Origin of the sequence: Rhodoferax sp. TS-BS-61-7 (assembly GCF_002943465.1) — a bacterium.
Classification (GTDB): Bacteria; Pseudomonadota; Gammaproteobacteria; order Burkholderiales; family Burkholderiaceae_C; genus Allorhodoferax.
The window spans coordinates 166,575-222,545 of the sequence record NZ_PTQY01000006.1; the positions used below are offsets into that span (position 1 = coordinate 166,575).

General features: G+C 61.8%; 55 protein-coding genes and 1 pseudogene (2 of these 56 running past the window's edge). 20 read left to right on the top strand and 36 right to left on the bottom strand.

All coding sequences use genetic code 11. From position 1 onward, the window contains the following. The 5 genes from C5F53_RS16235 to mutL form a co-directional block, all read right to left on the bottom strand. Window positions 1-271 carry the 5' portion of an MATE family efflux transporter gene (locus C5F53_RS16235; RefSeq protein WP_236635406.1) on the bottom strand. It extends 1,145 nt beyond the left edge of the window, so 271 of the gene's 1,416 nt are visible here — the first part of the coding sequence; the start codon lies at window positions 269-271; its stop codon lies beyond the left edge, outside the window. A gap of 46 nt (window positions 272-317) precedes the next feature. Beyond that, window positions 318-1,493, bottom strand: a complete 1,176-nt coding sequence (locus C5F53_RS16240; protein WP_105262437.1) for a glycerophosphodiester phosphodiesterase — start codon at window positions 1,491-1,493, stop codon at window positions 318-320. Window positions 1,494-1,569: 76 nt separating this feature from the next. Beyond that, the gene (locus C5F53_RS16245; protein WP_105262438.1) at window positions 1,570-2,463 is read right to left on the bottom strand and encodes a DMT family transporter; all 894 of its coding nucleotides are present in this window, start codon (window positions 2,461-2,463) and stop codon (window positions 1,570-1,572) included. A 130-nt stretch (window positions 2,464-2,593) separates the two neighbouring features. Then, window positions 2,594-3,331: a DNA alkylation repair protein gene (locus C5F53_RS16250; protein ID WP_105262439.1), complete on the bottom strand. Its 738-nt coding sequence runs from the start codon at window positions 3,329-3,331 to the stop codon at window positions 2,594-2,596. Then, complete coding sequence (mutL, locus tag C5F53_RS16255) at window positions 3,331-5,325, bottom strand: DNA mismatch repair endonuclease MutL (protein WP_105262440.1); 1,995 nt, start codon at window positions 5,323-5,325, stop codon at window positions 3,331-3,333. The genes C5F53_RS16250 and mutL overlap by 1 nt, the downstream gene beginning before the upstream one ends. A 176-nt stretch (window positions 5,326-5,501) precedes the next feature. Here mutL and C5F53_RS16260 point away from each other — a divergent pair, with 176 nt between their 5' ends. After that, window positions 5,502-8,441: a bifunctional diguanylate cyclase/phosphodiesterase gene (locus C5F53_RS16260; RefSeq protein ID WP_105262441.1), complete on the top strand. Its 2,940-nt coding sequence runs from the start codon at window positions 5,502-5,504 to the stop codon at window positions 8,439-8,441. A gap of 18 nt (window positions 8,442-8,459) precedes the next feature. Here the strand turns inward: C5F53_RS16260 and C5F53_RS16265 are convergent, their stop codons facing one another. Next, window positions 8,460-9,242: a hypothetical protein gene (locus C5F53_RS16265; protein ID WP_146097382.1), complete on the bottom strand. Its 783-nt coding sequence runs from the start codon at window positions 9,240-9,242 to the stop codon at window positions 8,460-8,462. A gap of 174 nt (window positions 9,243-9,416) precedes the next feature. Between C5F53_RS16265 and C5F53_RS16270 the strand changes: the two genes are divergently transcribed. Next, window positions 9,417-10,064 carry a VTT domain-containing protein gene (locus C5F53_RS16270; RefSeq protein ID WP_105262443.1) on the top strand — a complete coding sequence of 216 codons (648 nt, stop codon included), beginning with the start codon at window positions 9,417-9,419 and terminating at the stop codon, window positions 10,062-10,064. Between the two features lie 84 nt (window positions 10,065-10,148). On the opposite strand, the gene C5F53_RS16275 is transcribed toward C5F53_RS16270, so the two are convergent. Together C5F53_RS16275 and tsaE are read right to left on the bottom strand one after the other, a co-directional pair. Next, complete coding sequence (locus C5F53_RS16275) at window positions 10,149-11,543, bottom strand: N-acetylmuramoyl-L-alanine amidase (RefSeq protein WP_105262444.1); 1,395 nt, start codon at window positions 11,541-11,543, stop codon at window positions 10,149-10,151. Continuing rightward, on the bottom strand, window positions 11,540-12,046 hold the full coding sequence (gene tsaE, locus C5F53_RS16280; protein WP_105262445.1) for a tRNA (adenosine(37)-N6)-threonylcarbamoyltransferase complex ATPase subunit type 1 TsaE: 507 nt from the start codon (window positions 12,044-12,046) through the stop codon (window positions 11,540-11,542). The genes C5F53_RS16275 and tsaE overlap by 4 nt, the downstream gene beginning before the upstream one ends. Before the next feature lie 39 nt (window positions 12,047-12,085). Here tsaE and queG point away from each other — a divergent pair, with 39 nt between their 5' ends. Next, window positions 12,086-13,171, top strand: coding sequence for a tRNA epoxyqueuosine(34) reductase QueG (queG, locus tag C5F53_RS16285; protein ID WP_105262517.1), 1,086 nt, complete (start codon window positions 12,086-12,088; stop codon window positions 13,169-13,171). Then, entirely contained in the window at window positions 13,168-13,968 is an 801-nt protein-coding gene (locus C5F53_RS16290) for a hypothetical protein (protein ID WP_105262446.1), read from the top strand. The genes queG and C5F53_RS16290 overlap by 4 nt, the downstream gene beginning before the upstream one ends. Here C5F53_RS16290 and C5F53_RS16295 read toward each other — a convergent pair. Together C5F53_RS16295 and C5F53_RS20630 are read right to left on the bottom strand one after the other, a co-directional pair. Then, window positions 13,961-14,974, bottom strand: a complete 1,014-nt coding sequence (locus C5F53_RS16295; protein ID WP_105262447.1) for an MBL fold metallo-hydrolase — start codon at window positions 14,972-14,974, stop codon at window positions 13,961-13,963. The genes C5F53_RS16290 and C5F53_RS16295 overlap by 8 nt on opposite strands. A 15-nt stretch (window positions 14,975-14,989) precedes the next feature. Beyond that, window positions 14,990-15,118, bottom strand: coding sequence for a hypothetical protein (locus C5F53_RS20630; RefSeq protein WP_255413717.1), 129 nt, complete (start codon window positions 15,116-15,118; stop codon window positions 14,990-14,992). Window positions 15,119-15,358: 240 nt separating this feature from the next. Here C5F53_RS20630 and C5F53_RS16300 point away from each other — a divergent pair, with 240 nt between their 5' ends. Then, entirely contained in the window at window positions 15,359-16,369 is a 1,011-nt protein-coding gene (locus C5F53_RS16300; RefSeq protein WP_236635407.1) for a M14 family zinc carboxypeptidase, read from the top strand. Between the two features lie 9 nt (window positions 16,370-16,378). Here C5F53_RS16300 and C5F53_RS16305 read toward each other — a convergent pair whose 3' ends face one another. Further along, entirely contained in the window at window positions 16,379-17,290 is a 912-nt protein-coding gene (locus C5F53_RS16305) for an AEC family transporter (protein ID WP_105262518.1), read from the bottom strand. Window positions 17,291-17,403: 113 nt separating this feature from the next. Here C5F53_RS16305 and C5F53_RS16310 point away from each other — a divergent pair, with 113 nt between their 5' ends. Both C5F53_RS16310 and xerD read left to right on the top strand, forming a co-directional pair. Further along, complete coding sequence (locus C5F53_RS16310; RefSeq protein ID WP_105262449.1) at window positions 17,404-18,366, top strand: tripartite tricarboxylate transporter substrate binding protein BugE; 963 nt, start codon at window positions 17,404-17,406, stop codon at window positions 18,364-18,366. Then, complete coding sequence (gene xerD / locus C5F53_RS16315) at window positions 18,363-19,268, top strand: site-specific tyrosine recombinase XerD (protein ID WP_105262450.1); 906 nt, start codon at window positions 18,363-18,365, stop codon at window positions 19,266-19,268. Before C5F53_RS16310 ends, xerD begins: the two co-directional genes overlap by 4 nt. A gap of 7 nt (window positions 19,269-19,275) precedes the next feature. On the opposite strand, the gene C5F53_RS16320 is transcribed toward xerD, so the two are convergent. Together C5F53_RS16320 and C5F53_RS16325 are read right to left on the bottom strand one after the other, a co-directional pair. Beyond that, window positions 19,276-20,529, bottom strand: a complete 1,254-nt coding sequence (locus C5F53_RS16320; protein WP_105262451.1) for an EAL and HDOD domain-containing protein — start codon at window positions 20,527-20,529, stop codon at window positions 19,276-19,278. A 25-nt stretch (window positions 20,530-20,554) separates the two neighbouring features. Next, complete coding sequence (locus tag C5F53_RS16325) at window positions 20,555-21,364, bottom strand: ferritin-like domain-containing protein (RefSeq protein ID WP_105262452.1); 810 nt, start codon at window positions 21,362-21,364, stop codon at window positions 20,555-20,557. A gap of 39 nt (window positions 21,365-21,403) precedes the next feature. Here C5F53_RS16325 and C5F53_RS16330 point away from each other — a divergent pair, with 39 nt between their 5' ends. Together C5F53_RS16330 and C5F53_RS16335 are read left to right on the top strand one after the other, a co-directional pair. Continuing rightward, the gene (locus tag C5F53_RS16330) at window positions 21,404-21,928 is read left to right on the top strand and encodes a gamma carbonic anhydrase family protein (protein WP_105262453.1); all 525 of its coding nucleotides are present in this window, start codon (window positions 21,404-21,406) and stop codon (window positions 21,926-21,928) included. 39 nt (window positions 21,929-21,967) lie between these two features. Further along, window positions 21,968-22,957 carry an Hsp33 family molecular chaperone HslO gene (locus tag C5F53_RS16335; RefSeq protein WP_105262454.1) on the top strand — a complete coding sequence of 330 codons (990 nt, stop codon included), beginning with the start codon at window positions 21,968-21,970 and terminating at the stop codon, window positions 22,955-22,957. Here the strand turns inward: C5F53_RS16335 and C5F53_RS16340 are convergent. The 5 genes from C5F53_RS16340 to C5F53_RS16360 all read right to left on the bottom strand — a co-directional run bounded on the left by C5F53_RS16340 (window position 22,943) and on the right by C5F53_RS16360 (window position 27,761). Continuing rightward, entirely contained in the window at window positions 22,943-23,587 is a 645-nt protein-coding gene (locus tag C5F53_RS16340; protein WP_105262455.1) for an AAA family ATPase, read from the bottom strand. The genes C5F53_RS16335 and C5F53_RS16340 overlap by 15 nt on opposite strands. A gap of 9 nt (window positions 23,588-23,596) precedes the next feature. After that, on the bottom strand, window positions 23,597-23,872 hold the full coding sequence (locus C5F53_RS16345; protein ID WP_105262456.1) for a septum formation initiator family protein: 276 nt from the start codon (window positions 23,870-23,872) through the stop codon (window positions 23,597-23,599). A 22-nt stretch (window positions 23,873-23,894) separates the two neighbouring features. Then, window positions 23,895-25,178, bottom strand: coding sequence for a phosphopyruvate hydratase (gene eno / locus C5F53_RS16350; protein WP_105262457.1), 1,284 nt, complete (start codon window positions 25,176-25,178; stop codon window positions 23,895-23,897). A 61-nt stretch (window positions 25,179-25,239) separates the two neighbouring features. Continuing rightward, complete coding sequence (kdsA, locus tag C5F53_RS16355) at window positions 25,240-26,094, bottom strand: 3-deoxy-8-phosphooctulonate synthase (RefSeq protein WP_105262458.1); 855 nt, start codon at window positions 26,092-26,094, stop codon at window positions 25,240-25,242. Next, complete coding sequence (locus C5F53_RS16360) at window positions 26,094-27,761, bottom strand: CTP synthase (protein WP_105262459.1); 1,668 nt, start codon at window positions 27,759-27,761, stop codon at window positions 26,094-26,096. Before C5F53_RS16360 ends, kdsA begins: the two co-directional genes overlap by 1 nt. Window positions 27,762-27,850: 89 nt before the next feature. Between C5F53_RS16360 and coaBC the strand changes: the two genes are divergently transcribed. Both coaBC and dut read left to right on the top strand, forming a co-directional pair. Then, window positions 27,851-29,068, top strand: coding sequence for a bifunctional phosphopantothenoylcysteine decarboxylase/phosphopantothenate--cysteine ligase CoaBC (gene coaBC, locus C5F53_RS16365; RefSeq protein WP_105262460.1), 1,218 nt, complete (start codon window positions 27,851-27,853; stop codon window positions 29,066-29,068). Window positions 29,069-29,077: 9 nt separating this feature from the next. Further along, a complete protein-coding gene (gene dut / locus C5F53_RS16370; protein WP_105262461.1) occupies window positions 29,078-29,524 on the top strand; it encodes a dUTP diphosphatase in 447 nt (148 codons plus the stop codon). A 120-nt stretch (window positions 29,525-29,644) separates the two neighbouring features. On the opposite strand, the gene C5F53_RS16375 is transcribed toward dut, so the two are convergent. Beyond that, on the bottom strand, window positions 29,645-30,178 hold the full coding sequence (locus tag C5F53_RS16375; protein ID WP_105262462.1) for a peptidylprolyl isomerase: 534 nt from the start codon (window positions 30,176-30,178) through the stop codon (window positions 29,645-29,647). A 14-nt stretch (window positions 30,179-30,192) separates the two neighbouring features. Here C5F53_RS16375 and C5F53_RS16380 point away from each other — a divergent pair, with 14 nt between their 5' ends. Both C5F53_RS16380 and C5F53_RS16385 read left to right on the top strand, forming a co-directional pair. Continuing rightward, window positions 30,193-31,323 carry a cupin domain-containing protein gene (locus tag C5F53_RS16380; RefSeq protein WP_105262463.1) on the top strand — a complete coding sequence of 377 codons (1,131 nt, stop codon included), beginning with the start codon at window positions 30,193-30,195 and terminating at the stop codon, window positions 31,321-31,323. Continuing rightward, window positions 31,316-31,813 (top strand): hypothetical protein, encoded by a 498-nt coding sequence (locus C5F53_RS16385; RefSeq protein ID WP_105262464.1) that lies wholly within the window; start codon window positions 31,316-31,318, stop codon window positions 31,811-31,813. The genes C5F53_RS16380 and C5F53_RS16385 overlap by 8 nt, the downstream gene beginning before the upstream one ends. A 105-nt stretch (window positions 31,814-31,918) precedes the next feature. Here the strand turns inward: C5F53_RS16385 and C5F53_RS20365 are convergent, their stop codons facing one another. The 7 genes from C5F53_RS20365 to C5F53_RS16415 are packed head-to-tail and all read right to left on the bottom strand — an operon-like array spanning window position 31,919 to window position 37,048. After that, window positions 31,919-32,239, bottom strand: a complete 321-nt coding sequence (locus C5F53_RS20365; RefSeq protein ID WP_201740876.1) for a hypothetical protein — start codon at window positions 32,237-32,239, stop codon at window positions 31,919-31,921. A 4-nt stretch (window positions 32,240-32,243) separates the two neighbouring features. After that, a complete protein-coding gene (gene bamC / locus C5F53_RS16395; RefSeq protein ID WP_105262466.1) occupies window positions 32,244-33,341 on the bottom strand; it encodes an outer membrane protein assembly factor BamC in 1,098 nt (365 codons plus the stop codon). Between the two features lie 24 nt (window positions 33,342-33,365). Then, window positions 33,366-34,262, bottom strand: a complete 897-nt coding sequence (dapA, locus tag C5F53_RS16400) for a 4-hydroxy-tetrahydrodipicolinate synthase (protein WP_105262467.1) — start codon at window positions 34,260-34,262, stop codon at window positions 33,366-33,368. Window positions 34,263-34,296: 34 nt separating this feature from the next. Further along, window positions 34,297-34,875 carry a bifunctional 2-polyprenyl-6-hydroxyphenol methylase/3-demethylubiquinol 3-O-methyltransferase UbiG gene (locus C5F53_RS16405; protein ID WP_105262468.1) on the bottom strand — a complete coding sequence of 193 codons (579 nt, stop codon included), beginning with the start codon at window positions 34,873-34,875 and terminating at the stop codon, window positions 34,297-34,299. Then, the gene (locus C5F53_RS16410; RefSeq protein WP_105262519.1) at window positions 34,872-35,684 is read right to left on the bottom strand and encodes an SDR family oxidoreductase; all 813 of its coding nucleotides are present in this window, start codon (window positions 35,682-35,684) and stop codon (window positions 34,872-34,874) included. Before C5F53_RS16410 ends, C5F53_RS16405 begins: the two co-directional genes overlap by 4 nt. Before the next feature lie 22 nt (window positions 35,685-35,706). Beyond that, window positions 35,707-35,832 (bottom strand): hypothetical protein, encoded by a 126-nt coding sequence (locus tag C5F53_RS20635; protein ID WP_255413718.1) that lies wholly within the window; start codon window positions 35,830-35,832, stop codon window positions 35,707-35,709. Between the two features lies 1 nt (window position 35,833). Next, entirely contained in the window at window positions 35,834-37,048 is a 1,215-nt protein-coding gene (locus C5F53_RS16415) for an MFS transporter (protein WP_105262469.1), read from the bottom strand. A gap of 128 nt (window positions 37,049-37,176) precedes the next feature. Between C5F53_RS16415 and C5F53_RS16420 the strand changes: the two genes are divergently transcribed. From C5F53_RS16420 to parC, 3 genes are read left to right on the top strand one after another with little or no spacing between them, the layout of a single operon-like run. Next, window positions 37,177-39,147, top strand: coding sequence for a DNA topoisomerase IV subunit B (locus C5F53_RS16420; protein ID WP_105262470.1), 1,971 nt, complete (start codon window positions 37,177-37,179; stop codon window positions 39,145-39,147). 44 nt (window positions 39,148-39,191) lie between these two features. After that, entirely contained in the window at window positions 39,192-40,028 is an 837-nt protein-coding gene (locus C5F53_RS16425; RefSeq protein ID WP_105262471.1) for a lytic transglycosylase domain-containing protein, read from the top strand. Between the two features lie 5 nt (window positions 40,029-40,033). Then, entirely contained in the window at window positions 40,034-42,421 is a 2,388-nt protein-coding gene (parC, locus tag C5F53_RS16430; protein WP_105262472.1) for a DNA topoisomerase IV subunit A, read from the top strand. A gap of 114 nt (window positions 42,422-42,535) precedes the next feature. Here the strand turns inward: parC and C5F53_RS16435 are convergent, their stop codons facing one another. From C5F53_RS16435 to C5F53_RS16445, 3 genes are read right to left on the bottom strand one after another with little or no spacing between them, the layout of a single operon-like run. Next, window positions 42,536-43,486, bottom strand: coding sequence for an ABC transporter permease (locus C5F53_RS16435; RefSeq protein ID WP_105262473.1), 951 nt, complete (start codon window positions 43,484-43,486; stop codon window positions 42,536-42,538). Then, on the bottom strand, window positions 43,483-44,985 hold the full coding sequence (locus C5F53_RS16440) for a sugar ABC transporter ATP-binding protein (RefSeq protein ID WP_105262474.1): 1,503 nt from the start codon (window positions 44,983-44,985) through the stop codon (window positions 43,483-43,485). The genes C5F53_RS16435 and C5F53_RS16440 overlap by 4 nt, the downstream gene beginning before the upstream one ends. Before the next feature lie 9 nt (window positions 44,986-44,994). After that, a complete protein-coding gene (locus C5F53_RS16445; protein ID WP_105262475.1) occupies window positions 44,995-46,026 on the bottom strand; it encodes a substrate-binding domain-containing protein in 1,032 nt (343 codons plus the stop codon). Between the two features lie 196 nt (window positions 46,027-46,222). Here C5F53_RS16445 and C5F53_RS16450 point away from each other — a divergent pair, with 196 nt between their 5' ends. Next, window positions 46,223-47,923: a GMC family oxidoreductase gene (locus tag C5F53_RS16450; RefSeq protein WP_370446747.1), complete on the top strand. Its 1,701-nt coding sequence runs from the start codon at window positions 46,223-46,225 to the stop codon at window positions 47,921-47,923. 15 nt (window positions 47,924-47,938) lie between these two features. After that, window positions 47,939-48,151, top strand: a pseudogene (locus C5F53_RS16455) (4-oxalocrotonate tautomerase family protein); the annotation flags it as partial. A 28-nt stretch (window positions 48,152-48,179) separates the two neighbouring features. Here C5F53_RS16455 and C5F53_RS16460 read toward each other — a convergent pair. The 3 genes from C5F53_RS16460 to C5F53_RS16470 are packed head-to-tail and all read right to left on the bottom strand — an operon-like array spanning window position 48,180 to window position 52,014. Continuing rightward, window positions 48,180-48,929 (bottom strand): GntR family transcriptional regulator, encoded by a 750-nt coding sequence (locus C5F53_RS16460; RefSeq protein ID WP_236635408.1) that lies wholly within the window; start codon window positions 48,927-48,929, stop codon window positions 48,180-48,182. Next, on the bottom strand, window positions 48,926-50,521 hold the full coding sequence (locus C5F53_RS16465) for a glycerol-3-phosphate dehydrogenase/oxidase (protein WP_236635409.1): 1,596 nt from the start codon (window positions 50,519-50,521) through the stop codon (window positions 48,926-48,928). Before C5F53_RS16465 ends, C5F53_RS16460 begins: the two co-directional genes overlap by 4 nt. Beyond that, window positions 50,518-52,014 (bottom strand): FGGY-family carbohydrate kinase, encoded by a 1,497-nt coding sequence (locus tag C5F53_RS16470; RefSeq protein WP_105262478.1) that lies wholly within the window; start codon window positions 52,012-52,014, stop codon window positions 50,518-50,520. Before C5F53_RS16470 ends, C5F53_RS16465 begins: the two co-directional genes overlap by 4 nt. Before the next feature lie 170 nt (window positions 52,015-52,184). Here C5F53_RS16470 and C5F53_RS16475 point away from each other — a divergent pair, with 170 nt between their 5' ends. Next, window positions 52,185-53,159 (top strand): aldo/keto reductase, encoded by a 975-nt coding sequence (locus C5F53_RS16475; protein ID WP_105262479.1) that lies wholly within the window; start codon window positions 52,185-52,187, stop codon window positions 53,157-53,159. Between the two features lie 10 nt (window positions 53,160-53,169). After that, on the top strand, window positions 53,170-54,003 hold the full coding sequence (locus C5F53_RS16480) for a class I fructose-bisphosphate aldolase (RefSeq protein ID WP_105262480.1): 834 nt from the start codon (window positions 53,170-53,172) through the stop codon (window positions 54,001-54,003). A gap of 118 nt (window positions 54,004-54,121) precedes the next feature. Here the strand turns inward: C5F53_RS16480 and C5F53_RS16485 are convergent, their stop codons facing one another. The 4 genes from C5F53_RS16485 to C5F53_RS20170 all read right to left on the bottom strand — a co-directional run. Further along, entirely contained in the window at window positions 54,122-54,583 is a 462-nt protein-coding gene (locus tag C5F53_RS16485; protein WP_105262481.1) for a hypothetical protein, read from the bottom strand. 41 nt (window positions 54,584-54,624) lie between these two features. Next, entirely contained in the window at window positions 54,625-55,206 is a 582-nt protein-coding gene (locus C5F53_RS16490; RefSeq protein ID WP_201740877.1) for a YrhB domain-containing protein, read from the bottom strand. Between the two features lie 56 nt (window positions 55,207-55,262). Further along, entirely contained in the window at window positions 55,263-55,682 is a 420-nt protein-coding gene (locus C5F53_RS20165; RefSeq protein WP_146097383.1) for a hypothetical protein, read from the bottom strand. A gap of 93 nt (window positions 55,683-55,775) precedes the next feature. Further along, a protein-coding gene (locus C5F53_RS20170; RefSeq protein WP_146097384.1) for a hypothetical protein crosses the window boundary here: on the bottom strand, window positions 55,776-55,971 show its 3' portion. The gene runs 107 nt beyond the window's last position; the window shows 196 of its 303 coding nt (coding positions 108-303); its start codon lies off the right edge, out of view — the gene reads right to left on this strand; the stop codon is at window positions 55,776-55,778.

The window sequence follows — 55,971 nt, forward strand, 5'->3', positions numbered from 1 at the left end:
GTGCGCCCACATGGTGGGCCACCAAGGGTGCCACTGACATCATCAGCCCCATGAGCGTGATGATGGTGATGTTCCAGATGGAGACGCCCAGCGAGATGCCGGCCAGGTCGTGTGCCGACGCGTGGCCGGCCATGGCCACATCGGCCACCGACATGCCTACATTTGCCAGCTGCCCGATCAGGATGGGCCAGGCCAGTTGCCACAGGGCTGCCAGTTCGGTGCCTGCGCGCCGCATGCGGGTAGGGGAAAACGGAAAGGGAATGGCAGACATGGGCCTGCCATTCTAGGGGCGCGGTGTGCCCCTCGGTTTGTCGCGTTTACTTGCCGTCGCGCGCGGCCACCGCGGTGTCAGGGAAGTCGCTGAACAGGCCGTCCACACCCAGCGCGAAGAAGCGTTTGTATTCAGCCTTGGCGTCGCCCTTGTAGTCGGACAACAGGCCGGGGGCTTCGCTGCGGAAGGTGTAGGGGTGCACAAACAGGCCGGCAGCGTGGGCGTTCTTCACCACGTCGGTGGGGGGCAGGGCCACGCGGTCGTTGTCGGTGATTTTGCCGTCGCCGTTCAGGTCACGCGGTTTGCCGTCGGCACCCAGCACATGGGCGGCGCTGGCCAGATAGGGTTTCCAGGGGCCAATGCCGTCGGCGTAGGTTTTGACTTCGGCCAGGCCTTTGGGGGTCAGCAGGTCGGGGAAGGTGCGGCTGTCTTTGGCCACGGCAAAGTCATACGGTTTGTCGAAGGGGGCCACCAGGGTCACGTTGCCTTTGGAGTCCACATCGTCGGCGTCCACCAGTTGCACCAGGCGCACCTGGGTCAGCTTGCGCAGGGCTTTGAGGTTGGACACTTCGAAGGACTGGATGATGACCGGCGAAGTCTTTTGGGTGTAACCGTATTCGGCCAAGAGAGCCAGCAAACGTGGCTCGATGGGCAGACCCGCGTCGATATGGTAGGTGGGGTGTTTGGTTTCGGGGTACACGCCGATGGTGCGGCCGGTGCGGGCGGACTCAGACTTGGCAAGGTCCAAAATTTCGCGGAAGGTGGGGATCTGGAACTGGCCGTCAAAGGACTTGTCACGGGCGGCGTTGGCTTGTTTGGCGCGCAGGGTGCGCAGCTCGGCCAGGGTGAAGTCGGTGGCAAACCAGCCTGTTTCGTTCACGCCGTCCACTTTGCGCGTGGTTTTGCGGCTGGCGAACTCGGGGCGGGCCGACACATCGGTGGTGGCGGTGATGTTGGGTTCGTGGCGGGCGACCAGTTCGCCGTCTTTGGTGACGACCAGATCGGGCTCGATGAAGTCAGCGCCCAGCTCTACGGCCTTTTTGTAGGCAGCCAGGGTGTGCTCTGGCAGGTAACCGCTGGCGCCGCGGTGGCCAATGACCAGGGGTTTGGCGCCGTTCAGCGTGGGGTAGGCGGAGGTTTGCAGACCGGTGTTGGCGCAGGCCGCCAGCAGGGCCGCGGCAGACAAAGCCACTGCGGTGGCGGTGAAACGGAAACGTGTCATGGAATGTCCCTTGGAGTTGAAATGACCAGCGGCGGATGATGGTGTCGCCGTGTGACCAATCCATGACAGCGCGGTTTCAGGGTTTGGCGTCGATCAGGTCCAGCCAGCGCTGCAGGGGGTTGAAACCGGTAATGAGCGCGCTGGCCACCAACACCAGGGCACCACCGATCAGCACGCCGCTGCCCAGCTCTTCACCCAGAAACAGGTGGCCCCACAACACGCCAAACACAGGGATCATGAAAATGGGACTCATGGCAGCCACGGGTGTGACGTGGCGCAGGATGCGCAGGTGGGCCCAGTAGGCCAGGCCCGAGGTGACGATGCCCATGACCGCCGTGGCAACCAGGGCCCCCAGGGTGAACCCTGCATCTGGCAGGCTGTAGGCGGCGCCCGGCAGAAGCATGAGTAGTGACATGGCATGGATGCCGGCGGCAATTTGCAGCGGCTGCATGTGGCCCACGGCCCGTTTGGTGATGGGGGCCGAAAAGCCATAACAGGCCGATGCCAACACACAGGCCAGTACGGCTAGCACCACGCTCGGGGACAGTTGCACCGGCCCCAGGCTCACGATGAAAGCCACGCCTGCCAAGCCGCACAGGCAGCCCAGCACCTTGCGTGTGGTGATGGTGTCTTCGCCCATGCGGGCCGAGGCAAACATGCCGAAGATCACCGCCGTGGAGTTGAGCAACGCGCTGTAACCCGCCGGCAGCTGCAACCCGGCCCAGGCAAACAGCAAAAACGGCACGGCCACCGACAGGGCACCGATGACCGCCAGCGTGCGCCAGTGCTGCCAGGCCCAGGGCTGGCGCATGGCCCGCATCAAAATGGCCAGCGTGGCGGTGGCCAAGCCCACGCGCAGCAGCGCCAGCACATTGGGGCCGAACACCGGGCTGGCCATGCGGATGAACAGGAAGGATGCGCCCCACAGCGCCGACAGGGCGACGAGTTGCGCGAAGTATTTGGTTTTCATGGGCGTTGGTGGTGATGGGCAAGCATCCCGTCGTCGGTGCTCTGGTAGGGGCGCGGTTGGGGGCTGCTCATCTGGATCGGTATGGTTGTAAGCAGTGCATGCTGGCTAGCCAAGCATAACTTTTGGCCATCTACCAGAAGCTGAATTCACCCCGGAGCATCGCGGCGCGCTGCTCCGGGGTGAATTTCTCAATCGCGTAGCGCAGCGTGGTGCGGGGCAGGGCGGTGTAATGCGTTTGCAGAAACGCCAACAGCCGTGCCTCGTCCCGCTTGCCCAGCTCGCGCAGCATCCAGCCGCAGGCCTTGTGCATGAGGTCGTGCGGGTCGGTGAGCAGCTGTGCGTAGAGCTTGAGCGCGTCGTCCAAGTCGCCTGCGCGGATGAAGGCAAAGGTGCTGAGTACGGCCAGGCGCCGCTCCCACAGCACGGGGGACTGTGCCCACTGCCAGAGGATGCTGCGGTCGCGCTTGAGCAGATACGGCCCAGTAATGTAAGGGCCCACGCCATCCACCAAGTTCCAGTTGTTGATGCGACGGCGCTGCTGCAGCACGCACTCAAATACTGAGGTTTGCACGGGCTCCTTGCCCTTGGCAAAGCGGCGCGTGAGGATGTCCAGCGCGAACAGGCGCACCTCGTTGTAGGGCGATTGCAGCAGGGCGGCACAGTCGTCCAGCGTGAGGGTGTTGAACTGGCGTGCGGTCTCGCGGATCACCGGCACACGGATGCCCAAGAACAGGTCACCTTCGCCATACTGGCCTGGAGCGCTTTGAAAATAACGCGCCGCCGTCTGTGCTTTGCCAGCATCGGCCAGCGCAAACAAAGCGCCTTCGGCCGCGTGGGCCTCGGGGCTCAGGCCGGGCACAGGATGCATTAGCGACCGCGCAGAAACAGCGTGTCCAGCTCCTTGAGCGTGAGCTGGCGCCAGGTGGGGCGGCCGTGGTTGCACTGGTCGCTGCGCTCGGTGGCTTCCATGTCGCGCAGCAAGGCGTTCATTTCTTCGATAGTGAGTTTGCGGTTGGCGCGCACGGCGCCGTGGCAGGCCATGGTGCCGAGGATTTCGTTCTGCGCGCGCTGGATGACGGTGCTGGCGTCGTGCTGCGCCAGTTCGGCCAGCACGCTGCGCGCCAGCTCCACCGCGTCGCCTTGCGCCAGGGTGGTGGGCACGGCGCGCACGGCCAGGGTTTTGGGCGAGAAGGGGCTGATTTCCAGGCCCAGGGTGTTGAGTGTGGCCACATGGGCCTCGGCCGTGGCCACTTCGTCCGGTGTGGCGGCAAAGGTGGCGGGGATCAGCAGGGGCTGGCTGGCCAGTGGGTGGACTGATCCATCGGGTGCGGTGAGGCTGATCTGGGTCTTGAGCCGCTCGTAGACGATGCGTTCGTGGGCGGCGTGCATGTCCACGATGACCAGGCCCTGGTTGTTTTCGGCCAGGATGTAGACGCCTTGCAGCTGGGCGATGGCGCGACCTAGGGGCCAGACTTCCTCTTCGCTCGCGGGACGGCTGGGCGGCTGTGGGCTCTGCTCCGTGTCCCCCGCCCGCTGTGCGGGCTCCTCCTTTACCTGCGCAGAGCCCACAGCCGCCCAGCCGTCTGGGGTGTTGGTACTGCGCTGCCAGAGGGCGCCTACGTCGCTGACGCGGTGGCCTATCAAGCCTGTATCTGCTTCAAATTTGATAGCTGGTTGCGCACTGTACATGGGGGCTACAGGCATCTTTGGCACATAAGTGCTGGGCTGGGCCAGCAGCGAAGGCGCCTGGGCTTGACCATCCACTGTGCCTGCCGCCGCGGCTGCGCGCGGCGCGGCCAGGGTGTCTTCCACGGCGTGGCGCACGGCTTGGTGTACCTCGCGGCTGTCACGGAAGCGCACCTCGATCTTGGTGGGGTGCACGTTCACGTCTACCCGCGTGGGGTCCATGGCCACGTACAGCGCATAGACCGGCTGGCGGTGGCCGTGCAGCACGTCTTCGTAGGCGCTGCGGGCGGCGTGGGTGAGCACCTTGTCGCGCACAAAGCGGCCGTTCACGTAGCAGAACTGTTGGTCAGCGCGGGAGCGGGCGGCGTCGGGTACGCCGGCGCGGCCCCATACGCGCAGCGCGGGTTGGCCGTATTCATTCGCCTGCTTGCTGTGCCAGTCCACACGCACGCTTTGCGCCAGAAACTCGGGGCCCAGCACGTCGCTCAGGCGCTGGTCCAGTGCGGCCAGTGCTGCTTCGGGGGGGGCTTCGGCCAAAAACATGTCCAGGCAGCGGCGCCACTGCTCCACCAGCTTGCCCTCGTGCCAGATGGCAAAACCCACGTCGGGGCGGGCCAGCGCGTGGCGGCGTACGGCTTCGATGCAGTGGGCCAGCTCGGTGGCGTCGGTTTTGAGGAACTTGCGGCGCGCGGGGGTGCTGTAAAACAGCTCCTTCACCTCCACCGTGGTGCCCTGGCTGCGCGCCACGGGTTTAAGTTCACCGGTGCGCCCGTCTAGCAGATAGGCATCATTTAGGCCGCTAGCCCTCGACAAGATTGCGCAATCAGCTATGGAATTGATAGCAGCCAATGCCTCGCCGCGAAAGCCCATGGTGGCCACACTCTCCAAATCGTGCAGGCTGCCGATCTTGCTGGTGGCGTGGCGTTTGAAGGCGATGGGCAACTCGTCGCGCAAGATGCCCTGGCCGTCATCTTCCACACTGATGAGGCGCACGCCGCCGGCCAGCAACCGCAGCGTGACCTGGGTGGCGCCGGCGTCCAGCGCGTTGTCCACCAGCTCGCGCACCACGCTGGCCGGGCGCTCCACCACCTCACCGGCCGCAATTTGACTGATGAGTTCGTCGGGCAGTTCGCGGATGGGGCGGCGGGGGAGGGAGGGGGGGAGCGGTGCGTTCACCGGTCCATTTTAGGGGCGGCACCACAAGGCGTCGTCGCGGCTTTGGTGCCGTGTGTATTTGTAACTTCACGGGTTGTGGCAAGTTCTCATGGCATAGTAGAAGAGGCGCCTAGGGCGCCGCATGTTTATGTAGCGGGCCTGTCCCGGAGCTGATATCTAAAAAGTATAGAAAAGGTATGGCGGAAAAACTCGTTGGAACGTTGTTGGACCGATTGACCACCTGGGTATTCCCTGCCGTGTTGGTGGCGCTTGCGGGCCTCACCCTGCTGTGGCAGCTGGGACACTCTGACCCGGCAAAGGGGCGCACTTTATCTCTGCATGTCTGGGAAGAGGTGGAGCCCGTAGACACGGGCGTACTGCTGCCGTTAGTACAGCGGCTGGAGACCCTGCCCGCGCAGGTCTCCGCTGAAACGCGCTTGTCTGCGCACCCTTTTTGGTTTTCCCTGCGTGTTCCCGAAGGGCTTGTGGGCGATTCCTTGGAGATTGATTTCCCCTCGCGCCACGCGGCTGCGATGGCCTGCTGGAATTCGCAGACCGGGCAGTTACTGGGAGAAGCCCATCGTCAGGGGACGTCGGGCGCCATGCGGCGCAGCCGGGCTGGTTTTTCGCTACCGCTGTCCGCGGGGCTTGCCAACGTGGCCTTGGTGTGCCGGGCAGCCTACCGCGGCCCGGCCAAAATTGCCGCAGAGCTCTGGGAGTCCAGAGTCTTGGCGCAAGCCCAGGTGGCACATCAAAAAACCGGGGTGATGTTGGAGGCCGGCATCGGGGTACTGGCCATCTTTATGCTGCTCACTGCACTGGTGAACCGCAGCGCGCTCTACTGGACTTTCGTCGGCTGGCTGCTGCTGAACATGCGCATGGCAGGTTTGTCGGCAGGCACCGACCTGGAGTTGTTGGGCTACCCGATTGCATCGTCCTGGATGATTCTGATTCGGCAGTGGACGCTGTGCATGTACTACGCCATGACGATTGGCCTGTTCAGTGCGCTGTTCAAGAGCGAGCTCGAAGAGGTGAACGCCGGCTGGCCCCTGACTCTGCACCAGTTCAGCGCGGTGGCCATCATCTTGGCTTGCCCGTTCCTCTCCTACGAGCGCACCTTGCCCATTTTGTGGGTGGCCACCTTCTCGGTGGTGGCACTCATGATGTGGTACCTGACCAAAATCTTGCGTCATACGCACTCCCGTGTGGCGGGGTGGTACGCAGCGTCTATCGCTGTGACCCTGGTGGCGAGCATGAATGAGGTGGTGGCAGCGGCTACCGGCCACCGCATCCTGCTGGCAGGACTCAACAGTGTGACGGCGGCGATTGCATCTGCGCTGCTGGCTTCGGCTGCCGTGGCGGAGCACATGCGCTTCCATCGTCAGCAAAACCAGCGCGCGCAAAAGATGCTGGAGGCGGCTTATCAAGATTCGCCTGTGGGACTCTTCACCATCGGTAGCGGCCAGAATGTGATGAAGGCCAACCCCGCCTTTCATGCGATGGTGCGACGCCCCGCGTCTGATGACGCGTTGGTGTTGCACGAGCTGTTTGGGGACGACGTGGTGCAGCAGGTCGTGGCCTTGCACAGTGCGCGGCGCAGTACTTCGATCGACCTGCAAACCCAGATGCTGCTGCCACGTGCTGGCGGGCAAAGCTGGTTTGCCATCAAGGCGTCTACGGTGGATGGCAACATCATTGAGTGCTCGCTGCAGGACATCACCGAGCGTGTGCAAGCCACCCAGCGCCTTGAGTACCTGGCCAGCCACGACCCTCTGACGGGTTGCCTGAATTTGCGAGGTTTGGCTTTGGAGATGGATGAGCCAGACTACCAGCCGAGCGCGCTGGCGTACTTCGACTTGGACCGTTTTAAACTGATTAACGATCTCTACGGTCACACGGCGGGCGACAACGTGCTTAAGCAGGTGGCTGAGCGCATGGGCAGCGTGCTGCAACGCCACGACAGGCTGGCACGTGTGGGCGGCGATGAATTTGTGATTGTGTTCTCCCGTGCCAGCATGGAGGACAGCGAAATCAGCTGCAACAGCATCGCCATGCTGATTGGGTCCACCCCTTTTCAGATCGACAACCAGAGTTTTTCGCTGGACGTGTCGGGTGGTTTGGTGGGCATGGCGCAGTTTGGCAGGTCCCCGCTCAAAGACATTGTGTCGGCGGCAGATACCTTGTGTCGCATGGCCAAGAAGCGCAGTACGCAGCGTATGGTGGTTATGGAGTCGGGCGACCGCTTTTTCCAGCAACACCAGGATGAGTTGGACCTTATCAACTGCCTGGAACGCGGTGAGACACCCCAAGGCCTGTTCTTGGTGATGCAACCCGAGCTGTCCCTAAGCCGGCCTTTTGATTCGCTGAACTTTGAAATCCTGGTGCGCCTGCGCAAAGCCGATGGCACGGTGGTGCCTGCCGGAACCATCATCGAGGCGGCGGAAGCGCATGGCAAGACAGCCATCATTGATCGCTGGGTGGTGACTACCGCGATCGACTGGTTGGAGCGCAATGCGCAGAGCCTGCAGCACACACATTTTGTGGGTGTCAACCTGTCCGGGGGGTCACTCAACGATGAGTCCTTTACGGCAGAGTTGTTCGCGCTGTTTGAGCAGCACCCGTTGGCCTTGTCCAAGATTTGTATCGAGATCACCGAGACCGTAGCCATTACTGACATGCGCAACATGCAGCGCTTCATTGACCGCGTGCGCGCCATGGGCGCCAAGGTGGGGCTGGATGACTTTGGGGCTGGGTACTCTTCGTTTGGCTACCTCAAGGGACTCTCTGTGGATGCGCTCAAGCTGGATGGATCACTGGTGCGGGATGCGGCGCGCAGCCAATCCGGCATGGCGATCATTGTCGCTATTGGGGGACTGGTAAACAGCCTGGGCATGAAGTCCGTAGGTGAGTTTGCCGAAGACCTCGCCACCATCCGTGCGCTCGTGGACGCGGGCATCGATTACGCCCAGGGCTATGGCATCAGCAAGCCCGTGGACCCTTCCCGTATTTTGGCTGCCCGCAGTGGCGCCGACTTCATTGAAGACGCGGAGATTCTGGCCTTTGTCAAACTGCTGCAGACCAATGCAGATGCCACCTTGTCCCTGTTTTCAGACAGCCAGCACGGCATGCTGCATTAACGGTTCTGCGCAGCCTGTTCAATAGGCCAGGGCCGCCGACGGGGAGCGTTGCATGGCCGTTGGTATGTGCAGCGGCAGGCTGTCCTCTTGTGTGCTCTGGGGGGCATCCGGCTCGGGGCAATGCCACGTGTGGGCGATGGATTTGGCCCGGCTCAGGTCAATGTCCGGATGGCGGGTTTCAAAGAAAAAATCGTGCAGGCTGTGTTGTGCCGCGTGCCACAGCGGTTGTACCGCTTGGGGGGCCAGGTACATCACACGGTGCGGCACACCGCCCGTGAATGTCATGGGATAAAAAACTCCGGCATCCCCCACATCCGAGAAGTACAAGCTGTCATAAATGCGGTCCACAGGACGGCGCCCGGTCGCCATCATCCAGTCCACGTTTTGCGCCAGGCAGTAGTTGTGCAATGCCTTGAACAGTGCGCTGCGCACCAGGGAGGAATTGGGATTGCCCCTGACGCACAGACGCGTGGCCTCCACCATGCGGCTGCCGCGAAAACGGTGCGGCAGTTTGAGCGAGTGCTGTAACGGAATGGCCTGTACAAGATTGGCGTGGGTACGCAGGGTGCCAAGCACCGTGCCGTCCAGTTTGGAGGTGGCTACGAACACTTCGCAGCCGGATTCGAAGTCGGCGGCCTCGGCTTCGCGCAATTTGCAGCCCAGATCGGGAAGGTGTTTGCCATAGGACGCTGCACGCAGCTGGATCACCCCATCCATTTGTGCTGCCGAGGCAATTTCGACCCGGAATGGCAAATGTGCGGTTTGCACCACCGACCTTGGAATGCTAGCTGCTGGAACCATGACAACCCCCCTTCAGTTACGTTGATGAGGCGACCAGTCTAGGGTTAGTCCTAGGGATTAATGGTGGAATTAAGCGGTGATTTCCCCGCCTTTTCGGCGACGCGATGCCGTGTACTCAGGTAATGGATCCCCGCCACATTTGGGGCCAAGGCGCCATAGGGATAATTGGCGCCTATGGAACTCATTACCCAGCTTTTCGATTTCATCCTGCACGTGGACAAGTACCTGGAGGTCTTTGTGCAGAACTACGGGGCCTGGGTTTACGCCCTGCTGTTTTTGATCGTGTTTGTGGAAACCGGCGTGGTGGTCATGCCCTTTTTGCCGGGCGACTCGCTGTTGTTTGTGGTGGGGGCCATGTGCGGCGTGGGCCTGATGAGTTTTCCGGTGGCGGTGGGGGTGCTGCTGCTGGCGGCCATCCTGGGCGACCAGTGCAACTACTCCATAGGCCGCTACTTTGGCCCCAAGGTGTTCCAGTGGGAGCAGTCGCGCTTTTTCAACAAGGCGGCCTTCGACAAGGCCCACACCTTCTACGAAACCTATGGCGGTTTCACCATCATTGCGGCGCGTTTCATGCCTTTCCTGCGTACCTTTGTGCCTTTTGTCGGTGGTGTGGCACAAATGAGCCGCACCAAGTTCACGCTGTTCAACGTGGTGGGCGCCATGGTCTGGGTGCTGGGCATTTGCACTGCGGGGTACTTTTTGGGCAGTTTCCCCTGGGTCAAGGCCAACCTCGACAAAATCATCTGGGGGATGATTCTGATCCCAGGCCTGTTTGTGCTCTTTGGTGCCTGGAAGGCGCGCAGCGCCAGCGCGAAAACGTAAGACAAGGTTTCGCCGCCGGGCCGCCCCAAGGCGAAACGCGCCCCCTTGGGGGGTAGCGACCCGCGCAGCGGCGGAGCGTGGGGGCTAACTGGTCGTGCGGTTGCGCGCCAGCGGCGGGTTCTTGGCAAAGTAGGCCAGGATGCCGCGCATCAGCGCGTCGGCCAGCTCGTTCTGGTAGTCCTCGCTGTTGAGTTTGATCTCTTCCTTGGGGTTGCTGATGAAGGCGGCCTCCACCAGCACGCTGGGAATGTCGGGCGCCTTGAGCACAGCAAACGACGCCTGCTCCACCTTGGGTTTGTGCAGCTTGCCCACGCGCTTGATTTCGCCCAGCAGGTTGCTGCCGAGCTTGAGGCTGTCGTTGATCTGGGCGGTGGTGCTCATGTCCAGCAGGGCCCGCTGCACGGTGGCGTCCTTGGCCTTGACGTTGAGGCCACCAATCAGGTCGGCCTTGTTTTCCTTGGCCGCCATCCAGCGTGCGGCGCTGCTCGATGCACCGCCCTGGCTGAGTGCAAACACGCTGGCGCCCTGCGGGTCGGGGGTGAAGAAGGCGTCGGCATGCAGGCTCACAAACAGGTCGGCCTGTACGCGGCGTGCCTTCTGCACGCGTGTGCCCAGGGGCACAAAGAAGTCTGCATCACGCGTCAGGTAGGCGCGCATGGCGCTGCCGTTCACGGTGGCGTGGTTGATACGCTCACGCAGCAGGTGGGCGAGCTTGAGCACCACGTCTTTTTCTTTGGTGCCGCCGGGGCCAATGGCGCCCGGGTCTTCACCGCCGTGGCCCGGGTCCAGCGCAATGATGATCAGGCGTTCGGTCGTGGTGCCAGACCCAGGTGCAGTTGCAGTTTTGGTGCCATTTAGGCCTGTAGCGCCCGTTGTGTCTGCGCGAGCAGCTCCTGTTTTAGGAGCATTCTGGCCGGCCACGGTGACTGGGCTGGAGGCCGGGCGCTGCGTGTGCTGTGCAATCAGTGCGTCCAGCGGATCGGCGGCGGGCTTGCTGGTGGTGGTTGCCGGCTTGGGCGCCGCGTCTTTCAGGCGGTCTGCAATCAGGCCCTCCAGCGGGTCCACCTCGTCCACCGGGTACAGGTCAAACACCAGCCGGTGCTGGTAGGCCGCCACGGGGGCGAGCGAGAACACCTGGGGCCGAATGGGGTGCTTGAGGTCCACCACCAGGCGCACCACCGTGGGCGTGAACTGCCCCACGCGGATGCCGGCAATGTTGGGGTCATCGGCCTTGACCTTGGCCACCAGTTCCTTGAGCGCGGGGTTGAGCGTGATGCCCTCAATGTCCACCGCCAGGCGCGGCGGGCTGGGTACAAAGGTCTGCTTGGCGCTCAGCGCGGCGTCGGATTCGATGGTGACACGTGAGTACTCGGGGGCCGGCCACACACGCACCGTCATGATGGTGGCGCCGCGTGCCAGGTGGGCGGTGCCCAAGGTGAGCACCACGCTGCCGGCCTGCAACAGGGTGCGGCGTTTCATGGCGTGGCTCCTTGCAGCCCTTGCAACAAAGCCTGGCCAGCGGCGGTGTGGGCCAGCAGCGTGACGCTGCGGCTGCTGTCATCCAGCGTGCGGATGTGCAGGTCTACATCGGCCACGGGGAGCACGCCCGCGGCTTTCTCGGGCCATTCGGCGAGCTTGAGGCCGGCGCTGGCAAAGATGTCGCGAAAGCCCGCCTCTTCCCACTCGCGCGGGTCGTTGAAGCGGTAGAAGTCAAAGTGCCAGATGTTGAGGGCGTCCAGTTCGTAGGGCTCGACCACGGCGTAGGTGGGGCTCTTGATGCGGCCTGTCACGCCCAGCGCCTGCAGCAGGTGGCGCACCAGCGTGGTCTTGCCGGCGCCCAGGTCCCCATGCAGGGCCACAAAGGCGTTGGCCAGTGCGGGCTGCGTGGCCCAGTGTTGTGCAAAGGCTTGGGTGGCGGCCTCGTCCGGCCAGGCCAGGGTGGCGCTTTCTACAATGGGGTGGTGACGATCAACAGCGTGCAAGACAAGGCTCAATTCAGTGGCGACCAGCTGGTCGCCCAGGTGCGGGCCTGGGCCCGGGAACTTGGATTCTCCCAAATTGGCGTGGCCGGTGTCGATTTGTCGTCCGCCGAGGCTGGTTTATTGGCCTGGTTGTCGCACGGTTTCCACGGTGAGATGGGCTATATGGCCCAGCATGGCCTCAAACGGGCCCGCCCGGCCGAGCTGGTGCCGGGCACGGTGAGCGTGATTACGGCGCGCATGGACTACCTGCCGCAGGCCACCGAAGCCGGCTGGCAGGATGCGGAACTGGCGCGCCTGCAGCGCCCCGGCGAGGGCATTGTGTCGCTGTACGCGCGGGGGCGGGACTACCACAAGGTGTTGCGCAACCGCCTGCAAAAATTGGCCGACCGGCTGTCCGAGCACATGGGCCCGCTGGGCTACCGCGTGTTCACGGACAGTGCGCCAGTGCTGGAGGCCGAGCTGGCTTCGCGCAGTGGCCAGGGCTGGCGCGGCAAACACACGCTGCTGCTGAACCGAGAGGCCGGCTCCATGTTTTTTCTGGGTGAGATTTATGTGGACGTGGCGCTGCCCGCCAGCGCGCCGGTAGATCCACACTGCGGCAGCTGCAGCGCCTGCATCAGCGCCTGCCCCACGCAGGCCATCATCGCGCCGCACCGGCTGGACGCGCGGCGTTGCATCTCCTACCTGACCATCGAACACGCGGGCCCCATTCCGCTGGAGATGCGGCCACTGATCGGCAACCGCATCTACGGCTGCGACGACTGCCAGCTGGTCTGCCCCTGGAACAAGTTCGCCCAGCGCAGCAGCCTGCCCGATTTTGACGCTCGCGAGGGCCTGGCTGGTGAGCAGCTGGCGAAGCTGCTGGACTGGAGTGAAGACACCTTTTTGAAACACACTGAAGGCAGCCCGATCCGCCGCATCGGCCACGCGCGCTGGCTGCGCAATGTGGCCGTGGCGCTGGGCAATGCGCTGCATGGTACGGGTCTGAGCACGGCTCAGCGCGCCACCATGGTCCAGTCCTTGCAACGCCGCACCCACCACCCGGACCCGCTGGTGCAAGAGCATGTGCAGTGGGCCCTGCAGACTTCCTCCGCTTTTCCCGTTTCTTCCGACGCAACACCATGACCTCTTACGACCTGCTCGTCATCGACCCGCAAAACGACTTCCTCGACATCGCGGGCGCAGCCCTGCCGGTGCCCGGCGCTAATGCCGACATGGACCGGCTGGCCGCGTGGTTGACCACACACGCGGGCCAAGTGCAAAGCCTCACCGTCACGCTGGACTCCCACGCCAGCGTGGGCGTGGAGCGCACCAGCTTCTGGCAACAGGCGGATGGCAGTGCCGTTGCGCCGTTCACGCTGATTCGCGCGGCCGATGTGCAGGCCGGTACCTTCCGCCCGCGCCATACCTACAAGATGGCCGAGGTGTTGGCCTACCTGCAAGCGCTGGAAGCCACAGGCCAGCGCCAGCTCATCGTCTGGCCGGTGCACTGCGTGTTGGGCACCTGGGGTCACAACATCCACAGCGGGCTGAGCGACGCCATTGCGCACTGGGAGCAAAGCACGGGGCGCAGCTGCCACAAGGTGCTCAAGGGCCAGAACCCCATGACCGAGCAGTACAGCGCCTTCAAGGCCGAGGTGCCGCGGGCCGATGACGAAAGAACCCTGCTCAACAAGCCCCTGATGCGCACCCTGTCTGCGCAAGGCGCTACGCTTTTAATAGCGGGCGAGGCGCTGAGCCACTGTGTGGCAGCCTCGGTGAGTGACCTGATGGCAGAGCTGCCGGCGGCGCGGTTGCAGGCTACCGTGCTGCTGACCGACTGCATGAGCCCTGTCACCGGTTTTGAAACCATGGGCCAGGACTTTCTGGCGCAGGCGCGTGCAGCGGGCCTGCGCACCGCCACGTTGGGTTCACTTATCTAACTACGGGCGGAAGCCCGGCAAACACATCCATGGGCTGCCACTCCAGCGGCAGCCGGATGTCCACCTGGTCTTGCGCAGCGCGCTGCTGCAAGAACTGCATGGACGCCTCAAAGTCGTCCAGCGGCTTGGGCATGGGCTGCATGGGCAGGGTGGATGGAATCCAGAAATCGTCCCAGTGGATGGGAATGACACGCCGCGCACCCACCGTTGCCACGGTCTCTTGCCAGTAGGCGGCTTTGTGCTCGGTGCTGCGCGGGCCCATGGCGCCAATGCCCAGCAAGACCACATCGGCCTTCACCCCCCGCAGCGCACCGGGCACAAAACCAGCGGTGCCAGTGATCAGCAGGCTGCGCCCGTCGTGGGTGATGTGGGCCACATAACTCTGGCCTTCCTTGTACTCGGTGGCGCGTACGGGCGGCTTCAGCGGTGCGGTGATTTCGCCGCCGGTAAACCCCGTGGGCGTGTGCAGCGCCGGGTACAGCGTGACCGTGAAGCGGCCGAAGGTGTAGGGCTTGCGCAGCTCGGCCGTGCGGATTTGCGCCTCGGGCAGGCCCCAGCCGCGGCCCACCATGGCGGTGGAGCTGGAGCCCAGCAGCAGCGCGCCGGTGCGCTTGGCCACCTCGGGGGCGTCCATGGCGTGGTCGTAATGGGAGTGCAGGGGAATCACCGCGGCCAGCTTGCCGGTGCGTGCCGGAATGCCGGCGCGCTGCAGGCCGGCGGCAATGCCGGCCACATCGGGTTCTACCTGGCGCACAAAGGTGGTGAGTTTGTCGGGGCGGGAGAAAAATCCATCGGTCAGCAGCGCGGTTTCACCATCGTCCAGCAGCACCGTGGCTACGCCCAAAAAACTCACGCGCAGTGGCGTCTCTGCGGGCGTGGGGGCCTGCCAGCGCAGGGCAGTCAGACCTTCCAGGCCCGGCGGATGGCTGAGTAGCCAGGCCAGTGCGGCGGCGCCCACCGCCAATACCAACACAACGACAACTGCCAAGCGCTTGAACAATTTCATGCGCGCAGTGTAGGGTCAGCGGCGTGGGCGTGAGAGTCGCGTGCGTTGCAGGGCCAGCAGTTCACCCACACCCTGCACCAGGGCCAGCGTGACGGCCAGCCAGGGCAGCAGGGGGCTGCGGCGGGGGGTGGAGCGGCGCCGCATCAGACTTCGATCAGGGCCACTGGCTCCAGCCAGTTGTCTTCGAACAGTTCGTCGAGCAAACGTTGCAGTCCAAGCAGTTTGAGGATCATGGAAGGCTCCCGGCGGGTTGCAGATGCAGCCACTCTAGGCGGCGAATGTGACGCTTTGATGGCACTGTGGTGGCATGGCATCAGCCCACGAAAAGAGGCTGCACCGGGGGCTGCGGCCCACTATGCTGGCGCGTTACCTGGAGCTTTGCCCTTGTCACCACGCGCCCTCGATGCCCTGACCGAACTGGAGCGAATCCTGCAGCTGGCCGGCAGCCGTGTGCAGACCCGCGTGGTGCGCGAGGTGGACTGCCGTGGCACGGCATTGCCGGTCTACGCCATCGCACTGGGCAACCCGGACCCGCAGGTGCCCGCTATCGGCTTCTTTGGCGGTGTGCACGGCCTGGAGCGCATCGGCGCCGAGGTGGTGATCGCCTACCTGCACAGTATCGTGATGCGCCTGACCTGGGACCACACGCTGCACCGCCAGCTCGAATCCTTGCGCCTGGTGTTCATGCCCCTGGTCAACCCCGGCGGCATGGCGCTGGGCACACGCGCCAACCCGTGTGGTGTGGACCTGATGCGCAACGCCCCGGTGGATGCGCTGGAGCCGGTGCCCGCCCTGGTGGGCGGCCAGCGCCTGAGCGCACGCCTGCCCTGGTACCGCGGCCGGGCCGGAGCGCCCATGGAAGAAGAAAACCAGGCCGTGTGTGAAGTGGTGGCACAGGAGCTGTTGCCACGGCCCTTCAGCATGTCGGTGGACTGCCATTCGGGTTTTGGCGTGCAGGACCGGCTGTGGTTCCCGTTTGCCCACACACGCCAGGCGCTGCACCACCTGGCCGAGATGTATGCACTGCAGGTCATCTTCCGCCAGACCTACAACCACCACCCCTATGTGTTTGAGCCGCAAAGCCTGCAGTACCTGGCACACGGCGACCTGTGGGACCACCTCTACCTACAGTCGCGTGCGGCGCCGGAGCGGGTGTTTTTGCCGCTCACGCTGGAGATGGGCTCGTGGTTATGGATCAAGAAAAACCCACGCCAGCTGTTCAGCCGCCACGGCATCTTCAACCCGCTGATTGGCCATCGGCAGGAGCGCGTGTTGCGCCGCCACTTGTGGATGCTGGACTTTTTAACCCGCGCGGCTTGCAGTGCGGAGTCGTGGGTGCCACAGGATAACCAGCGCCACGCCCTGCATGCCGAGGCGCTGCAGCATTGGTACTGAGCAGGTTGGTTACAGGGAGCGCAGCACGCCCAGTGCAAAGGGCAGGCTGGCCATGCCGAGCAGGGTGGACAGGGTGACCAAGCCGGCCACATAGGCGCCGTCGTAGCCCATGCGCGCGGCCAGCACATAACAACTGGACGCGGTGGGCAGGGCCGAGAAGGCCAGCAGCATAGTGGCTTGGGTCGGGTTGAGCCTGAACAGCAGGGCCACGCCCAACGCGGCGATGGGCGTGAGTGCGTGGCGAATCACCAGCACGGACACGGCCAGTGCCTTGCCGCGCGCCAGCGCGCCCAGCTGCATGCCGGCACCGGCGGCCATCAGGCCCAAGGCCAGCGAGGCTGCGCCCAGGCGGGTGACGGTGGGTTCCAGCCAAACGGGGATGCTGAAACCCATGAGGTTGGCGACCAGCCCGGAGGCGGTGGCGATGATGAGCGGGTTGCGCAGCAGCTCGCGTGCAAAACCACGCTGCGCATGGCGCGCCATGGGCCACACAGCTGCCACGTTGAACAGCGGGACACACACACCAATCAGCACCGCAATCAGTTGCAGGCCTTGCGGGCCCGCCAGCCGGTCGGCAATGGCCAGGCCGATGAACGAATTGAAGCGGAAGGCAATTTGTGCACTGGAGGCGTGGTCCCGGGCGTCGATGTGGCGACCCAGCCAGGGCAGGCGGGGGAGGGCATAGGCCATGGCAATGCCGATCAGGCCCGTGGCCCAGCCGGCGCCCATGAGGCTGGAGGCTGCACCCAAGTCCAGCGGGCTTTTCACAATCGAGTGGAACAGCAGCACCGGGAACAGAAAGTAGTACACCAGCGACTCCACCTGCTCCCAGACGGGCCGGTTCAGCGCGGTGTAGCGGCATACCAGGTAACCCACCAGAATGAGGGAGAAATCGGGGAAAAGGAGTTGGGCGTAGTTCACCCCAGAAGGATAGCAGCCGGGCGCCGTGGCTTCGGGTTTCCACGGGGTGGGGGTGTAAGCCTGTGTCGGCTGCCAAGCGGGTACCATCCCCGGCAAACCAACAGGAGATTGCCATGCACCGTAGAGTTCTGTTTGCCATGGGCTTGTTAGCCGCCTCCAGTGCGGCGCTGGCCCAAGGCTACCCCAACAAGGTCATCAAGCTGCAGGTGCCATTTGCGCCGGGTGGCACCACCGACATCATTGCCCGCGTGATTGCCGACCCGCTGGGCAAGGTGTTGGGCCAGACGGTGGTGGTGGAGAACAAGGCCGGTGGCGGCGGCGTGGTGGGGGCCAATGAGACAGCCAAATCGGCGCCCGATGGGTATTCGCTGGGCATGGCCACGGTGTCTACGGTGGCAGCCAACCCGGCCATCAACCCCAAGAACCCCTACAACCCGCTCACCGATTTCACACCCATCGTCAATATTGCGGCCACGCCCAATGTGATTGCGGTGCACCCGAGTTTTCCGGCCAAAGACTACAAGAGTTTTATGGCTGAACTGAAGAAGAGCCCAGGCAAGCACTCTTATGCGTCTTCTGGTACGGGGGGCATCGGCCATATGCAGACCGAGTTGTTCAAGAACCTGGCGGGTGTGTTTATTACCCACATTCCCTACCGAGGCGCGGGCCCGGCTTTGAACGACACCGTGGGCGGCCAGGTGCCACTGATTTTTGACAATCTGCCGTCGGCCTTGCCTTTCATCCAGAGCAACCGTTTGGTGCCGATCGTGGTGGCCGCGCCCCAACGCCTGGCGCAGCTTCCCAATGTGCCTACCTTCAAAGAAGTGGGGCTGGAGCCCGTGAATCGCATGGCCTTCTATGGGATTTACGGGCCCAAGGGGCTGCCCAAAGAGGTGGTGGACAAGGTCAACGCCGCCGTACGCAAAGTGCTGGAAGACCCGGCCGTGCGCAAGCGTATTGAAGAAACCGGTTCGCTGATCGAAGGCAACAGCCCCGAGCAGTTCTCTGCCCAGATCAAGGCCGAGTTCGAGGTGTACAAAAAGGTGGTGGAGTCCGCCAAACTGCGTCTGGAATGACAGCAGGCGGCGTAGACACGTCTTCGATCGATACCTTTATCGACGCGTTGTGGTTGGAAGAAGGGCTGTCCAAAAACACCCTTCAGGCCTACCGCCGCGACCTCACGCTGTTTGCGCAGTGGTTGCAAACCACACCCCTGGTGGCCGCACAAGAGCTGCATATCCAGGGTTACTTTGCCGCCCAGCATGCGCAGACCAAGGCCACCACGGCCAACCGGCGGCTGACCGTATTTCGCCGCTACTTTCGCTGGGCCTTGCGTGAGGGCCTGGTCCAGCAGGACCCGACCCTCAGGCTCGATGCCGCCAAGCAAGCCCCACGCATTCCCAAAAGCCTGACCGAGGCACAGGTGGAAGCCTTGCTGGCTGCACCCGACACCAGCGAGGCGCTGGGTGTGCGCGACCGCACCATGCTGGAGCTGATGTATGCCAGCGGCCTGCGTGTGAGTGAACTGGTGGAGTTGCGGGTGCTCAATCTGGGGCTGAACGAGGGCGTGTTGCGTGTGATGGGCAAGGGGTCCAAGGAACGCATGGTGCCATTTGGCGAAGTGGCTGGCGAATGGTTGCAACGTTATCTGGGCCAGGCCCGGGGTGAGTTGCTAGGTCCCAAACAAACCCAGGATCTGTTTGTCACCGTGCGTGGCAGCAAGGCCGGCAGTGCCATGACACGTGTGATGTTCTGGACGCTGGTGAAACGGTATGCCTTGCAGGCGGGCATTCGGGTCCCTATCTCGCCACACACGCTGCGCCATGCTTTTGCCACCCATTTGTTGAACCATGGCGCAGATTTACGCTCGGTGCAAATGCTACTGGGCCACGCGGATATTTCGACCACCACCATCTATACCCATGTGGCCCGCGAACGCTTGGCGGCGTTGCACGCCCAGCATCATCCGCGCGGGTGAAGCAGGCTTAGTCGAGCAGGGTTTCAGCCCAAGCCAGGGCCTGCAAGTGTGCCCAGTTAACCTGGTTGCTGTTGAGGCCCAGGGCCACAGAGGTGTTGGCAAATGTTTCGTCGTCGCCGGATTCGCAGGCCTGTGCCAGCGCCAGGTAGGGGGCCAAAGGACCGGTTCCGTAGAGCAGTGCATTGGTCACCGTCTCTGGCAGGCTCAATGTGGCCAGCGCGACGGGCATGGGTACGCCCAGCAAGGTGTCCAGCAAGGAAAAAATGCCCACTACAAAGGCGTTGTCGCTTTCCTCGGGCGGCAGGGTGTCTGCGGTCAGCAACTCCATCAGGCGCCCGCGGACCACGGCCGTGCTGCCCACCGCTGGTGGCACTTCGCCTGCCTGGGAGGTGGTTAGCAGCAAAGCAGCCCACTTGAAGAGTTTTTTGAGGCCCAGCAGCATCACCGCGTGTTTGAAAGACGTGACCTCGGTGCGCAGGCCAAAACTGGCCGAATTGATAAAGCGCAGCAGATTGAAGGACAGCGTAGGGTCGCGCTTGAGTACTTCTTCAATCTCGTGGGTGCTGGCCTGTTGGCGCACCAGATTGATGAGTTGCAGGATGGTGGCCTGCGCAGGGCGTATGGTTTGCCCCTCTACGAGGACAGGTTTGGCAAACCAATAACCCTGAAACAGTTGCACACCCAGTTCTTGCAGCATTTCGTGCTGTTGTGCCGTTTCCACTTTTTCTGCCACCAGTTGCGCACTGGATTTGGACTGCGCCAGCTTGACAAAGGAACTGATGGAGGCGGGCTTGAGCACCGATACATCGAACTTGATGAAGGAGGCCAATGGCAGCCAGGTCTCGTAGGAGCGGGTGAGTACCGAGTAATCAAAAGCTAGGCGAAATCCACGCTCGCGCATGGCTTGGAGGGTGGGAAGTCGTGTCTGGATCTGCTCCAGCTGCGTTACGGGCAGCGGTGGTATTTCTAGCACGATCCGATCTGGCGCCACCAGCTCCAGGTGGCCACCGGCCAGGCTGTCATGCGTGCAGTTGATGAACAGGGTTTTCCTCTCCATCAAGGCCTCGGTGTCGGCCATGGACAGCAGGTTGAAGAGCAACTGGGCATCGCTGGAGGCCGTGTGTTGATCCGCCGCGACGGAGCGGTCAAACAATTCGTAGCCGAATACGCTGCGTTGGCTGTCCAGAATGGCTTGGCGTGCAATGGCGACCGGCGGACCTGCTGGGGCCGTGGCGGCTGCGTGGGAGGCGGTGTCAGGCATGGTGGTGTAAAAGGTTCAGGCCATTCTAGACTTGCGCACATCCATCCGCTTGCAGGGCTTGCAGCTCGGTGTCTGTGAAGCCTGCGCGCTTGCGTGCCGTGAGGTTGAAGGGCGGTTTGGGGCGGGGGGCTGCGTGGCGCAAGGCCGCCTGGGCATAGAAGGGTGCTGGCTCCAGGTCGTCGCGCTGGCACAGCCAGTGGAACCACTGGTTGCCGATGGCGACATGGCCTACTTCTTCCCGCAGGATAGTGTCCAGGATGTCGCAGGCCTCCAGGGCGTTGGGGGTGCCGACCTTGCGCAGCTTGGCCTGAATCAGCGGGGTGGCATCCAGGCCTCTGGCTTCTAGGGTGCGCGGTACCAGCGCCATGCGGGCCACCACATCGTGGCGGGTGTTGTGGCACATGGTCCACAGTCCCTCATGGGCGGGGAAGCTGCCATAGGTGTAGCCACAGCGCTGCAGGTGCGCTTGCAGGGCCTGGAAATGTTGCGACTCCTCTAGCGCCACTTGCATCCAGTCCCGGTAGTAGGCTTCGGGCATGCCGGTAAATCGCCAGATGGCGTCCAGAGCGAGGTTGATGGCATTGAATTCGATGTGTGCGATGGAATGGACCAGCGCCGCATGGCCATCTGCCGTGAACGGGGAGCGCCGTGGGACTTCCTTCGGTTCGACCAGTTGGGGTAGAACAGGGCGCCCCGGGTGCTCGGGCCAGGCAAACGGCTGCAGGCAGTCCACTGGCAGTGCTGCCAGCCGGGGGGCGAGTTGCTGTACCGCTGCGACCTTGCCGGCAGGATTACAGATTTCAAAGGCTTGCAGCGCGCAGTGTCGAAGTTCCATCTCTACAATTCTAGTTTTGTAGCAGTCTGGAGGGGGACCATGGCTATTTATGAACTTGACCAGATTGCACCGCACATTGCTGCATCTGCCTGGGTAGCAGATAGTGCCCAGGTCATGGGCAAGGTGGAATTGGCCGAAGACGCCAGTGTCTGGTTTGGCGCGGTGTTGCGCGGGGACACCGAAACCATCCGTATTGGCAAGGGCTCCAACATCCAGGATGCGAGTGTGTTGCATGCAGATATTGGCAAGCCACTCACGATTGGCGACCACGTGACGGTGGGCCACCAGGTCATGCTCCATGGCTGCACCATCGGTGACGGATCGCTGATCGGCATTGGTGCCATCGTGCTCAACGGTGCCAGGATCGGCAAAGGCTGCATTGTGGGGGCCGGATCGCTGGTCACCGAGGGTAAGGAATTTCCAGATGGTTCCATGATTTTGGGCAGCCCGGCCAAGGTGGTGCGGGAGCTGTCCGCGGAGCAGCAGGCAGGTTTACGCCTGAGTGCCTTGCACTACATCGAAAATGCGCACCGCTTTAAAAACGGACTGAAGAAAATTGCTTAACCGCTGGCCCTGCGTGGGCTGGCTTGAAGGGAGACGTGCATGTCTGAGTTGCACAAGTTTTTGTTTGATGGGTTGCCGGTACGTGGTGCCGTGGTGCGTTTGACCGACGCCTGGGTAGAAATCCTGCGTCGCCGCGCCTCGAACACCCATACGGGGGCCTATCCCGCGCCAGTGCAAAATATGCTGGGTGAAATGACCGCTGCAGCAGTGCTGATGCAGTCCAACATCAAGTTCGATGGGGCTTTGGTGCTGCAGATATTTGGCGATGGCCCCGTGCAGGTGGCGGTGGTGGAGGTGCAGTCCGATTTGAAACTGCGTGCAACTGCCACAGTGGCCGGTGTGGTGGCGCATGACCTGTCGCTAAGCCAGATGGTCAATGTCACCAACCAGGGGCGTTGCGCCATCACGCTGGACCCCAAAACCAAGTTCCCCGGACAGCAGCCCTACCAGGGCGTGGTGCCGTTGTTCGATGACCACGGGCAGCCGATTGAAAAACTGAGCGCGGTGCTGGAGCACTACATGCTGCAGAGTGAACAGTTGGACACCACCCTGGTGCTGGCGGCCAATGACTCGGTGGCTGCGGGGCTGCTGATTCAGCGCTTGCCCATGCAAGGCGAGGGCAATCTGTCGGGCAGCATGGTGTCCAAGGAAAACGAGGATGCAATTGGCCTGAACGAGCACTACAACCGCATCGCCACCCTGGCAGCCAGTCTCAAGCGTGAAGAGTTGCTAACGCTGGATGTGGATACGATTTTGCGCCGCCTGTTCTGGGAAGAGCAGGTCACCCGCTTCGAGCCCTTGGTAGGCGAGACTGCGCCCCGTTTTGTTTGCAGCTGCAGCCGCGAGCGTGTGGCCAAGATGATTGTCAGCCTGGGGCTTGAGGAAGTGGAGAGCATCCTCGCGGAGCGCCATGACATTGAGGTGTCCTGCGAATTCTGCGGGGCGCAGCACCGTTTTGATCCGGTGGATGCCGCCCAGCTGTTTACCGACCCCTTGCAGCGCCTGGACGGCGGTTCAGACGCGCACTGAGGCCGGCTGGGTGAGCCGGCTGAACAGCCGGTGCTCACAGTCCGCATCGGAGCAGGTGTCGCAGATCCAGGTCCACGCCGGGCCTTGGGTTGCAGGTAGCTGCGCGCGGCGCACGGCATCGGTATGGTCTATCGCCTGCAGGGCTGCTTGCAGCCGTTGGGGGCCGACTCCGTACACCGTGGCAAATGGCAACTGGTGTGCGAGCAACACGTCCCGCAGCCGTGCATCAATGCGCTGTTGCATGGCCACCCCATCGCGCTGGATGCCATCGGCGACCCAGGGCAGGTCCAGGCAGGCCAGTAGGGTGAGGTCGAACGAGCGCTGAAACGTAACTGCGTTGTCGTACAGGCTGCTGTCATGGAACAGCACGTCGCTGTAGACGGCGGTGACCAAGGATGTGGTGTCCGCGACCACGCAGGCGGCTTGGGCCTGCTGGATGCGTGCAGCCTGGGTATTGGCAACGTGGGCTTGTTCGTGGGCTTGCGGGGGGCGGCCGTGCTGTGCACTCCACTCGCGCAAGTATTCGGGGATAAGCGTTACCGACGCATAGCGGCTGTGCAAGGCGGTGTGCAGTTCAGCGGACAGCGTTGATTTGCCGCTGCACTCGGCGCCCACAATACCGATCTTCATGGGGGCGCGTCAGCGTGCGATCTGCACGTAAATTTCGTTGGCCTTGACCATGCCCAACTCGGCACGGGCTTTTTCTTCCACAATTTCCAGACCTTCACGCAGGTCGCTGATTTCTGCCACCAGACGTTCATTGGCTTGCGCGGCCTGGGTGTTGTGCTGCTTTTGTGCGTCCAGCTGACCAGTCAGCTTGGACACATTGGGCACGCTACCCCGCCCGAACCACAGTTGCCCGTGCAAGATCACCAGCAAGGCGATCAATGCGGCGGGAACAAGGCGATTGGCCATGGTGGTTCGACCGGGGGGGGGGTTACTTGAGGTTGTAGAAAGCAGCGCGGCCGGGGTACACAGCCACATCACCCAAGTCCTCTTCGATGCGCAGCAACTGGTTGTATTTGGCCATGCGGTCGGAGCGGCTCAAGGAGCCCGTCTTGATTTGGCCAGCGTTGGTGCCCACGGCGATGTCAGAGATGGTGGAATCTTCGGTTTCGCCCGAGCGGTGGCTGATCACGGCGGTGTAGCCTGCGCGCTTTGCCATTTCAATGGCGGCAAAGGTTTCAGACAGCGTGCCGATCTGGTTGATCTTGATCAGGATCGAGTTGGCGATGCCCTTGTCGATGCCTTCTTTCAGAATCTTGGTGTTGGTCACGAACAGGTCGTCACCCACGATCTGCACTTTGGCGCCCAGGCGGTCGGTCAGAACTTTCCAGCCGTCCCAGTCACCTTCGGCCATGCCGTCTTCGATGCTGATGATGGGGTACTTGTCGACCCAGGTGGCCAGCATGTCGGTCCACTCTTGGGCGGTCAGGCTCAGGCCTTCGCCTTCGAGTTCGTACTTGCCGTCTTTGTAGAACTCGGAGGCGGCGCAGTCCAGGCCCAGGGCGATTTGTTCACCGGCCACATAGCCAGCCTTGTCAATCGCTTCCAGAATCATCTGGATGGCGGCTTCGTGGTTGGCCACGTTGGGGGCAAAACCACCTTCATCGCCCACAGCGGTGCTGATGCCCTTGTCGTGCAGGATTTTCTTCAGTGCGTGGAACACTTCGGCACCCCAACGCAGGGCTTCGCGGAAGCTGGGCGCACCCACGGGGATGATCATCAACTCTTGCAGGTCGAGGTTGTTGTTGGCGTGTTCGCCACCGTTGATCACGTTCATCATGGGCACGGGCATTTGCACGCTGCCCATGCCGCCAAAGTAGCGGTACAGCGGCAGGCCAGCTTCTTCCGCGGCTGCACGGGCCACAGCCATGGACACGGCCAACATGGCGTTGGCGCCCAAGCGGCTCTTGTTTTCGGTACCGTCCAGGTCAATCAGGGTCTTGTCCAGGAACGCTTGTTCGGAAGCATCCAGGCCCAACACGGCCTCAGAAATTTCGGTGTTGATGTGCTCGACGGCCTTCAGTACACCTTTGCCCAGGTAACGTTTTTTGTCGCCATCTCGCAGCTCGATGGCTTCGCGCGAACCGGTGGAGGCACCAGAGGGCACGGCCGCACGGCCCATGGTGCCCGACTCCAGCAACACGTCGCATTCCACAGTGGGGTTGCCACGGGAGTCCAGAATTTCGCGACCGACGATATCAACAATTGCGCTCATGGGTTTCTTTCAAGTTCAAAAACAGACAAACAAAAAACGGCAGGCTGAATGATGCGGGGCCTTACTGGAAATTGTTTTCCAGCAAGGGAGTTTTTTTGGTTACGGAATCCAAGGCCACCAGGGTTTCCAGCAGCGCCTTCATGTGTTTGAGTGGCACGGCATTTGGGCCGTCGGACCAGGCCTCGGCGGGGCGGGGATGGGTCTCCATGAAGAGCCCGGCCACACCGGCGGCCACGCCGGCGCGGGCCAGCACAGGCACCATGTCGCGCGCGCCACCGCTGGTGCCGCCCAGGCCGCCGGGTTTTTGTACCGAGTGGGTCACGTCGAACACGACAGGCGCGCCCGACTTGCGCATCTCGGCCAAGCTGGTCATGTCGGCCACGAGGTTGTTGTAGCCAAAGCTCACGCCGCGTTCGCAGGCCAGAAAACGGTCGGGTGAGAGCCCGGCCTCTTCGGCAGCGGCGCGGGCTTTGTCGATGACGTTCGTCATGTCCCACGGCGCGAGGAACTGGCCCTTCTTGATGTTCACCGGCTTGCCGCTTTGTGCAACGGCGCGGATGAAGTCGGTCTGGCGGCACAGGAAGGCAGGCGTCTGCAGCACGTCCACCACACTGGCAACTTCGGCCACATGGGATTCGTCATGCACATCGGTCAGGATGGGCAATTGCAGCTGGCGGCGGACCTCATCCAGGATCTTCAGGCCAGCATCCAGGCCGACACCGCGCTTGCTGGTGCCGGAGGAGCGGTTGGCCTTGTCGAAGGAGCCCTTGTAGATCAGAGGGATGCCCAAAGAGGTGCACGCTTCCTTGAGCTGGCCTGCCACCTCGATGGACATTTCCAGCCCTTCGATGGAGCAGGTACCGGCGATCAGGAAGAAGCGTTGATCAAGGCCAATATCAAAACCGCACAGTTTCATCAGGCGACCGCTTTCAGATTTTTTCCTTCGGACTGGTGGTCCACCGCGGCCTTGATGAAGGCATTGAACAGCGGGTGGCCGTTCCAGGGGGTGGACTTGAATTCAGGGTGGAACTGCACGCCCACAAACCAGGGGTGCACGGCTTGGGGCAATTCCACGATTTCGGTGAGATGTTCCCGTTGGGTCAGTGCCGAAATCACCAGACCTGCTTGGCGCAGTTGCTCCAGGTAGTTCACATTCGCTTCATACCGGTGGCGGTGGCGCTCGGTCACTACATTGCCGTAGATCTTGTGGGCCAGGGTGCCTTTGGTCACGTCGGAGCTTTGTGCGCCCAGGCGCATGGTGCCGCCTAGGTCCGAGTTGGCGTCGCGCGTCTTGATCGTGCCGTCCGCATCTTTCCACTCGGTGATCAGCGCAATCACGGGATGGGGGCTAGCGGGCTCGAATTCGGTGCTGTTGGCGTCTGCAAGGCCTGCCACGTGGCGGGCGAATTCGATGGTGGCCACCTGCATGCCCAGGCAGATGCCCAGGTAAGGCACTTTGTTTTCGCGGGCGAAACGGGCCGTGCTGATCTTGCCTTCAATACCGCGCTTGCCAAAGCCGCCAGGCACCAGAATGGCGTCGTACTTGGCCAACTGGTTGACGCTGGCGGTGTCGATGGTTTCGGAATCCACATGTTCGATTTTCACGCGCACATGGTTTTTCATGCCGGCGTGGCGCAGTGCTTCGTTGACGGATTTGTAGCTGTCGGTCAGGTCCACGTACTTGCCAACCATGGCGATGGTGACTTCGCCCTTGGGGTGTTCAGTCTCGTACACCAGATCGTCCCAACGCTTGAGGTTGGCAGGAGGGGTGTTCAGGCGCAGCTTGTCGCAGATCAGGCCATCCAGGCCTTGCTCGTGCAGCATGCGTGGCACCTTGTAGATGGTGTCCACATCCCACATGGAGATCACACCCCACTCGGGCACGTTGGAGAACAGTGAAATCTTCTGGCGTTCTTCGTCGGGAATCCGGCGGTCTGCACGGCACAGCAGGGCGTCGGCCTGGATGCCGATTTCGCGCAGCTGTTTGGCCGTGTGTTGGGTTGGCTTGGTTTTGAGTTCACCGGCAGCGGCGATCCAGGGCACATAACTCAGGTGTACAAAGGCGCTGTTGTTGGGGCCGAGCTTCAGACTCATCTGGCGCACGGCTTCGAGGAAGGGCAGGGACTCGATGTCGCCCACGGTGCCGCCAATCTCCACAATCGCCACGTCCACCGCATCGGGTTCGCCAAAACGCGCACCGCGCTTCACGAACTCCTGGATCTCGTTGGTGACGTGGGGGATGACCTGCACGGTCTTGCCCAGGTAGTCACCGCGGCGCTCTTTGTCGAGCACGCTCTTGTAGATCTGGCCGGTGGTGAAGTTGTTGGTCTTGCGCATGCGCGTTTCAATGAAACGCTCGTAGTGGCCCAAGTCCAGATCGGTTTCTGCGCCGTCGTCGGTGACAAACACCTCGCCGTGCTGCAGGGGCGACATGGTGCCGGGGTCTACGTTCAGGTAGGGGTCAAGCTTGATGAGGGTGACTGTCAGGCCCCGCGATTCCAGAATCGCAGCTAAGGAGGCTGAGGCGATTCCCTTGCCAAGGGAAGACACCACACCGCCGGTGACGAAGACAAATTTGGTCATGTCAGGGGCGAACCTATGGGTTCGATGAGGTGGTAAAGCGAGATTATAGGCGTCTGCTACATTGCGGTCCTCGGCTCTAGAGGCACTCCATGGATTTATCTGGCAAACACATTGTTCTGGGGCTTACCGGCGGCATCGCTTGTTACAAGGCGGCCGAGTTGTGCCGCGCATTGATCAAGCAAGGCGCCACCGTGCAGGTGGTGATGACCGATGCGGCTGCGCAGTTCATCACGCCTGTGACCATGCAGGCGTTGAGCAACCGCCCGGTGTACGACTCGCAGTGGGATGCACGCGAGCGCAACAACATGCCCCACATCAACCTGAGCCGCGAGGCGGATGCGATTTTGATTGCACCGTGCAGCGCGGACTTCATGGCCAAACTGCTGCACGGCCGTGCCGATGATTTGCTAAGCCTGATGTGCTTGGCGCGTCCTATTGACTCCGTGCCGCTACTGGTGGCCCCTGCCATGAACCGCGAGATGTGGGCCCACCCCGCAACGCAGCGCAACCTGGCGCAACTGCAGGCCGACGGTGCTAGCTTGTTGGGCGTGGGGTCCGGGTTTCAGGCCTGTGGCGAAACCGGTGACGGGCGCATGCTGGAGCCGCAAGAGTTGCTGGAAGATGTGATTGCCTTCTTTCAACCCAAGGTACTGGCGGGCCAGAAGGTGCTGGTCACCGCGGGTCCCACGTTTGAAGCGATTGATCCGGTGCGCGGCATCACCAACCTCTCCAGCGGCAAGATGGGGTTTGCCATTGCGCGTGCAGCGCGCGAGGCGGGCGCCGACGTCACTCTGATAGCCGGTCCCGTGTCTTTGCTCACGCCGCGTGGTGTGCAGCGTGTGGATGTGAAATCTGCACAAAATATGCATCTAGCCAGCGTGGAATATGCGCAAGCAGCTACTATTTTTATAGCAACCGCGGCGGTGGCCGACTGGCGCCCGGCGCAGGCCTCGGACCAGAAAATCAAGAAAGACGGCTCTGGCAACACGCCCGTGCTGGGTTTTGTCGAAAACCCGGACATCCTGGCGGAGATCGCCCATTCGCCGCGGGCCACCAGCGGTGCGCTGTTCTGCGTAGGCTTTGCGGCCGAGAGCCACGACCTGCTGGCCCACGCCACGGCCAAACGTGCACGCAAGGACGTGCCGCTGCTGGTCGGTAACATCGGCCCCGCCACCTTTGGGCAAGATGACAACGCGCTGCTGCTGATCGACGCCCAAGGCGCGCAAGAACTTCCCCGTAACTCCAAACTCGCGTTGGCCCGGCAACTGGTTGCCGAGATTGCCAAGCGCCAACGTGCCACCCACTGAACCCCGACCATGAAAATTGACGTCAAAATCCTCGACAGCCGCCTGAATGACAACCTGCCCAGCTATGCCACGCCGGGCAGTGCGGGCCTGGATTTACGCGCCTGCCTGGATGCGCCACTGACTCTGGCGCCCAATGCCTGGCAGCTGGTGCCCACCGGCATGGCCATCTATCTTGAAGATCCGGCCTATGCGGCGCTGATCCTGCCGCGTTCCGGCTTGGGCCACAAACATGGCATCGTGCTGGGTAATCTGGTGGGTTTGATTGACAGCGATTACCAGGGCCAACTGATGGTCAGCGCCTGGAACCGCAGCGCCGTGGAATTCACCATCCAGCCCATGGAGCGCATTGCGCAGCTCATGATCGTGCCGGTGGTGCAGGCGCAGTTCAATGTGGTGCCGGAGTTTCCCGCTTCACAGCGTGGCGAAGGCGGCTACGGCTCGACCGGGAAAAGTTAATCCCCCTGTTGCGGCTCACTGCGTATAGCCCCCTCTCCCCCGGAGGGGGACAACCCCAGCGGCCCGGCAAAGCCGGTTCCGCGGGGTTCCTGAGCAAGGCACGGCGAGCGTATGTGGTGATTAGTGCAGCGTGTCGTTGCCAGGGGAAGAGGCGTGCACCGGCTGGATGCGGAAAAAGCCGGTACCCGCGGTGCCGCGGCCAATTTCTTCTTCGGTCGCTTCACGCACCGACTCCACTTTCAGGCTGATGCGAATGGCAATGCCGGCCAGCGGGTGGTTGCCGTCCAGCACCACGTGTTCGGGGTAGATGTCGGTGATGGTGTATAGCGCGTCTTTGGGTGCGTTGGGGTTGCAGCCTTCGGGTAGCGCGTGGCCCTCCATGGTCAGGCCTTCTTGTAGCTCTGCCGGAAACAGCGCACGCGGCTCCAGAAACAGCAGTTGGTCGTTGAAGTCGCCAAACGCCTGTTCGGGTTCAATCTGCAGGTCCAACTTGGCGCCCGCCACGTGGCCTTGCAGGGCTGCTTCAATCGGGGGCAAGAGGTCGTTGCCACCCAATAAAAATTCCACGGGATCGTCCAAAACGTCCAGTTCCTCGCCCAAGGTATCTTTCAGCGTCCAGGTCAGGGCAACAACGCATTGTGGTGTGATTTCCATAGGAGAATTGTCCCATGAACATCCAAGAACCTCTGCAGCTGCTGGGCGGACTCTCGCCAAAAACCTTTATGCAACGCCACTGGCAGAAAAAACCACTGGTGATCCGGCAGGCGATTCCGGGCTTTGCACCGCTGCTGGACCGGGCTGAGTTGCTGGACCTGGCGGCGCAGGAGGAAGTGGAATCGCGGCTGGTGGTGCAGGCGTCTGCCAAGGGTGCCGCGGGTTGGCGTTTCAAACACGGCCCGTTTGCACGCAAGGCCTTGCCGCCTTTTAAGCAAGCTGGCTGGACCCTGCTGGTGCAGGGCGTGGACTTGCACGACGAACGCCTCCATGCCCTGATGAACCAGTTCCGTTTTGTGCCCGACGCCCGTCTAGACGATGTGATGATCAGTTATGCCACCGACGGTGGTGGTGTGGGCCCACACTTTGACAGCTATGACGTGTTTTTGCTGCAGGCCCATGGTCGTCGGCGCTGGCGCATTGGCCGCCAGAAGGACTTGAGCTTGCAGCCCGACATGCCGCTCAAAATCTTGGCCAATTTTGAACCCGAAGAAGAGTTTGTTTTGGAGCCGGGCGACATGCTGTATTTGCCGCCCAAGTACGCACACGACGGCATTGCCGATGGCGAGTGCATGACCTATTCGATTGGATTTCGTTCACCGGACCGTGCTGAGTTGGCGCAAGAGATCTTGCAGCGGCTGGCCGAGCAGGCGGTGGATGAACTGGGCCCTGGCCTGTACCGCGACCCCAAGCAGGATGCCGTGGACCTCAGCGCCGCAATGCCCCTAGCGCTGGTGGATTTTGCCCATACTGCTTTGCAGGATGCATTGAAAGACCCCAAAGCGATTGCCCGGGCGGTGGGGGAGTACCTGAGCGAGCCCAAAGCCAATGTCTGGTTTGATGGTGGCGAGCCCGAGGTGCACGGTGCAGTGCGATTGGACCGCAAGACCCGCATGCTGTACGACGCGGACCATGTGTTTATCAATGGTGAAAGTTTCAACGCGGGCGGCAAAGATGCCCAGCTCATGCAGGTCTTGGCGAATGCCCGCGGCCTGAGTGCCGTTCAGGTCAAGCGCTTGAGCGCAGGTGCACGTGCACTGATGGAAGACTGGTGCGCCGTGGGCTGGTTGCATCCCGATGACTGAGTCGCACCCGCCCTTGCCAGAGGGCAAATTCGAAGGGCTCACCGCATTTGCTCAGTTGGTGCGTGATGCATTGGCCTGTGCGGCACAGGAGGGGTGGTCGCAGATGGTGTGGAGCGACGCCAATTTTCTCGATTGGCCTCTGCGTGAGAAAGCGGTGGTCGAGTCGCTGCAGGCCTGGTCCCGCAGTGGGCGTCGCCTGGTGTTGCTGGCCCACCGTTTTGACGAGGTGCAGCGGCACCACGCACGCTTCGTGCAATGGCGCAATACTTGGGACCACTTGGTGGAGTGCCGTGTGTGCAAGCAGGTGGATGCCTCGGAATTTCCCTGTGCATTGTGGAGTCCGCACTGGGTGATGCGACGCCTGGATCTGGAGCGCAGCACGGGTGTTACAGGGTATGAGCCACAGCGCCGCGTGTTATTAAAAGAGGAGCTGGAAGAGTGCCGACGCCAGAGTTCGCCGGGGTTTCCGAGCACAATTTTGGGCCTCTAAACACTTTCAGAGGGTTTACCCGTACGCACTGTTTTGGGTCTTGTATAATTTTGAGCTCTGGGGAAAGAGATCGAATGCTTTTGCCAGTGCTGGGTGGCTTGCCACCTAGGCAATTTCCGGAAATTGTTTCGTTAACTCACTTTTGAACTTAAAAATGAACAAATCTCTCGTTTTGGCAGCTTTGATCGCTGCTGCTGCCCTGGCTGCTTGCGGTAAAAAAGAAGAAGCTCCTGCTGCTGCTCCCGCTGTTGAAGCTCCTGCTGCTGCTCCCGCACCAGCCGCTGCTCCTGCTGCTGAAGCTCCTGCTGCTGCCCCCGCAGCTGCTGCTTCCGAGCCAGCCAAGCAGTAATCTGCTTGCAGACGAAAAAAAACCACCGCGAGGTGGTTTTTTTTCGTCTGTACCGCGTGTGCGGTACCGGAAATCAACCGTTTACTTGATGTCGTCCGCCAGCACCTTGACGATGCGTTGCGCAATCGCCGAGGTTTCGGGTTGGCCATTGGTGTCCAGTACCAGTACGTTGGACAGCTCGCCCGTGCTGCGCACTGCGATCTGGTATTTGGTGGGTTCATTGCCCTTGCCCGAGCCACTGAACATTTTGCTGAAGAAGCCTGGCTCAGAGTTTTCGGACGTGGTGCTCACGTAGCGCACAAAGTAAATGCCTTGTTTGCGGTCACGGTCTTCCACGGTGAAGCCGGTGCGGTCCAGTGCCAGGCCCACGCGGCGCCATGCGCGGTCAAAACCCTCTTCCAGCTTCACAGCGGGCTGGCCATTCACGGTGGTTACGGCTGCCGTGGGTTTGGGCGCGCTGTTGGCCACCAGGGCTTTGGATTGCTCTTGCGAAACCCCGAGTTTGACCATCAGACGGCGCAGGAACTCTGCTTCCAGCTCAGGGTCGGCAGGGCGGGGTTGCCACATGGTCTGTTTTTCGCCCGTGTTCGCGGCACCAGAATTGGTGTAGACCTCAATCACGCCACGGTGGCTGATGAAAATTTCGGTGTTGCCATTGGCATCGCGCTCCAAGCGGGTGCGGAACTTGTCGCGCTCACCGGTGGAGTACAGCGAGTCCAGCAACTTGCCCAAGGCTGCGCGGATCGCATCTTGTGGAATCTTGGCGCGGTTCTCGGCCCAATCGGTTTCCATGATGCCCAAATTGCTCTGGTCCATCGCCAGCAAAAAGCCGTTCTCTTGCCAGAAGTCTTTTACAGGCTCCCACAGTTTATCGGCGGGGCGATTGACCACCAACCAGCGCTGGTTGCCCGCACGCTCAATGCGCACATCACCGACAGCCAGCGTGGCTAACTGCACTTTGCTGTTGGCGACCTGGTTGGCCTGGTAGCCAGATGCGGAAATCGCACCATCCACCACGGTGTAGCGTGTGTCTTTAGAGAGCTGCGTCAGGTCTGGCGGGATGTCCAGCGAAGGTGCTTTGCCGGTGGACCGGTAGTCCACCTTGTCCGTTTCCAGGGTACCGCATGCACCCAGGGCCAGGGTGATGCCAATCAAGACAGCTTTGGAGGTGAAATTCACAGAGGGTTCCAGTAGCGTAAAAGCTCAGATCAAACCGCAGGTCTTCAGCGCGCGTTCGAGCACGGGCTGGCTGGCTGCAGTCAATGGTGTCAGCGGCAGGCGCAGAGCCTGTTTGCTGTGGCCCATGCGGGCCACAGCCCACTTCACGGGGATGGGGTTGGATTCGACAAACAAGGCCTTGTGCAGGGGCAGCAGTTGCAGCTGAATCTCCATGGCGCGGGCCACATTACCCGCCATCGCGGCCACGCACAGCTCATGCATCAGGCGGGGCGCCACGTTGGCGGTCACGCTCACATTGCCATGGCCACCGCACAACATCAGGGCCACGGCGGTGGGGTCATCGCCCGAGTAGATGGAGAAGCCCTTGGGCGCTTCCTTGATCAGCCACTGCGCGCGTTCGATGTTGCCGGTGGCTTCCTTGATGCCGATGATGCCAGGCACTTCAGCCAGGCGCAGCACCGTGTCATGGGCCATATCGGCCACGGAGCGGCCAGGCACGTTGTACAGCACGATGGGCAGATCGCCAGCGGCTTCGGCAATCGCCTTGAAATGCAGGAACTGGCCTTCTTGCGTGGGCTTGTTGTAATAGGGCACAACCTGCAACTGGCAATCGGCGCCCACACCCTTGGCAAACTTGGCCAAGGCAATCGCTTCGCGGGTGGAGTTGCCACCGCAGCCGGCCATGATAGGTACACGGCCTGCGGCCTGTTCCACCGACACGCGGATGATTTCGCAATGCTCATCCACACTGACCGTGGGGGACTCGCCGGTGGTGCCCACCACACCGATGCAATCGGTGCCTTCGGCAATGTGCCAGTCAATCAGTTTGCGCAGCGCGGGGTAGTCCACGGAGCCGTCGTCGAGCATCGGAGTGATGAGGGCTACGATGCTGCCCCTGATTGGACCTTTGGAAGCGTTCATGTTGTATGGTGGGTTCGGTAAACAGGCATTTTAACTAGAGTGTGTGTCGGGTCGGCACACCCCCAGAGTCGGGGTGGGTAAAGCTACGCAAAGCGGCAATGCGCTGGACGAAGCGGGCTGGGTTCTCCAGGTACCCCTGTTCAAACGCCACTACATGCCAGCCGGTGCACACCGTCAGCAGTTCGCCAGGTTGCAGCAAAAAGTCAGGCCGGCTGGGCCGCCCCACGGTTTCGTTGCCGGCAGCAAAGGTCTCGTACAGGAGCAATCCACCTGGGGCCACGCTGTCCAGCAGCGTGGGGAACAAGGGGCGCCACAGGTAATTGGTCACCACCACGGCACCAAACTGCCGGGGTTTTGCGTTCTGCATCAGGGGCCAGAGCCCGTTTTCGATGTCGGCCGTGAACAGCGAGGCTGCAGGCACCTGCTGTGTGGCCAGCGTTGTGTCCCGGTCTATGCCTGTCACCGCGTGGCCGCGATTGGCAAACCACGCCAAGTGCCGGCCCGCGCCGCAGGCTACGTCCAATACGCTGGCGTCCGGGGGCAGGAGGTGGCTCCAGCGCTGTACCCAGGCAGAGGCTGCACCACTGCCGTGGGCTGTGAGGCCGGCGCTCATTGCGGTTTGACGTGGTCTTTGAGCGCTGCAAGTGCCATCTTTTCCACCACGCCGGGCAGCAGCAGCTTGAGGAAGCGGCCCAGCTTGCCTTTGGAGGTCATCACCACCTCGCGCTCGCGGCGGGCCATGCCGTCCAGAATCAGCCGTGCACATGCTTCCACGGTCATCGCGTTGTCTTCTTTCAAGCCGCTGGAACCGGCCGCATGGCCCGCAGCATTCAGCCCGCGGCTGCGGATATTGGTGAGTACGACACCAGGGTAGGCCGTGGTCACGCTCACGCCAGCGCCGCGTAATTCTGTTCGCAGGGCTTCAAAGAAACCTGCCATGGCGAATTTGGACGCGCTGTAGGCGGTGCGCCCCGGCACACCCACCAAACCGGCCAGCGAGGACACGGCCACGATATGGCCGCGGCTGGCCTTGAGGTGGGGCAGGGCGGCGTGGGTGCACCAGACGCTGCCCCACAGGTTGATACGCATGAGCTGTTCGTACCAGCCCAGGTCTTCGGCTTTCACGTCGCTGAACAGGGCTTGCGCCGAGATGCCTGCGTTGTTGATCAGTGCATCCACCCGGCCAAAACGCTGCACCGTCTGCTCCACCAGAGCGCGGCACTGGGCTTCCACCGACACATCGGTGGGCACCACCAGCACCTGAGCACCCAGCGCCGTGCACTGCTGGGCCACGACGTGCAGCAAGTCTGCATTGCGCGCCGCCAGTACCAAAGCTGTTTTGCCCCCGTGTTGGCGGGCCAGCTGGCGTGCCATTTCGGCGCCAATTCCGTCCGACGCGCCGGTGATGATGGTGGTGTTCAGGCTATCGGTCATGCGGTGTCCATCAAAAACAGGCCCAAACCTGGTTGGCCAGTTGCACCAAAAAATCGGGTTGGGTGTAGAGGTAAAACACGCCCAGCAGCGCCGCGGCTACGGTGCCCCAGAGGACCAGTCGGTGGCGGGTGGTCACGTCAGTGTGCCAGCGCGGTGCGCTGAATAGGCGCTTCACGCACCGGCAGGTTCACCAGTGCAGCCAGTACGCCCAGTGCAATGGCGATGTACCAGACGATGTCGTAGCTGCCGGTCTTGTCATACAGATAACCCCCCAGCCAGACGCCCATGAAAGAACCAATCTGGTGGCTGAAGAACACAAAACCGCCCAGCATGGACAGGTGGGCCACACCGAAAATCTGCGCCACCGTGGCATTGGTAGGCGGAATGGTGGACAGCCACAACAGGCCCATGACAGACGAAAACACGTAGACGCTGGCGGGCGACAAAGGCACCACCAAAAACACGCTGATGGCCACTGCCCGCGCCAGGTAAATGAAGGCGAGGATGTTTTTCTTGGCCATCTTCTGGCCCAGCACACCCGCGGCATAGGTGCCAAACACGTTAAACAGGCCAATCAGCGCCAGCGCGTAACTGGCCACCTGCGGTGAAAGGCCCTTGTCTTTGAGGTAGCTGGGCATGTGTACGCCGATGAAAACCACCTGGAAGCCGCATACAAAGTAACCCGCCATCAGTAGCTGGAAGCTGGGGTACTTGAAAGCCTCACGCAGCGCCTGCCCAATCGACTGCTCGCGCTGGGGCGCTGTGGCACCACCAAAACCAGGTTCGCGCAGGCCCCACGCCAGCGGAATCATCAGCAGCGCGGCGGCGCCCAGCACCACCAGCGCCTGCTGCCAGCCCAGGTTGCTGATCAAAAAGCCCTCGGTCGGCACCATCAAAAACTGTCCAAACGACCCAGCCGCCGCCGCCACGCCCATGGCCCAAGAGCGTTTGTCCAGCGACACATTGCGCCCGATCACGCCATAAATCACCGCATAGGTGGTACCCGCCTGCGCCATGCCAATCAGCACGCCGCTAGATAGAGAAAACAGCAGCGGCGTGTTGGCGTAGGCCATGCCGACCAGGCCCAGCGCGTACAACACCGCGCCGCCCACCACCACACGAAAGGCGCCAAAACGGTCTGCCACCATGCCGGCAAAAATGCCGGACAGGCCCCAGACCAGGTTCTGGATGGCGATGGCGAAGGCAAAGGTCTCACGTGTCCAACCCTGGGCTTGGGTAATCGGCTGCAGCCACAGGCCAAACCCGTGGCGGATGCCCATGGACAGGGTGACGATGGTGGCGCCGCAGGCCAGGATCTGGACGATGGAAAGCGGTTTGTGGGGCGAAGTCATCGCTGAAATGTAGCCCGTTTGCCAGGCCCCCGCTGCAGCGGCTGTGACAAACTCGGCGGCTCCCGGTCTTTGGGTTTCTGTATATGCATACAGTTATTTCCCCGGAGCCACACTACAATTCGCCCACTATGGCAGTGAAACCACCCCCCGAATATTCCGAATCGTCGATCCGCGTGCTCAAGGGCCTGGAGCCCGTCAAGCAGCGTCCGGGCATGTACACCCGCACCGACAACCCCCTGCACATCATCCAGGAAGTGCTGGACAACGCCGCCGACGAGGCGCTGGCCGGGCACGGCAAAAAGATCAAGGTCACCCTGCATGCCGATGGCTCGGTGGGCATCGAAGACGATGGCCGTGGCATCCCGTTTGGCATGCACCCTGAAGAAAACGCCCCGGTGATCGAGCTGGTGTTCACCCGCCTGCACGCGGGTGGCAAGTTCGACAAGGGCAAGGGCGGCGCCTACAGCTTCTCGGGTGGTCTGCACGGCGTGGGTGTGTCAGTGACCAACGCGCTGGGCAAGCGCCTGGAGGCCACCAGTTACCGCGAAGGCTCGGTGGCTCGCCTGGTGTTTGAGGGCGGTGATGTGACCGAGGCACTGGAGATCCGCAAGGCAGGCGAGGGCGACCGCAAGCAGGGCACCACCGTGCGCGTCTGGCCCGACCCCAAGTATTTCGAGTCCGCCGTGTTGCCCATGGGTGAGCTGACGCATCTGCTGCGCAGCAAGGCCGTGCTGATGCCTGGCGTGAGCGTGACGCTGGTGAATGAGAAGACCAAGGAAAGCCAGAACTGGCTCTACAAGGGTGGCCTCAAAGACTATTTGATGCAAACCCTGAATGGCGACCCTGTCATTCCGCTGTTCGACGGCGAAGGGTTTGCCGACAGCCAGAGCGACAACTTTGCCGAAGGCGAGGGCGCCAGCTGGTGTGTGGCCTTTACCGAAGAAGGTCAGCCTGTGCGCGAGAGTTATGTGAATTTGATCCCCACCAGCGCCGGCGGCACGCATGAGAGCGGATTGCGCGACGGCCTGTTCACCGCGGTGAAGAGTTTTATTGAGCTGCACAGCCTGCTTCCCAAGGGCGTGAAGCTGATGCCCGAAGACGTGTTTGCCCGCGCCAATTACGTCCTTTCAGCCAAGGTGCTGGACCCGCAGTTCCAGGGCCAGATCAAGGAGCGCCTGAATTCGCGCGATGCCGTGCGCCTGGTGAGCAGCTTTGTGCGCCCGACGCTGGAGCTGTGGCTTAACCAGCATGTGGACTACGGCAAAAAGCTGGCCGAACTGGCCATCAAGGCCGCGCAGACCCGGCAAAAGGCCGGTCAGAAGGTGGAGAAACGCAAGAGCTCCGGCGTGGCGGTGCTGCCCGGCAAACTGACCGACTGCGAAAGCCGCGACATTGCCTACAACGAGGTGTTCCTGGTCGAGGGCGACTCGGCCGGCGGCAGCGCCAAGATGGGCCGCGACAAAGAAAACCAGGCCATCCTGCCGCTGCGCGGCAAGGTGCTCAACACCTGGGAGGTGGACCGCGACCGCCTGTTTGCCAACAACGAAATCCACGACATCTCCGTCGCCATTGGTGTGGACCCCCACGGACCCAACGACACGCCGGACCTGTCCGGCCTGCGTTATGGCAAGGTCTGCATCCTGTCGGACGCGGATGTGGATGGCTCCCATATCCAGGTGCTGCTGCTCACGCTGTTCTTTCGCCACTTCCCCAAGCTGATCGAAACCGGCCACGTGTTTGTAGCCCGCCCCCCGTTGTTTCGGGTGGACGCGCCCGCACGTGGCAAAAAGCCCGCTTCCAAGGCTTATGCGCTGGACGAAGGCGAACTCACCGCCATCCTCGACAAGCTGCGCAAGGAAGGCGTGCGCGAAGGCGCCTGGTCCATCAGCCGCTTTAAAGGGCTGGGCGAGATGAATGCCGAGCAGCTGTGGGACACCACGCTGAACCCGGACACCCGCCGCCTGCTGCCGGTGGCGCTGGGTGCCATCGACTTTGGCGCGACCGAGGCGCTGATCACCAAGCTCATGGGTAAGGGCGAGGCCGCGGCCCGACGCGAGCTGATGGAGCTGCATGGCGATTCGGTGGAGATCGACGTCTGATTGCTATGAAAAAAATAGCTGCTTGCGCACTGTTGATGGGGGCTATGGCCTCATTTCATGCCCAGGCGGACGTTTGGGTGTGGGTAGACGAGCAGGGCCGGAGCTACTTTTCTGACCAGCAGGTGGACGCGCGCTACACCTTGTTTTACCGTGCACCGGCGCAGCCTGCCGTCCCAGGGGTCGCCGCGCCTGCGGCACCCGCAGCGCCCGGCGTGAATCCCAAGCTGGCCCAGTTTTTCGAGTCCTCGCCGCGCTATCGCAAGATCCAGCCCCTGCTCAAGGACGCCGCCGCACGCTACCGGGTGGACTACGAACTTTTGCAGGCCCTGGTGGCCGCCGAATCAGGGTTTGACACCGCCGCCGTGTCGCCCAAAGGTGCCATCGGCCTCATGCAGGTGATGCCCGATACCGCACGCCGTTTTGGCGTGGACAGCGACCGCTGGCTGTCCGTCGAGGCCAAGCTGGCTGACCCCAAAACCAATATCAACCTGGGCACGCGTTACCTGCGCCTGCTCATCGATATGTTCCCTGGCAAGCTGGACCTGGCGCTGGCCTCGTACAACGCGGGCGAGGGCGCGGTGCAGCGCGCAGGCAACAAAGTGCCCAATTTCAAGGAAACCCAAAACTACGTGGCCACGGTGAGTGAGTTGTATGCCGCGCTCAAACCCGTGCCCGTGGCCCAGGTGAACAAGACGCCCGGTGGCCGGGTGAGAGCCACCTATGGCGAAGGCTACGTGCTGGCCGGCGCCCGTGACCCCTATATTTTGAAAGCGCCGGGCGCTGCACAGGGCGTGGCCCTGGGTGGTGGTGCTGGCCGCGGCAACATGGTGGCGCCCCTGCAGGGCCTGCCGGTGCCGGATACCCCGATTGCTGTTGATTAAGAAACATGACTGACCAAACCACGCTTGATTTGATCCCCGAACCCGCCGCTCCCGGCGATGACAGCGAACTGAACCTGGCCACCTACGCCCAGCGCGCCTACCTCGAATACGCGCTCTCCGTCGTCAAGGGCCGCGCACTCCCCGATGTGTGCGATGGTTTGAAGCCCGTGCAGCGCCGCATTCTGTACAGCATGTCGCGCATGGGCCTGGGCTTTGGCGGGGCCAATGGCAACGCCGGTGCCAAGCCGGTCAAAAGCGCACGCGTGGTCGGCGATGTGCTGGGCCGCTTTCACCCGCACGGCGACCAGTCCGCCTATGACGCGCTGGTGCGCATGGCGCAAGATTTCTCTCAGCGCTATCCGTTGGTGGATGGCCAAGGCAACTTCGGCAGCCGTGATGGCGACGGCGCCGCGGCCATGCGTTACACCGAAGCGCGCCTGGCTAAGATCACCACGCTGTTGCTCGAAGAAATCGACCAGGGCACGGTGGACTTCCAGCCCAACTACGACGGATCGACGGAAGAACCCTGCCAACTGCCGGCGCGCCTGCCATTCAGTTTGCTCAACGGCGCCAGCGGCATTGCCGTGGGCCTGGCCACCGAAATCCCCAGCCACAACCTGCGTGAAATTGCCGACGCCTGCGTCGCCTTAATCAAAACGCCCGCGCTGGCGGACGCCGAGCTGTACACGCTGATCCCCGGTCCCGACTTTCCCGGTGGCGGACAGATCATCAGCCCGGCGCAAGACATTGCCGATGCCTACCGCACCGGCCGTGGTTCGCTCAAGGTGCGTGCACGCTGGAAGATTGAAGACCTGGCGCGCGGCCAGTGGCAACTTGTGGTGACGGAGCTGCCGCCCGGTGTCAGCAGCCAGCGTGTGCTGGAAGAAATCGAAGAGCTGACCAACCCCAAGGTCAAGGCCGGCAAGAAGGCGCTGAGCCAAGAGCAAACGCAGCTCAAGGCCAGCATTCTGAGCGTGCTGGACGTGGTGCGTGACGAATCGAACAAGGACGCGATGGTGCGCCTGGTGTTCGAGCCCAAGACCAGCCGTATCGAACAACAAGAGTTGATCACCGCGCTGTTGGCGCACACCAGCCTGGAAACCTCGTCACCCATCAACCTGACCATGGTGGGGCTGGATGGACGGCCCACGCAGAAGTCGCTGCGCCAGATGCTGACGGAGTGGATCAGCTTCCGCCAGACCACCATCGAGAAGCGCAGCCGCCACCGCCTAAACAAGGTGCTGGACCGCATCCATATTCTGGAAGGCCGTCAGACTGTTCTGCTGAACATCGACGAAGTCATTGCCATCATCCGCCAGTCGGACGAGCCCAAGGCGGCGCTGATCGAACGCTTCAAACTCTCCGACCGGCAGGCCGAAGACATTCTCGAAATCCGCCTGCGCCAACTCGCGCGGCTGGAAGCCATCAAGATCGAGCAGGAGCTGTCTGAGCTGCGCACCGAGCAGGGCAAGCTGGAAGAAATTTTGGGCAGCCCCGCTGCACTGCGCCGGCTGATGATCAAGGAGATCGAAGCCGACGCCAAAACCTTTGCCGACGCGCGCCGCACGCTCATCCAGACCGAGAAAAAGGCTGTACTTGAGATCAAGGTGGTGGACGAACCCGTGACCGTGGTGATCTCTGAAAAAGGCTGGGTGCGTGCCCGCACCGGCCATGGCCACGAGGCGTCCACCTTCGCCTTCAAGGCGGGGGATGGCCTGTACGGCACGTTTGAATGCCGCAGTGTGGACACGCTCTTGGTGTTCGGCTCCAACGGACGCATCTATTCGGTGGCCGTGTCGCTGCTGCCGGGCGGCCGCGGCGATGGCCAGCCGGTCACCACGCTGATCGAACTGGAAAGTGGCACGCAAATCCTGCATTACTTTGCCGGCCCAGCCGCAGCCACGCTGCTGCTGTCCAGCTCGGGTGGCTACGGTTTCATTGCCAGCGTGGACAACATGATTTCGCGCCAGAAGGCCGGCAAGGCCTTTGTGGGCGTGGGCGAGGGCGAAACCCTGTGCGCGCCATCGCTAGTGGCTGGTGCACAAGGCAAGGTCACCGTGGCCGGTACCGCTGCCGCCGTGGTGGCGCCTGCCACCCATGTGGCCTGCGCATCCACGCTGGGCCGCATCCTCACGTTCGAGATCACCGAGCTCAAGACCATGGAGAAGGGCGGCCGCGGCCTGATGCTGATCGACCTGGAAGCCAAGGACACCCTGGCTGGCGCTGCGGCCTACACGCGCAGCATCCGCATCGCCGGCATTGGTCGTGGTGGCAAGGAGCGCGACGAGACCCTGGAAATCCGCAGCCTGAACAATGCGCGCGCCGCGCGCGGTCGCAAGGGCAAGGCGGCAGACCTGGGCTTCAAGCCCTCCGGCATAACGCGGGTGGAGTGAAATGAAGTTGCGCGAATGCTCCTGATTTAGGAGCTATTCGCGCATATTCCACGGGGGGCTAGAGGCTAGTTTGGCTTGTAAGTAAGCTGCAGTAGCCCGTAGCCTAAGCGGTGGTTACTTGCGCGCCTTGCGCGTATTCATCCAGTGGTCCAATGACACCGCCAGCAGCAGGATGCCGCCCTTGATGACGTCCTGCCAGTACACCGATACGTCCAACAGAATCAGCGAGCTGGTGACCACGGACAGCAACGCCAGACCCAGCACGGCGCCGTAGATGGTGCCCGAGCCGCCCTTGAGGCTGGCGCCGCCAATCACCGCCGCGGCGATCACGTTCAGCTCCATGCCCACACCGAAGGTGGGCGTGGCGGCGCCGAAGCGCGCCGTGTAGATGACACCGGCAATGCCCGACATGGTGGCACAAAACACGGTGACCCAGAGCTTCACGCGGTTGACGTTGATGCCCGCGTACATGGCTGCGCGTTCATTGCTGCCGGTGTAAAACACCTTGCGGAACAGGGTGGACTTGCGCAGCACAAAGTCGCTGATGATGACAATCGCCGCAAAGATCAGGATCACGATGGGCACGCCACCCACGGTGCCTTGCCCAATCGCCTTGAATTCGGGCGGCAGGGCAAACAGCGACTGGGGTGTACCCTGTGTGATAGCCAGACTCAGGCCACGCGCGATAACCATAAAGGCCAGGGATGCAATGAAGTGGCTCAGGCCAATCTTAGTGACACACAGGCCCATACACAGGCCGATGAACGCGCTGGCTGCAATGGCAATCAGGCTGGCCGACCAGGGGTCCAGGCCCATCAGAAAGAGTGCGCCAACAATCACCATGGCCAGGCAGACGACCGAGCCGACTGCCAGGTCGATCCCCCCCACGATCAGCAGCACCGTCATGCCAACGACCACAATGCCTTCGATGGCAAAGGAGAGCAGCATGGCGCGAATGTTTTCCCAGGTGAGGAAGAATTCGGATGCAAACGACATGGCGATGCACAGCGCCGTAATGATGACGATCAATCCCGCTTCACGGAGATTGCTGGTTTTCAATTTCATTGTTCTGATTCCTGTTTCAATCCGGATGCCATGCGCAAAATCGATTCTTCGGTGGTTGCTTCTGCGCGCAGTTCGCCCGCGACACTTCCATTGCGGATCACGATGGTTCTGTCACACAAGCCAATGATTTCGGGGAGTTCGGACGAGATCACGACCACACCCACACCCTCGTTACACAGCTGCCGGAGCACCTGGTGGATCTCGGCCTTGGCGCCCACGTCGACACCTCGGGTTGGCTCATCCATAAAGACAATTTTTGGGTTGGTGGCCAGCAGTTTGGCAATGGCCACTTTCTGCTGGTTGCCACCCGACAGGCTGTCGGCATTGGCGGCCACACTGCTGGCCTTGAGCTTTAATTTCTGTCCCAGCCTTTGGGCCTGCTCGGTTTCTTTGGCCGGGTCGACCGTGAAGAATTTGGACTGAACCCGGGCCAACGCCATGGAGGCGATGTTGGACTGGATCGGCAGTTCGAGGAACACGCCTTCAGACTTGCGGTCTTCGCTCAGGTAGGCAATGCCATGGGCCAACGCCTTTTGGTAGGTGCGGGTGTCCACGGGGGCGCCGTTCATGGTCACCGTGCCGCCGCATTGGGGCGTGATGCCGCAGATCACCTTGGCAATCTCGGACCGACCGGCCCCCATGAGGCCTGCGATGCCCAGAATTTCGCCGGGCATGATTTGCAGCGACACCGCATGGACGCGGTCTGCGTCGCTGATAGAGGTGACTTCCAGCAAGGGCCGTGTGCCTATGGTCTGGGATTTCTCCGGGTAATAGGCGCCCAGTTCGCGGCCCACCATTTTCTTGATGAGCTCGTCTGCGGTGGTGTCCTGGATCTTGCCGGTGAACACACTGGCGCCATCGCGCAGCACGGTCACATGCGAGCAGTGCTCAAAGATCTCCGCCATGCGGTGGCTGATGTAGATGATGCCTATGCCCGCATTGGCGAGTTCGTGCAGGATTTTGAACAGCGATTCGGACTCCACCTCTGTGAGTGCGGCGGTGGGTTCGTCCAGGATGAGGATCTTGCAGTCCAGCGCCAGCGCCTTGGCAATCTCCACCAGCTGCTGGTTGGACAGGCTCAAATTCTCCACCAGGGTGGCCGTGTCAATGTCCTTGCCCAGGCGCTGGATGATCTGCTGGGCCCGTACTTGCAGCGCTGCGTAGTCCATCAACAGCCGCTTGGACTGGTTGACTTCGCACATGAAAATATTCTCGGCTACCGTGGCGCATCCGCAGAGGGATATCTCCTGGTGCACGAGGGAGATTCCGAGCTCGGCTGCGTGCCCGGGATCCTTGATGCGTATGGGACTCCCCTCCATCAGGAGCTGTCCCGCATCGGGTTGCAGAATGCCGTCGATGACCTTCATCAAGGTAGATTTGCCTGCGCCGTTCTCGCCGCAGACTGCGTGGATTTGTCCTTTTTCGAGTGAAAAATCAATCCCCGCAAGTGCATGGGTTGCACCAAATGATTTCTTGATTCCACGTAATTCGAGCAGCATCCTCAATCCTTACTCGTTAATGCCTTTGGTACCGCGGCGGGTCAGGTACTTGTCCCAGTAGAAGTCGTCCGCATTGGCCTTGCTGACCACCGACAAGCCGTTGTCCAGGAAGGGCACCGACATGGGGTTGTTACCCGCCCGCTTGGCGTCGTTCATGGGGTCAATCAGCGCTGTGTTTTTCGCCATGAAAAGCAGCATCATGCCCGCGAAACCTTGCATGCCCTGGTTGGGGTTGATGGAGCCGAACACGTCGCCCGACTTGATCATGTCCAGGATCTTGGCGTTCACGTCGCAGCACATCACCTTGATGTCTTTTTTGGACTCCACCTTGGCCTGCGCCGCACCCAGAGCGGTGTTGGCTTCGGGCATGAACAGGGCGCCCAGGTTGGGGTTGGCCTGAATCAGGCTCAGCGTGGCCTGGTAAGCCTTGTTGGCATCCTGGTTGGTGGCCGCACGTCCTACCAGCTTCATGTTGGGGTACTTGGCCTTCATGCGGTCCACAAAGGCGGAGATGCGGCGGTCGTGGTTGTCCTGGCCGGGGTTTTCCAGCACGGCGTATTCACCTTTGCCGCCCATGGCCGTGGCAATGGCGTCGGCCGCTGCAGCGCCTTCGCGGAAGTTGTCCGAGGTGACAAACGACACACGTTTGGAGTTGGGGGAGTCGGCGGCAAATGTCACCACCGGAATGCCCATGGCGGCTGCGCGGGCGATGGGTTCAATGAACGGATCGGGGTTCATGGGGTGCAAAAAGATGCCGGCAGGCTTGCGTGCGAGCTGTTGCTCAAACGATGCCAACTGCTTGTTCACGTCGTATTCGGGCGTGCCCGAGTAGCGTGTTTTGACGCCCAGCGATTTGCCCAAGGACTTGAACATTTCGTACACGGGGAACCAATATTCCACCCCGCTCACCATCACGTTCATCACGTAGGTGTCATTGGGGTTGCCACGCAGGCCAACGGCATTTGCAGTCTGTGCAAACGCGCCCAAAGATGCCATTCCGGCACCTGCAGCCGCAGCTGTCTTTAGAAAATCACGCCTCATTTCGACTCCTTCATTGCTTTTGGAAAGTTGCTTGTCTGGTCAGCTCGATGACATGAAACAGGGTTTTGTTGTCATGACAGGATTGACTGTAGTTCACAAAAAATGGCAGGAATATAAGGAGAAACCCGTACAAACAAGCCCATAAGGTCAGATAAGATGTCATGACATGTATGTGTGATGACAAAGGTTTTTGAGAATGACGACTAACGGGCACTTCAGCAGCGGGCACCAGGCGGTGTCTGGCATGGCTGACTATGACTACATCGTGGTGGGTGGCGGAACCGCTGGCGCCCTGCTGGCCAACCGGCTCAGCGCAGACCCCCAAAATTCGGTGCTGCTGGTAGAAGCCGGCGGCCGCGACAACTACCACTGGATCCACATCCCCGTGGGTTACCTGTACTGCATCAACAACCCCAAAACGGATTGGTGTTTTCGCACCGAACCCGACCCCGGCCTGAACGGCCGGTCCTTGATCTATCCGCGTGGCAAAACGCTGGGGGGCTGCTCCAGCATCAACGGCATGATTTACATGCGGGGCCAGTCGCGCGACTACGACGCCTGGGCCGCGGAACTGGGTGACACGCAGTGGAGTTGGGCGTCTTGTTTGCCCCACTTCAAGCAGCACGAGTGGCACCACCGGCTGGATGCAAAACACCTGCAGACCGGCAGTTTCCCCACGGCGGATTTACATGGCGGGCGAGGAGAGTGGCGGGTGGAGCGGCAACGTCTGCGCTGGGACCTGCTGGATGCATTTGCCACCGCGGCAGAGCAGGCGGGCATTCCCAAGAGCGATGATTTCAACACCGGCAGTAACGAAGGTGTGGGCTATTTTGAGGTCAACCAGAAATCGGGTTTTCGCTGGAACACGTCCAAGGCCTTTTTGAACGCCAGCGTGCGCAAGCGCAGCAACCTGACCATCTGGACGCAGACGCAGGCGAGCAAGCTGGTGCTGGCGCCAGACGGCCAAGGCGCCACCGTGTGCCAGGGGCTGGAAGTGATCCGCGGCGGGCAGCGTGTGGTGCTGAAGGCGCGCAAGGAAGTGGTGTTGTGCGCCGGCGCCATTGGCACGCCGCAGCTGCTGCAACTCTCCGGGGTGGGGCAACCCGACCTGTTGGCAAAGTTCGGCATACCGCTGGTCAAACGAATGGATGGTGTGGGCCAGAACCTGCAGGACCACTTGCAGATCCGCGCGGTCTACACCGTGAAGAACGCACTTACGCTCAACACCCTGGCCAACTCCTGGTGGGGCCAGCTCAAAATTGGCATGCAGTATGTGCTGTCGCGCAGCGGGCCCATGAGCATGTCGCCGTCGCAGCTGGGTGTGTTCACCCGCAGTGATGCCAGCCGGGCGCACCCCAATATCCAGTTTCATGTGCAGCCGCTGAGCCTGGAGGCATTTGGGCAACCCCTGCACAACTTCCCTGCACTCACGGCCAGTGTGTGCAACCTGAACCCGACCAGCCGGGGCGGGGTGGCCATCAAGTCGAACGATTTCACCGTGGCGCCTGCGATAGCACCCAACTACCTGAGCACACGGGACGACCAGCAGGTCGCGGCCGATTCGTTGCGGGTGGCGCGCAACATCATGGCGCAAGCCGCCATGGCACCGTACGCACCGGCAGAGTTCAAACCCGGTGTGCAGTACCAGACCGACGCCGAGTTGACCCAGTTGGCGGGCGACATTGCCACCACCATCTTCCACCCGGTGGGAACGGCCAAGATGGGCGTGGCCGACGACCCCATGGCAGTGACCGACGCCCGGCTGCGTGTGCATGGCATACGCGGGCTGCGCATTGCCGATGCGAGCGTCATGCCCACCATCGTCAGTGGCAACACCAACAGCCCCACGCTGATGATTGCGGAGAAAGCAGCCGCATGGATTCGCGCGGGTGAATAACTTTCAAGGACTCCCTCCATGCCCGTTGTGAACCTGCAAGTCATCGCTGGGCTCAGCGTTGACCAGAAGCGCACGCTGGTCGCCGAGATCACGCAGACCCTGTGCCGCGTGACCGGCGCCAAGCCCGAGCGCACGCACATCCTCATTCACGAGGTGGCAGATGAAGACTGGGGGCTGGAAGGGCGGCTGGTGCTGGACCGCAGGGCCGCGTCGGCACCAAAGACCTGACGCCTTCTGTGCGTCGGGTCGCTGGCGTTCAGGCTTGGGTGCGCACGTGCAGGCGGGTGTTCTGGCAGCGGTGCAGCGCCACGTAGTGCTCCACGGCGCGCCCGTCTTTGGTGAAGGCGACGGACTCAATGCGCAGCAGGGGCTCCGGTGTCTCCAGCTGCAAGAGTTCCATGGTTTCGGCGTCCGGTAGCGTTGCGTCTATCCAGCGCTCGGCCTTGGCCACATGCAGGCCGTATTGGCGCCGCAACACTTCGTACAAGGATTTGTCTTCGAGCCGAATCTTGTGCAGCTCGGGCGCCACATCGGTGGGAATGGCGGTGCTTACCAGCAGCCGGATATTGCCGTCCACACTGCGCAGGCGCCGCAGGGATGTCACTTCGGAGTTGCTTTGCAGGCCCAGCGCAACGGCTTCTTTTTCGTCCGGTGCGCGTTGGCTTTGGTGCAGCACCTGGGTTTTGACCACGCGGCCCTTGAGCGCCATTTCGTCCGAGAAGCCCAGCACCATGGAGATGAAGTCTTCATCGCGTTTGGGTGTGGAGATGAAGGCACCCTTGCCCTTGATCTTGTAGATCAGCCCGCTGCGCACCAGGTCCGACAGCGTTTCGCGCACCACGATGCGCGAGATGCCATAAATCTCGCCCAGCTCGGCCTCCGAGGGCAGCTGTGCGTTGACACCCAATTCACCACTGACGATTTGCTGTCGCAGAATGTCCCGCAGCTGAATCCACAAAGGAGTTCCGCTATCGCGTTGCAGCAAATTCAAGGGTCGTGAGGTCACACACAGTCTTTCTCATGGGCTTCAGCTAGTTGCCGCATATTGTGTTTGTTGACAAGAATGGACCGGCATCGGGACACCTCCGCGTGTGTGCGGTCGACGCCCCAGCCCAGCTCCTCGCTCGCCGCCTGGGCCATGGTTTCCAGCGCGGCATGGTCCAGATGCCCCAGGAAGGCCGCCAGACTGCGGTGCAACACCAGGTCGGACAAACGCACCACCCCGGTCAGGCGACACAAGCGACGCAGGGATTGTATGTCTGCCCCATCGAAGCCCAGGTCGACGCTGGGGATGGGCAGCCCCACGGTAGACACCGTTCGTTGCTTGTGGACCAGGGGGAGCACGGCGTCGGTGGCTTCTTCGGCCAGTGCCCGGAAGGTCGTCCACTTGCCGCCCACCAGGTTCACTACCGGCAGGGTTCTAGCCCCGTCGGGGCCGTCCACAATCACATGGTGGTCACGCGAGATCTTGCCGGGCTTGCCCGCTACACCGTTGCTGGACTGGATGGTGGCCAGCGGCCGCACCCCCACAAAGGTGTAAACAATCTGCTCCCTGGAAAATGCGAATCGCGGAAAGACCTCCTGCAACACTGCCAGAAGGTAGTCAATCTCGGCAGCGTCGGTCTGCACCTTGTCGGGGTTCACCACCGGAATGTCGGTGGACCCGGCCAGCACCCGCCCCCGGAACGGATACACGATGCAGACCCGCCCGTCATTCGCCTCAAAGTACACCATGCGCCCCTTGAGAGCGGCCAGCAGGGCAGGGTGGTCCATGACCAAATGTGAGCCCTTGGTACCCACCAGGCGACCCTTGGGCACCCCAAAGAGGCCACTCAGTTGCTCCAGCCAGGCGCCGGTGGCGTTCACCACCACATCGGCCGTCACACCGATGTCGGTGTCCAGCACCGTGTCCCGCAAGGTCAACCGGTTGCCAGTGAACTCTGCGAGTTCGCAATGGTTGCAAACGACGGATCGGCTTTGGGCCCGGTGGCCATCGGCGATCAGTTCGTGCATCAAACGTTCGGGGTGATTGATCCACGCGTCATAAAAGTGTGCCGTCCAACGCACATCGTCCGACAGCAGCGCCTTGTCTGCTTGGCTGATGGATGCCACGCGGTGCCCGGGCAGAGATCGGTTTTTTCGACCCATCAGGTCGTACAGCTTGAGCCCCAGAGAAACGGCCAACACGCCGCGCGACCGGGCCGGCGGGTTGGCCCCAAAGAAGCGCAGCACGCTGCCAAAGAGTCCTCCCAGTCGCGAGGACAACGGGATCACCGTGTGCAGGGGCTGTACCAGGTGCGGGGCTGTCAACAGCAGGTTGTTGCGCTCCTGGGCCGACTCCTTCACCAGCGAAAACTCGGCGTTTTCCAGGTAGCGCAGGCCGCCGTGGATCATGCGGGAGGGCGCGCTGCTGGCACCGCTGCCCACATCGCCCTTGTCAATCAGCAGGCACTGCACACCTTGCAGGCACAGGTCGCGGAAGACACCAATGCCGTTGATGCCGGCGCCCACAATGACCACCTGAAAGTGTTGTCCCTGGATGCTGGCGGGGCGGGCGTGTGCGGATGGTTTGGGTTCGTGCATGGGGCGCGCGTTCATGGCAGAGGCTGGTTCAACCGGGCGAAGACAGGCCCCATGTCGGCCAACAGGCCCTGGAAGTTGGCCAGGTACTGGCCGTAGAAGCTGCGCTGGTCTGCGATGGGGTCCACCTGTTGGAGTGCGGCTTGCAGTGGGGCGGGTGTGTGGCCCACGGCCGACGCCGCGAACATGGCCGCGCCGCGTGCGCCGCTCTCGTCGGCCCCGGGTGTGTAAACCGTGCTGTCCAGCATGGTGGCCAGCAGGGCACTCAGCCGTGCATCGCCGGCGCCTCCGCCCAGTGCAAACAGGCGGCGGCGCGGCAAACCGCTGGCCGCCAGGGCATTCAGGTTGTTGGCATGCAGGGCCACCACACCTTCCACCGCAGCGCGTGCCATGTCGGCGGGTGTGTGAAAGGCCCGCAAGCCCAGGAAACCTGCGCTGGCATCACCACCGCCGTTGATGAACGGGATATAGCGCAGACCATGGGCGCCTGGCACCGAAGTGAACGCAGCATTCAGCAGGTCCGCAGTGCTGTGCTGCAGCGTGTTGGAGAGCCAGGTGGTGTTGGCCATGCCCGCCGCGCTGTTGTTCATGACCATGACGGATTTTTTGGAGTCCAGCAGCACCACATTGCTGATGCCAGCCGCCGCGGCATTCAAAACCGTGGCAATGGAGCCGTCGTTTGCACCGATGGCGGCGTTCACACACCAGGTGCCCAACACCGCGGCAACGTCTCCCACCTGCGTGGCGCCCACACCCGCCATGGCGCCATACAAATCAATGGCTCCCATGGCAATGGGAATAGATGCTGGAAGCCCCGTGTGGGCGGCCAGCTCGGGGCGCAATTGCCCCAGCGGGCTGCCACTGTCTTGCAGGCGGGCCAGCAGGTCCGGCCGCCATGGGGGTACCTGGGCCACCGCAAATGCCAACTCTGAAGGACGTCTTGTGGTGCTATCCAGCAGGCCCGCCGTGCTGGCGTCGCTGTAGTCGGTGGCGCGCTCGCCGCACAGCACCATGGCCACATAGTCTTTGGCAAAAAAGAGAGTGCTTGCTTGCTGAAAGGCAGCCGGATTCAGCCGGGCGATGTCGGCGGCAATCATGGACGGCTGCCCCGACCAGGGGCCTGTGCCCACCGTGCTGAACAGCTGACGCGCCTGGGTCTGCGCCAGGGCATTGGCAATCGGCGTGGCACGCTGGTCGGTGGACGACACCGCAAAGTCATCGTGCAGCGCACCCGCGGCATCCACCACATACAGCCCGCCACCATGGCCCACACAGGCCATCGCAGCCACATCGGTGGCACGTGCGCCCAGCTGTTGGCTCACCTGCGCCAACAAACCCGTGATCAACGGGCGTAGCACGTTGCCGGGCACCTGGCAGGTGCCGGTGGACGCCCGCTGCCAAGGAATGGCGGCACCAGCTTGCGCCAGCACGGTACCCCTCTCCCCATCAAATGCCGCAATTTTTAAACTGGTGGAGCCAAGATCCAGGCCAATGTAAATGTGACTCGCCATGCAACAACACCCTCTGTTTCTTTTGACTTGTCATTACATCATATGAGTCAAGGTTTGCCAACACTAGGGTAAACGCCAATAAAATTGGCCGATTCAGGCCATTAAACTCATAAACATGTCATAACAACTTGGTGGTGTGACAGCGACCGTGAACTCAGAGGAATGAACAAATGAAGAGCAATGTATTGGGGTCTTCGGGAATCTTGTGCTCCAGCGTGGGCCTGGGCACCTGGGCCATGGGCGGGTGGATGTGGGGTGGCAACGACGACGGGGCCGCCATCCGCTCCATCCACGCCGCGCTGGACGCGGGCGTCAACTTCATCGACACCGCGCCGGCGTATGGCTTGGGCCATGCTGAAGCACTGGTGGGCACCGCTATCCAGGGGCGGCGCGACCAGGTGGTGCTGGCCACCAAATGCGGATTGGTGTGGCACACCCAACGCGGCACCCTGTTCTTTAACGAAGAAGGCAAAGACGTGTACCGCTACCTGGGCAAGGAGTCCATCGCCCACGAGGTAGAGCAAAGCCTGGCCCGCCTGAAGACCGACTACATCGACCTGTACTTCACCCACTGGCAAGACGCGACCACGCCCATTGCCGAAACCATGGAGGCGCTGCTGAGTCTGAAGAAGCAGGGAAAAATCCGCGCCATCGGCATCAGCAATGCCGACGAGGCTATCCTGGCCGAGTACCTGCGTTATGGCCCGGTGGACGCGATTCAGGAACGTTACAGCCTGCTGGACCGCGGCATCGAGAAAGACCTGATTCCCCTGTGCCGCGCCAACCAGGTGTCGGTGCACGGCTACTCGTCGCTGGCGCTGGGCCTGCTGGCCGGCCCCATCGACCCCGCGCGCGTGTTTGGGGGCGACGACCAGCGCAAAGACAACCCCCGCTTCAGTGCCGAGAACCGGGCGCACCTGGTGAACTTCTTTGCCGCTGTCGAGCCCATCCGCGCCTACCACGGCTGCAGCTATGGGCAGCTGATGATTGCCTGGTCCCTGTCCAACGTGGACGTGGCCTTGTGCGGCGCCCGCACGCCCGCGCAGGCCCAAGACAACGCCGGTGCTGGCGCCATCGCACTCACCCCGGCCGAGCTGCAAGCCATTGCCGCCGCCGCCCAAACCCATTTGCACACGATTGTTTAAAGGAAAACCCATGAAAGAGATTCGCCTCCAACGGCTGTTCCAAAACGGCGGCTGTCTGGATATCGCCATTGACCACGGTGTCTGCAACGAACCTTCGTTTCTGGATGGGCTAGAAGACATGCCCGCGGTGGTGGACGCCTTGGTGCAGGCCCAGCCCGATGCCATCCAGATGAACTATGGCCAGGCCGACCTGCTGCAACGCCGCCCCGGCCGTACCAAGCCCGCGCTGGTGATGCGCGTGGACATGGGCAACCCCTACAACGCCACCGTGCACCGCGTCATGTGGGCGCTGCTGCAGAACAAAAAAGACCCGGTGCTGCCTGCGGTGCAGATGGATGCATCGTGTGTGGTGGTCAACCTGTTCATGCTGCCGAATGAACCGGACCTGTTCCGCCAGTGTGTGGAGAACATTTCCATCGTGCGTGCGGACTGCGACAAGTACGGCATGCCCCTGATGATCGAACCACTGGTGATGCGCCCGCACAGCGAGAAGGGCGGCTACATGGTGGACGGTGATGCCGAAAAAATTGTCACCTTGGTGCGCCTGGCGCGCGAGATGGGCGCCGACATCATCAAGGCCGACCCCACGGCAGATGCCAATGAATTCCACCGCGTGGTGGAGGCCGCCCGCTGCCCGGTGCTGGTGCGTGGCGGTGGCCGCGAAGACCTGCGCCAAGTCTTTGCCCGCTCCCGCACCCTGCTGGACCAGGGCGCGGTGGGCATGGTGTATGGCCGCAATGTGTACCAGCACCAGAGCCCGCAAGCAGTGGTCAAAGCCCTGATGGCCATGATCCATAACGGGGCCAGCGCGGAAGAGGCTTGGGCGTTGTACGAAGGTAAGTAGACGAAGCTTGAAACAAAAACAGCTCCTAAGTTAGGAGCTGTTTGCGCAATATCCACGGGGGATATCGGCCGATTACTCTCTCATTCCCGCTTGAACTTGCGAGTGTTTCCCTTGTAGTTCATTTCTTCGGCGTTGCCTTCTCAAAGACGCCGCTAAGGACCTCTTTCAAAACTGTTTTTAGGAGCGGCTCGGAGTTGACTTTCATGGCCGCCCCCGCTTTGTCTTGCAACGAAACGAACTTTCCTGCGAAAGGAGATTGTTGTTTGTCCGACGCTACGGAATCGAACTCTGCAGCAGTCATCAGTGGCGCCCATGCCTGCGCGAGGTTGGCATTCCATTGCTCCCGGTACTTTGGCAAAACCAGTGCCATTTCCGCCTTCAGTAACTCATCGGCCTTTTGTGGATTAAGTGTCGTCTCTACGATTTTGAAAGTAGTCGTGGTCTTGGCGATTTGGTAGGTCAAGCCAGCCAGGTTGTCACCGAGGCGCAGGGCTTTGACCATCTTGAGTGCGCTGTCTTCACTCTGCCCAAATGCAAGGGTGGCTGCAAAGAAGAATGTCCATGCAGTTGTGCGGCGCATGAGAGAGGTGAATATTCTGAAATTTGGCATAGCTTTAGCGTTTATGTTGGGATGCTCAAGTCATAACTTTCATAGCGAACCCGCGCTTCAAAGCCGGCTGATGCGAGAGCAAGAACAAGAGCTTTTGCCTCTGCAACGGACAGAGTGGACACAATGGAAGGCTGACTCGCAAGGCACAAGTCGACCGCGTTCTTCGCTTGCGCAAGTCCAAGGGTGGAGTGCTGACGAACGGCTTGAATCGCCGATATGACTAGCGCATCCTTGCGCCAACCATTGATGAAAACCTCGGGCACCTCTTTTGCATTTGGATTCCCGCAAGCTTTAAAGGCGGCCACTGACTCTGCAAGTGGTCGGTGATAGCTGACGAAAAAAGGGTGTCCATCAGAGCGTGAAACAAATAGTGGTGCGTTGCCTGCAACAGAATTCCTGAAGTCGCCGGTCTTCATGTAGCGAGCGGATTGATAGTAAAAGACCCAACCGACGTCGAATTCCTCGGTCTTACTGGAGAGCAATTGCAGTTCTACCCCGATAGAGCTTCGTGAAAGAAGCTCACGGTTAGCAACCTCGTTGGCTTGGGAAAGACTGAGATTCATTTGATTGGTAACGTCCAATGTCACTGGCATACGGCACACACCGCCAAACTGCAGCTGGAGTTTGCTTGTCCGCATGGGCTGATCTGTTAAGGCTGCGCTGCAACAGCTTGCCTCCGGGTGAAGGAGCGGAAGACTTGCATATGCACCATATATGCAACGACGAGCGCGACCACCACGAGTGCCCAGTGCCAGGGCTCAAAGCCTGATTGGTTGAAACGAATGGGCAGGTTAGTGGCTTCGACGAGCAAGGCGACCTCGACAGCAGCCAAGAAGACAGACGCGAAGTAGCACCAAGTTGGCGTGGGTGCAGGTGCGAGTGTTTGTTGCCTGTGGCGGCCAGCAAGGCGCAGAAAGAAGCCAAGCGCGATTGCACCCAGGACCACCGCGAGCATCAGTTTTCCGAGGACAGCGACAAGGGAAGCTCCTGCAACAGACAGAACCAAGCCAGCCACATCGACAACGACCAGAACCCCATCAACAACTTTTCGTTTGAGTGCTAAAAACATTTTGTTTTGGGAGTATTAACGTCCGAGGGCACTGGCCCGCTGCTGTGTATCCGCATGGACCAAAGTGTTAAGCGTCATCTTCAGCATAGCCAATCACCCGCTAACTGTTGCCAAGAATTTCTTATGAAACTCGGCTGCGATTTCGACCTGCTCCATCGCCAGTGCTGCTTGCTCAAGCCTGCGCCAGAACGCAGCTTTGCACAGGTGGTTTTCTCCTATGGTGGCAATTTCTTGCAGGGCGAGGCCAAGCTCATTGTGGTCAAGGAACTCATCAAATTGATCGAGAGAC

Bases quoted from the DNA above. Each gene is read 5' to 3' on its own strand.
- C5F53_RS16480 (WP_105262480.1), top strand. From the start codon at position 53,170: ATGAAAGAGATTCGCCTCCAACGGCTGTTCCAAAACGGCGGCTGTCTG.
- C5F53_RS16270 (WP_105262443.1), top strand. From the start codon at position 9,417: ATGGAACTCATTACCCAGCTTTTCGATTTCATCCTGCACGTGGACAAG.
- parC (WP_105262472.1), top strand. From the start codon at position 40,034: ATGACTGACCAAACCACGCTTGATTTGATCCCCGAACCCGCCGCTCCC.
- C5F53_RS16250 (WP_105262439.1), bottom strand. From the start codon at position 3,331: ATGCATCCTGTGCCCGGCCTGAGCCCCGAGGCCCACGCGGCCGAAGGC.
- C5F53_RS16375 (WP_105262462.1), bottom strand. From the start codon at position 30,178: ATGGAAATCACACCACAATGCGTTGTTGCCCTGACCTGGACGCTGAAA.
- C5F53_RS16380 (WP_105262463.1), top strand. From the start codon at position 30,193: ATGAACATCCAAGAACCTCTGCAGCTGCTGGGCGGACTCTCGCCAAAA.
- C5F53_RS16330 (WP_105262453.1), top strand. From the start codon at position 21,404: ATGGCTATTTATGAACTTGACCAGATTGCACCGCACATTGCTGCATCT.
- C5F53_RS16445 (WP_105262475.1), bottom strand. From the start codon at position 46,026: ATGAGGCGTGATTTTCTAAAGACAGCTGCGGCTGCAGGTGCCGGAATG.
- C5F53_RS16475 (WP_105262479.1), top strand. From the start codon at position 52,185: ATGAAGAGCAATGTATTGGGGTCTTCGGGAATCTTGTGCTCCAGCGTG.
- C5F53_RS16360 (WP_105262459.1), bottom strand. From the start codon at position 27,761: ATGACCAAATTTGTCTTCGTCACCGGCGGTGTGGTGTCTTCCCTTGGC.
- C5F53_RS20630 (WP_255413717.1), bottom strand. From the start codon at position 15,118: ATGCGGCGCCGCTCCACCCCCCGCCGCAGCCCCCTGCTGCCCTGGCTG.
- C5F53_RS16465 (WP_236635409.1), bottom strand. From the start codon at position 50,521: ATGAACGCGCGCCCCATGCACGAACCCAAACCATCCGCACACGCCCGC.
- C5F53_RS16240 (WP_105262437.1), bottom strand. From the start codon at position 1,493: ATGACACGTTTCCGTTTCACCGCCACCGCAGTGGCTTTGTCTGCCGCG.
- kdsA (WP_105262458.1), bottom strand. From the start codon at position 26,094: ATGAAACTGTGCGGTTTTGATATTGGCCTTGATCAACGCTTCTTCCTG.
- dapA (WP_105262467.1), bottom strand. From the start codon at position 34,262: ATGAACGCTTCCAAAGGTCCAATCAGGGGCAGCATCGTAGCCCTCATC.
- C5F53_RS16260 (WP_105262441.1), top strand. From the start codon at position 5,502: ATGGCGGAAAAACTCGTTGGAACGTTGTTGGACCGATTGACCACCTGG.
- C5F53_RS16340 (WP_105262455.1), bottom strand. From the start codon at position 23,587: ATGAAGATCGGTATTGTGGGCGCCGAGTGCAGCGGCAAATCAACGCTG.
- C5F53_RS16275 (WP_105262444.1), bottom strand. From the start codon at position 11,543: ATGAAACGCCGCACCCTGTTGCAGGCCGGCAGCGTGGTGCTCACCTTG.
- C5F53_RS16265 (WP_146097382.1), bottom strand. From the start codon at position 9,242: ATGGTTCCAGCAGCTAGCATTCCAAGGTCGGTGGTGCAAACCGCACAT.
- C5F53_RS16435 (WP_105262473.1), bottom strand. From the start codon at position 43,486: ATGAAATTGAAAACCAGCAATCTCCGTGAAGCGGGATTGATCGTCATC.
- C5F53_RS16425 (WP_105262471.1), top strand. From the start codon at position 39,192: ATGGCCTCATTTCATGCCCAGGCGGACGTTTGGGTGTGGGTAGACGAG.
- C5F53_RS16245 (WP_105262438.1), bottom strand. From the start codon at position 2,463: ATGAAAACCAAATACTTCGCGCAACTCGTCGCCCTGTCGGCGCTGTGG.
- C5F53_RS16490 (WP_201740877.1), bottom strand. From the start codon at position 55,206: ATGCCAGTGACATTGGACGTTACCAATCAAATGAATCTCAGTCTTTCC.
- C5F53_RS16385 (WP_105262464.1), top strand. From the start codon at position 31,316: ATGACTGAGTCGCACCCGCCCTTGCCAGAGGGCAAATTCGAAGGGCTC.
- C5F53_RS20165 (WP_146097383.1), bottom strand. From the start codon at position 55,682: ATGTTTTTAGCACTCAAACGAAAAGTTGTTGATGGGGTTCTGGTCGTT.
- C5F53_RS16470 (WP_105262478.1), bottom strand. From the start codon at position 52,014: ATGGCGAGTCACATTTACATTGGCCTGGATCTTGGCTCCACCAGTTTA.
- xerD (WP_105262450.1), top strand. From the start codon at position 18,363: ATGACAGCAGGCGGCGTAGACACGTCTTCGATCGATACCTTTATCGAC.
- coaBC (WP_105262460.1), top strand. From the start codon at position 27,851: ATGGATTTATCTGGCAAACACATTGTTCTGGGGCTTACCGGCGGCATC.
- C5F53_RS16405 (WP_105262468.1), bottom strand. From the start codon at position 34,875: ATGAGCGCCGGCCTCACAGCCCACGGCAGTGGTGCAGCCTCTGCCTGG.
- eno (WP_105262457.1), bottom strand. From the start codon at position 25,178: ATGAGCGCAATTGTTGATATCGTCGGTCGCGAAATTCTGGACTCCCGT.
- C5F53_RS16325 (WP_105262452.1), bottom strand. From the start codon at position 21,364: ATGGAACTTCGACACTGCGCGCTGCAAGCCTTTGAAATCTGTAATCCT.
- C5F53_RS16335 (WP_105262454.1), top strand. From the start codon at position 21,968: ATGTCTGAGTTGCACAAGTTTTTGTTTGATGGGTTGCCGGTACGTGGT.
- C5F53_RS16440 (WP_105262474.1), bottom strand. From the start codon at position 44,985: ATGCTGCTCGAATTACGTGGAATCAAGAAATCATTTGGTGCAACCCAT.
- C5F53_RS16310 (WP_105262449.1), top strand. From the start codon at position 17,404: ATGCACCGTAGAGTTCTGTTTGCCATGGGCTTGTTAGCCGCCTCCAGT.
- C5F53_RS16485 (WP_105262481.1), bottom strand. From the start codon at position 54,583: ATGCGCCGCACAACTGCATGGACATTCTTCTTTGCAGCCACCCTTGCA.
- C5F53_RS16420 (WP_105262470.1), top strand. From the start codon at position 37,177: ATGGCAGTGAAACCACCCCCCGAATATTCCGAATCGTCGATCCGCGTG.
- C5F53_RS16345 (WP_105262456.1), bottom strand. From the start codon at position 23,872: ATGGCCAATCGCCTTGTTCCCGCCGCATTGATCGCCTTGCTGGTGATC.
- C5F53_RS16415 (WP_105262469.1), bottom strand. From the start codon at position 37,048: ATGACTTCGCCCCACAAACCGCTTTCCATCGTCCAGATCCTGGCCTGC.
- C5F53_RS16320 (WP_105262451.1), bottom strand. From the start codon at position 20,529: ATGCCTGACACCGCCTCCCACGCAGCCGCCACGGCCCCAGCAGGTCCG.
- C5F53_RS16290 (WP_105262446.1), top strand. From the start codon at position 13,168: ATGACCTCTTACGACCTGCTCGTCATCGACCCGCAAAACGACTTCCTC.
- C5F53_RS16295 (WP_105262447.1), bottom strand. From the start codon at position 14,974: ATGAAATTGTTCAAGCGCTTGGCAGTTGTCGTTGTGTTGGTATTGGCG.
- dut (WP_105262461.1), top strand. From the start codon at position 29,078: ATGAAAATTGACGTCAAAATCCTCGACAGCCGCCTGAATGACAACCTG.
- C5F53_RS16450 (WP_370446747.1), top strand. From the start codon at position 46,223: ATGACGACTAACGGGCACTTCAGCAGCGGGCACCAGGCGGTGTCTGGC.